48 protein-coding genes and 5 pseudogenes are annotated in these 57,671 nt (G+C 45.8%); 22 read left to right on the forward strand and 31 right to left on the reverse strand.

From position 1 onward, the window contains the following. Positions 1 to 82: 82 nt before the first annotated feature. The 4 genes from PVOR_RS16860 to PVOR_RS16875 all read right to left on the reverse strand — a co-directional run bounded on the left by PVOR_RS16860 (position 83) and on the right by PVOR_RS16875 (position 6,555). Entirely contained in the window at positions 83 to 1,276 is a 1,194-nt protein-coding gene (locus PVOR_RS16860) for a Ger(x)C family spore germination protein (RefSeq protein ID WP_327196558.1), read from the reverse strand. Next, entirely contained in the window at positions 1,245 to 2,801 is a 1,557-nt protein-coding gene (locus PVOR_RS16865; protein WP_006210607.1) for a spore germination protein, read from the reverse strand. The genes PVOR_RS16860 and PVOR_RS16865 overlap by 32 nt, the downstream gene beginning before the upstream one ends. Beyond that, positions 2,798 to 3,892 (reverse strand): GerAB/ArcD/ProY family transporter, encoded by a 1,095-nt coding sequence (locus tag PVOR_RS16870; protein WP_006210608.1) that lies wholly within the window; start codon positions 3,890 to 3,892, stop codon positions 2,798 to 2,800. Before PVOR_RS16870 ends, PVOR_RS16865 begins: the two co-directional genes overlap by 4 nt. A gap of 608 nt (positions 3,893 to 4,500) precedes the next feature. After that, a complete protein-coding gene (locus PVOR_RS16875) occupies positions 4,501 to 6,555 on the reverse strand; it encodes a GxGYxYP domain-containing protein (RefSeq protein WP_006210609.1) in 2,055 nt (684 codons plus the stop codon). 313 nt (positions 6,556 to 6,868) lie between these two features. Here PVOR_RS16875 and PVOR_RS16880 point away from each other — a divergent pair, with 313 nt between their 5' ends. The 13 genes from PVOR_RS16880 to PVOR_RS16925 all read left to right on the forward strand — a co-directional run bounded on the left by PVOR_RS16880 (position 6,869) and on the right by PVOR_RS16925 (position 25,741). After that, positions 6,869 to 8,014 carry a GntR family transcriptional regulator gene (locus PVOR_RS16880; RefSeq protein ID WP_006210610.1) on the forward strand — a complete coding sequence of 382 codons (1,146 nt, stop codon included), beginning with the start codon at positions 6,869 to 6,871 and terminating at the stop codon, positions 8,012 to 8,014. A gap of 165 nt (positions 8,015 to 8,179) precedes the next feature. Then, positions 8,180 to 10,399 carry a hypothetical protein gene (locus PVOR_RS16885; RefSeq protein WP_006210611.1) on the forward strand — a complete coding sequence of 740 codons (2,220 nt, stop codon included), beginning with the start codon at positions 8,180 to 8,182 and terminating at the stop codon, positions 10,397 to 10,399. Between the two features lie 40 nt (positions 10,400 to 10,439). Beyond that, positions 10,440 to 10,574, forward strand: coding sequence for a hypothetical protein (locus PVOR_RS32580; RefSeq protein ID WP_006210612.1), 135 nt, complete (start codon positions 10,440 to 10,442; stop codon positions 10,572 to 10,574). Further along, positions 10,575 to 13,517: an alpha-mannosidase gene (locus tag PVOR_RS16890; RefSeq protein WP_006210613.1), complete on the forward strand. Its 2,943-nt coding sequence runs from the start codon at positions 10,575 to 10,577 to the stop codon at positions 13,515 to 13,517. It abuts the gene before it with no gap. 45 nt (positions 13,518 to 13,562) lie between these two features. Then, positions 13,563 to 14,489, forward strand: coding sequence for an ABC transporter permease (locus PVOR_RS16895; RefSeq protein ID WP_006210614.1), 927 nt, complete (start codon positions 13,563 to 13,565; stop codon positions 14,487 to 14,489). Positions 14,490 to 14,501: 12 nt separating this feature from the next. Next, complete coding sequence (locus PVOR_RS16900; protein WP_006210615.1) at positions 14,502 to 15,398, forward strand: carbohydrate ABC transporter permease; 897 nt, start codon at positions 14,502 to 14,504, stop codon at positions 15,396 to 15,398. Between the two features lie 72 nt (positions 15,399 to 15,470). Then, entirely contained in the window at positions 15,471 to 17,129 is a 1,659-nt protein-coding gene (locus tag PVOR_RS16905) for an extracellular solute-binding protein (RefSeq protein WP_006210616.1), read from the forward strand. 160 nt (positions 17,130 to 17,289) lie between these two features. Further along, positions 17,290 to 19,332 (forward strand): glutaminase family protein, encoded by a 2,043-nt coding sequence (locus PVOR_RS16910; protein WP_006210617.1) that lies wholly within the window; start codon positions 17,290 to 17,292, stop codon positions 19,330 to 19,332. Positions 19,333 to 19,337: 5 nt separating this feature from the next. Further along, positions 19,338 to 20,276 carry a hypothetical protein gene (locus tag PVOR_RS31910; protein ID WP_234972997.1) on the forward strand — a complete coding sequence of 313 codons (939 nt, stop codon included), beginning with the start codon at positions 19,338 to 19,340 and terminating at the stop codon, positions 20,274 to 20,276. Continuing rightward, complete coding sequence (locus tag PVOR_RS16915; protein WP_006210619.1) at positions 20,257 to 22,692, forward strand: glycosyl hydrolase; 2,436 nt, start codon at positions 20,257 to 20,259, stop codon at positions 22,690 to 22,692. The genes PVOR_RS31910 and PVOR_RS16915 overlap by 20 nt, the downstream gene beginning before the upstream one ends. Positions 22,693 to 22,958: 266 nt before the next feature. Next, positions 22,959 to 24,560 (forward strand): hypothetical protein, encoded by a 1,602-nt coding sequence (locus PVOR_RS16920; protein ID WP_006210620.1) that lies wholly within the window; start codon positions 22,959 to 22,961, stop codon positions 24,558 to 24,560. Between the two features lie 306 nt (positions 24,561 to 24,866). Then, on the forward strand, positions 24,867 to 25,205 hold the full coding sequence (locus tag PVOR_RS29705; RefSeq protein ID WP_076151955.1) for an ArsR/SmtB family transcription factor: 339 nt from the start codon (positions 24,867 to 24,869) through the stop codon (positions 25,203 to 25,205). Positions 25,206 to 25,258: 53 nt separating this feature from the next. Beyond that, positions 25,259 to 25,741 (forward strand): SRPBCC family protein, encoded by a 483-nt coding sequence (locus tag PVOR_RS16925; RefSeq protein ID WP_006210622.1) that lies wholly within the window; start codon positions 25,259 to 25,261, stop codon positions 25,739 to 25,741. Positions 25,742 to 26,064: 323 nt separating this feature from the next. Here the strand turns inward: PVOR_RS16925 and PVOR_RS16930 are convergent, their stop codons facing one another. Then, positions 26,065 to 26,613: a GNAT family N-acetyltransferase gene (locus tag PVOR_RS16930; RefSeq protein ID WP_040680710.1), complete on the reverse strand. Its 549-nt coding sequence runs from the start codon at positions 26,611 to 26,613 to the stop codon at positions 26,065 to 26,067. A 202-nt stretch (positions 26,614 to 26,815) separates the two neighbouring features. Between PVOR_RS16930 and PVOR_RS16935 the strand changes: the two are divergent. The 7 genes and pseudogenes from PVOR_RS16935 to PVOR_RS30375 all read left to right on the forward strand — a co-directional run bounded on the left by PVOR_RS16935 (position 26,816) and on the right by PVOR_RS30375 (position 34,007). Continuing rightward, positions 26,816 to 27,396 (forward strand): annotated as a pseudogene (locus PVOR_RS16935) (recombinase family protein). Between the two features lie 81 nt (positions 27,397 to 27,477). Then, positions 27,478 to 27,714 (forward strand): DUF554 family protein, encoded by a 237-nt coding sequence (locus PVOR_RS29710; protein WP_327196559.1) that lies wholly within the window; start codon positions 27,478 to 27,480, stop codon positions 27,712 to 27,714. Positions 27,715 to 28,010: 296 nt separating this feature from the next. Then, entirely contained in the window at positions 28,011 to 28,961 is a 951-nt protein-coding gene (locus PVOR_RS16945) for a carbohydrate ABC transporter permease (RefSeq protein ID WP_006210626.1), read from the forward strand. A gap of 64 nt (positions 28,962 to 29,025) precedes the next feature. Next, a complete protein-coding gene (locus PVOR_RS16950) occupies positions 29,026 to 29,895 on the forward strand; it encodes a carbohydrate ABC transporter permease (RefSeq protein WP_006210627.1) in 870 nt (289 codons plus the stop codon). Positions 29,896 to 29,943: 48 nt separating this feature from the next. Next, on the forward strand, positions 29,944 to 31,323 hold the full coding sequence (locus PVOR_RS16955; protein WP_006210628.1) for an extracellular solute-binding protein: 1,380 nt from the start codon (positions 29,944 to 29,946) through the stop codon (positions 31,321 to 31,323). A gap of 369 nt (positions 31,324 to 31,692) precedes the next feature. Next, positions 31,693 to 33,549, forward strand: coding sequence for a terpene cyclase/mutase family protein (locus tag PVOR_RS16960; protein WP_006210629.1), 1,857 nt, complete (start codon positions 31,693 to 31,695; stop codon positions 33,547 to 33,549). 173 nt (positions 33,550 to 33,722) lie between these two features. Beyond that, positions 33,723 to 34,007, forward strand: a complete 285-nt coding sequence (locus PVOR_RS30375; RefSeq protein WP_036639133.1) for a hypothetical protein — start codon at positions 33,723 to 33,725, stop codon at positions 34,005 to 34,007. A gap of 576 nt (positions 34,008 to 34,583) precedes the next feature. Here PVOR_RS30375 and PVOR_RS31915 read toward each other — a convergent pair. The 6 genes and pseudogenes from PVOR_RS31915 to PVOR_RS16985 all read right to left on the reverse strand — a co-directional run bounded on the left by PVOR_RS31915 (position 34,584) and on the right by PVOR_RS16985 (position 41,906). Beyond that, a complete protein-coding gene (locus PVOR_RS31915; protein WP_234972998.1) occupies positions 34,584 to 34,994 on the reverse strand; it encodes a hypothetical protein in 411 nt (136 codons plus the stop codon). 22 nt (positions 34,995 to 35,016) lie between these two features. Beyond that, entirely contained in the window at positions 35,017 to 35,412 is a 396-nt protein-coding gene (locus PVOR_RS31920) for a copper amine oxidase N-terminal domain-containing protein (RefSeq protein WP_006210632.1), read from the reverse strand. A gap of 190 nt (positions 35,413 to 35,602) precedes the next feature. After that, a complete protein-coding gene (locus PVOR_RS16970) occupies positions 35,603 to 37,048 on the reverse strand; it encodes an erythromycin esterase family protein (RefSeq protein ID WP_006210634.1) in 1,446 nt (481 codons plus the stop codon). 877 nt (positions 37,049 to 37,925) lie between these two features. After that, on the reverse strand, positions 37,926 to 38,591 hold the full coding sequence (locus PVOR_RS16975) for a prolyl oligopeptidase family serine peptidase (protein ID WP_006210636.1): 666 nt from the start codon (positions 38,589 to 38,591) through the stop codon (positions 37,926 to 37,928). Positions 38,592 to 39,132: 541 nt separating this feature from the next. Beyond that, positions 39,133 to 40,873, reverse strand: a pseudogene (locus PVOR_RS16980) (ABC-F family ATP-binding cassette domain-containing protein). Between the two features lie 826 nt (positions 40,874 to 41,699). Next, positions 41,700 to 41,906, reverse strand: a complete 207-nt coding sequence (locus tag PVOR_RS16985) for a hypothetical protein (protein WP_006210637.1) — start codon at positions 41,904 to 41,906, stop codon at positions 41,700 to 41,702. A gap of 145 nt (positions 41,907 to 42,051) precedes the next feature. Here PVOR_RS16985 and PVOR_RS16990 point away from each other — a divergent pair, with 145 nt between their 5' ends. Next, on the forward strand, positions 42,052 to 42,645 hold the full coding sequence (locus tag PVOR_RS16990) for a TetR/AcrR family transcriptional regulator (protein ID WP_006210638.1): 594 nt from the start codon (positions 42,052 to 42,054) through the stop codon (positions 42,643 to 42,645). A gap of 130 nt (positions 42,646 to 42,775) precedes the next feature. Here the strand turns inward: PVOR_RS16990 and PVOR_RS30695 are convergent, their stop codons facing one another. The 5 genes and pseudogenes from PVOR_RS30695 to PVOR_RS17005 all read right to left on the reverse strand — a co-directional run bounded on the left by PVOR_RS30695 (position 42,776) and on the right by PVOR_RS17005 (position 45,353). Beyond that, complete coding sequence (locus PVOR_RS30695; protein WP_160164008.1) at positions 42,776 to 42,985, reverse strand: hypothetical protein; 210 nt, start codon at positions 42,983 to 42,985, stop codon at positions 42,776 to 42,778. Between the two features lie 164 nt (positions 42,986 to 43,149). Further along, positions 43,150 to 43,443, reverse strand: coding sequence for a dihydrofolate reductase family protein (locus PVOR_RS31925; RefSeq protein WP_234972999.1), 294 nt, complete (start codon positions 43,441 to 43,443; stop codon positions 43,150 to 43,152). Further along, on the reverse strand, positions 43,391 to 43,681 hold the full coding sequence (locus PVOR_RS31930) for a hypothetical protein (RefSeq protein WP_234973000.1): 291 nt from the start codon (positions 43,679 to 43,681) through the stop codon (positions 43,391 to 43,393). Before PVOR_RS31930 ends, PVOR_RS31925 begins: the two co-directional genes overlap by 53 nt. Positions 43,682 to 43,923: 242 nt before the next feature. Further along, positions 43,924 to 44,322: pseudogene (locus PVOR_RS29715) on the reverse strand (transposase); the annotation flags it as partial. A 188-nt stretch (positions 44,323 to 44,510) separates the two neighbouring features. Beyond that, positions 44,511 to 45,353, reverse strand: a complete 843-nt coding sequence (locus PVOR_RS17005; RefSeq protein WP_006210640.1) for an NAD-dependent epimerase/dehydratase family protein — start codon at positions 45,351 to 45,353, stop codon at positions 44,511 to 44,513. Positions 45,354 to 45,466: 113 nt separating this feature from the next. Here PVOR_RS17005 and PVOR_RS17010 point away from each other — a divergent pair, with 113 nt between their 5' ends. Continuing rightward, positions 45,467 to 46,285, forward strand: coding sequence for a helix-turn-helix transcriptional regulator (locus PVOR_RS17010; protein WP_234973001.1), 819 nt, complete (start codon positions 45,467 to 45,469; stop codon positions 46,283 to 46,285). An 82-nt stretch (positions 46,286 to 46,367) separates the two neighbouring features. Here PVOR_RS17010 and PVOR_RS33040 read toward each other — a convergent pair. The 15 genes and pseudogenes from PVOR_RS33040 to PVOR_RS17075 all read right to left on the reverse strand — a co-directional run. Next, positions 46,368 to 46,478, reverse strand: a pseudogene (locus PVOR_RS33040) (transposase); the annotation flags it as partial. A 258-nt stretch (positions 46,479 to 46,736) separates the two neighbouring features. Continuing rightward, positions 46,737 to 47,639 (reverse strand): class I SAM-dependent methyltransferase, encoded by a 903-nt coding sequence (locus PVOR_RS17015; protein WP_006210642.1) that lies wholly within the window; start codon positions 47,637 to 47,639, stop codon positions 46,737 to 46,739. Between the two features lie 35 nt (positions 47,640 to 47,674). Continuing rightward, positions 47,675 to 48,511 (reverse strand): carbohydrate ABC transporter permease, encoded by an 837-nt coding sequence (locus tag PVOR_RS17020; protein WP_006210643.1) that lies wholly within the window; start codon positions 48,509 to 48,511, stop codon positions 47,675 to 47,677. Position 48,512: 1 nt separating this feature from the next. Further along, complete coding sequence (locus PVOR_RS17025) at positions 48,513 to 49,421, reverse strand: carbohydrate ABC transporter permease (RefSeq protein WP_006210644.1); 909 nt, start codon at positions 49,419 to 49,421, stop codon at positions 48,513 to 48,515. Next, positions 49,418 to 50,290, reverse strand: a complete 873-nt coding sequence (locus tag PVOR_RS29245) for an extracellular solute-binding protein (RefSeq protein ID WP_006210645.1) — start codon at positions 50,288 to 50,290, stop codon at positions 49,418 to 49,420. The genes PVOR_RS17025 and PVOR_RS29245 overlap by 4 nt, the downstream gene beginning before the upstream one ends. 25 nt (positions 50,291 to 50,315) lie before the next feature. Further along, positions 50,316 to 50,870 (reverse strand): extracellular solute-binding protein, encoded by a 555-nt coding sequence (locus tag PVOR_RS29250; RefSeq protein WP_006210646.1) that lies wholly within the window; start codon positions 50,868 to 50,870, stop codon positions 50,316 to 50,318. A 1,164-nt stretch (positions 50,871 to 52,034) separates the two neighbouring features. Continuing rightward, entirely contained in the window at positions 52,035 to 52,349 is a 315-nt protein-coding gene (locus PVOR_RS31940; protein WP_006210647.1) for a hypothetical protein, read from the reverse strand. Between the two features lie 162 nt (positions 52,350 to 52,511). Next, positions 52,512 to 52,739, reverse strand: coding sequence for a hypothetical protein (locus tag PVOR_RS17040; RefSeq protein WP_040680712.1), 228 nt, complete (start codon positions 52,737 to 52,739; stop codon positions 52,512 to 52,514). A gap of 752 nt (positions 52,740 to 53,491) precedes the next feature. Then, positions 53,492 to 53,824, reverse strand: a complete 333-nt coding sequence (locus PVOR_RS17050; protein ID WP_006210650.1) for a hypothetical protein — start codon at positions 53,822 to 53,824, stop codon at positions 53,492 to 53,494. Positions 53,825 to 54,255: 431 nt separating this feature from the next. Next, positions 54,256 to 54,396: a hypothetical protein gene (locus PVOR_RS32585; RefSeq protein WP_138917796.1), complete on the reverse strand. Its 141-nt coding sequence runs from the start codon at positions 54,394 to 54,396 to the stop codon at positions 54,256 to 54,258. 139 nt (positions 54,397 to 54,535) lie between these two features. Further along, the gene (locus PVOR_RS17055) at positions 54,536 to 54,820 is read right to left on the reverse strand and encodes a response regulator transcription factor (protein WP_006210651.1); all 285 of its coding nucleotides are present in this window, start codon (positions 54,818 to 54,820) and stop codon (positions 54,536 to 54,538) included. Positions 54,821 to 54,988: 168 nt separating this feature from the next. Then, positions 54,989 to 55,183, reverse strand: a complete 195-nt coding sequence (locus PVOR_RS33045) for a transposase (protein WP_083811702.1) — start codon at positions 55,181 to 55,183, stop codon at positions 54,989 to 54,991. Positions 55,184 to 55,567: 384 nt separating this feature from the next. After that, positions 55,568 to 55,786: a hypothetical protein gene (locus PVOR_RS30705; protein ID WP_006210653.1), complete on the reverse strand. Its 219-nt coding sequence runs from the start codon at positions 55,784 to 55,786 to the stop codon at positions 55,568 to 55,570. Between the two features lie 614 nt (positions 55,787 to 56,400). After that, positions 56,401 to 56,679 (reverse strand): hypothetical protein, encoded by a 279-nt coding sequence (locus PVOR_RS17070; protein ID WP_006210654.1) that lies wholly within the window; start codon positions 56,677 to 56,679, stop codon positions 56,401 to 56,403. Positions 56,680 to 56,927: 248 nt separating this feature from the next. Next, positions 56,928 to 57,502, reverse strand: a pseudogene (locus tag PVOR_RS17075) (ATP-binding cassette domain-containing protein); the annotation flags it as partial. Positions 57,503 to 57,671: the final 169 nt, after the last annotated feature.

A 57,671-nucleotide genomic window follows, 5' to 3' on the forward strand; every position in this document is an offset into this window, starting at 1 on the left:
GATATGTCTAACAAATGGGGTGCAGTTCACGATGCTGAATATGGCTGGTCTTTTTTTGTTTTGCTGTAAAACTCAGGCGACCCTAATCCCGACGCGGCAGCAGTTTCATGCCGACATGGTCCAAATGAATATCAACTTGAACGACAGCCAATGAGTCCTCATCTATAATGAGAGGCGAGGTTTGCTTCAGTTTTTTCCACAGACCCGGTTCTCGTTTAAACAGAATGTGCTCAAGGCTATAAATGTCAGTTTTCGCTTTCAGCCCATTTCTGAAGGTATCGATGATCTCTTGCCTTACAATCTTTGCGGCTTCCCGTTCATAGTCGCTCTTGGTGAAATCGACAAGCGCTTCAACGACGTTTCCGTCTAATTTAACATGGAGTTCGTATTTAGGCTCCCCATTTACGATCTTTAACTCCTTGCGAATCTTGGGCGATTGAAGAACCACGACTCCAGCATAGTCTTCATCATTCATGATCAGAACGGGTGAACGTTTCGTGTTGGCCTGTACCCAGCGTAATCCGTTAAGTTTATCGTTGGTCAAGATCGCACTCATGGTGTCCTTGACGATGGTAAATACACCGTCAACACGCAATTTGGGATTAGGTTTTCTGTCCTTCTCCCAGGTTTTCTGATCCACGGTAAGGTTAGGAAGCAAGGCCGTGCAGGCAGGCTCGGTCATGACAGCCAAAAAATCGAAGTACCGAAGGGGAACGATATACGATTTCTGTTTATACTCCTCCAATGGTTCATGGGACAACGTGCTCAAGGGGGAGAGATTGAAAAATGCCGGTGCCGTCAAGAGATCCTCAATGGACTCCCGAGTCCCGAACACCCACGGTGTCAGACGGACTTCCTGATACCGGGCGATGGTATCGAGTTGCGAAATGATCTGGGTTTTCAGTACTTTTTCACTGATAATGATACTGGAAATGTGACTCCAGATGGTCCGCTGCTGAGCGGTATCGTACAGTTGATTGATGGCCATATCCAAGGTTTTGCCTCGCGACGTGGAGGTCCAAACTTGTGCGGGTTTCCCGGAGTTTCCGGTCTCTGTCTTGGCAACGGACGTGAAATCCGCCATCTGGGTATACACAACGAAATGCCCATCCTCATAATCGATGCCAATGGCCGTAATATAATTCATGTCCTGAATTTCTTTGATGTCCCAGCAACCGGAGAGGACGTTTAACGTTAGGAGGACCAACATGATTTTTACTAAGAAGCGGATACAGGTCGTCATCTCATGATCCATCCCCTTCTTTCGATGTACCATCTATCGGATTAAGCATTTCAGGTCTCCTCTTGCTATAAAACCAAGGCTTCTTAAGAATGGCGCTTACCACATCCTTCGGCGTTAACGGTGACAAGGGGGCAAGATACGGAAGGCCAAAGGATTCCAATACGGAGAGATAAGCGATGATGCTCATCATCCCTATGAAAAAACCGAGCGTCCCGAGCAAAGAGGACCATGCAAGCACGTACAGTCGAATGACACTAACGGTTCCGCTTAGCGTCTGATTGACCAAGGTAAACGTAGCGACGGCAGTCGTGGCTGAAACGACAAGCATCGTAGGTGATGTAAGACCCGCCCGTATTGCAGCGTCACCAATAATCAACCCTCCAAGAACGGCAATTGTCTGTCCGACCGCCTTGGGGAGGCGGATTCCCGCTTCCCGGAACAGCTCGAACATGCCCAGCATAATCAATATTTCCATAGGGCCGGAGAAGGGGAGGCCGAATCTGGAATTGGTTACCGTAGCAAGTAGCGGGAAAGGCAGCTGGTCCATGTTATAACTGGTCAATGCGATCCAAAAACCAGGCAGGAATATGGCGATGAGCAGACCGAATAACCGAAGCAACCGTTCGAATGTGACAAAATAAAACGGGAAATACGAATCTTCGGGGGATTTTAACAGCTCAATGAGATTACACGGACCGATGATGGCCATCGGCGACCCGTCAACCAAAAAAACAAATCGCCCGCGAAGCAAGCATTCAACCACGAAATCGGGTCTTCCGATATAATCAACGAGCGGAAACAGGGACAGTGATGACTTACAGATGCCTTCCTCCAACTGACCGCTGGTGACCAGAGCATCGACTTTAAGTTCATCCAGGCGTTTCTTGGCTTCCTGGATAAACTCCGGACGCACAATATCGGAAATATAAAGGAGCGATACTTTGGTTTGACTGCGGACCCCGACGACCGACCGCTCATGATGCAGCGAGGCGGTGCGCAGCCTTTTGCGGATGAGTGCCACATTGGTGCTAATATCTTCGGTAAACCCGTCCCGCGCACCCTTGATGGCGACCTCAGTGTTGGACTCCTCCGGCTGTCTCTTCGGCATCTTGGCAATGTCGATGGAGTAAAAACATTGATGGGTTGAAAAGAACAGAATCAGACGTCCCGCAAACAATTGCTTCATCACTTCGACATGCTGCTCCACCCGGTTCCATTCCATCGACTTATCCAGCATGTTGGAAAGCTCATCCCACTCCGATGAGTCCCCCAGCTTATGCTCCAGATTCGGGAGTACATACTGCGTAAGGACCATCGAATTGATCATTCCTTCGCAATAGAGGAGGAGAACAGGAACCGCTCCTTTGTCCTTACCGGGGTATGAGGTGATGATGACATCGGCGGAAGAGGAAAACATGGCACGCAAAGATTCTTCATTCAATGATTCCAGATCAGCTTTTTCCTCATCTGCTGTCGCTTCTGGAGCTGATTTCACTTCTTCTCCGCTTGCTTTAGGTTGACGCTGGAGCATTCGATTTCGGATTCTATGGTGCTTCATGTTTTCTGACCTCCCTTGTTCTTAGCTTTAAATGAAACAGCGACAGCAATGACTAGCGTTAAGGATGCAACGAAACAGAGGAAAGCCAGCGAATATTTTCCCAGGACGAATAATTCGATCTGTCTATCAATTGTAGAATTCAGAGTCAGTATGGATAGGATAACCCCGAGCACTAACAACGTCCAAGCCCGGTGTTTTGGCTTCTTGAGATCCATGCCGTCGGTGATAATGAACAGAAACAGGGAGATTCGGATGAGTGTACCCGAGATCCACTGATACAATGCCAAGAAGTCGACATGCGTTATATATTTCGTGATCGTGACGAGCATCCACTGATCGTATGCCGGATAGCGTGCCTGCATGGCAGGAATTGGTCCAAATGTGGCGATCGCTCCCATTAACGGGCCGAGTGTTAATCCACCTAACAGCAGTGACAGTAACACGATATAAAAATAATTCATCCTGCGTTTCATATGATGCTGAAAGAAAATCAGGACAATCATCTCCATAAAGCCGGCTGCCGCAATGACCATGCTGTTCAGCGTGGGAGTATAGCCCTCGACAAATAGCGGCGTTAACAAGGAATAATCTTTGTACTCCAGATTGGATACAGCCACAAAATGTCCCAATAACCATACGAAGGGCAGCAGAATTCCGGATATGATGGCTATCGAACGAATTCCGTTATAGGCCACATATACACATAACAGTACAAGGACCAACGAAACAACCGTTTTGGGAGTTTGAGGCAAGTATGTGACCCTGATCCACGTTGTGGTTTCTCTTAATATGACCATCGCCATCACAAAAAAGTAGAAGCTCGAGATGGTAATGAATATTCGGCCAACCGTCTTACCAAAATGCTCTTGAAACCAGGCAAATATGGATTGGTTGTGGGTTCGCTTCATGATGAAGTAGAGAATATACACCCAGCCGATGTGAAGAATCATGGTCACAATCGTGCCCATCCATGCATCGCGGCTTGCGGCTTGCAGCAGCAGCGGGATCAAGATGACATGGTTGGTAATCCCTAAGGAAAGCAGCATGATAAAGAAAACGTCAATGATGGATATCTTTTTGCTAGTGGGCATTATACTAGTCTCCATATGGGGGAATACATGCTAATTCAATACAGTGAGTATTTACCATTTGCTGAAATTTATGTACGCTACGCTGGATGAGTATTCTTATCACGACAGGTATGAGATCCAATACGAACCAGTATCTGCTTGCTCAGTGAATATGACGGATGGTTCATTTCTGAGCAACGACATGTCTTATGTCGAATGTGTGTGGTTTTTGCGATTACCCAAGAAATAATTATTGGAATCATGGGCTACAACCTGGCTGGGCAAAAAAAGAAACAGGCACGCTTGCATCGCGCCTGTACATTGAGCATCTCAAACCAGATCACAGTTCCATCAGAAAGGGCACTGAATGGATGGAATCATACTATTAAGGAGGACATTACATCAATAGTTAATGTAATTAAATATTATAATTAATGCGATTAAACATTTATAGTTAACGTGATTAATTAAATGTAATTAATGATATTAAGTATATATCCGAAAATGCCGTTGCCATCATGTTTGGCAGGTGTGTATCGTAATAAGCACCATGTACAAAAGGCGTCGTAACCCGATTTCTCAGGTTAGGACGCCTCTATGAATTTTCCTGAGTGCTAGTAAGCCATTATCTACTTGGCAGCGGGCAAGTTGTAGCTTTCTCGTATTAAGGAGAAATAATGATCGGCACGGACCACTTTGAAATCCGTTCCGAGCTGCTCGGTAAGCGCCAGTGCATCGGATGGGGTCATGCTCCATGCGAGCAAGCCGAAGGAAATAAACAGCGGCGATTTGCCGTCCCAATTCGCTTTCGCTTCTTGAAGGACCTTTAATCCGTCTTGCGCCGTGCTAATGCCGCGAATCGTAGAGACGGGCATGCTCCCGCCAAGGATTTCTATGCCATAGTTGTCTTCATAGCTAATGAAAAGTCCGGGCGCCTTATAATCCTTCTCGTAAGCGGATGCTTTAAACGGGGTGAGCGGGATGTTCTGACCGTCAACCCGATTCAGCACGTAAGGGATCGTCATTCCTGTCTTTTTCAAATATTGTTCTGTCTGCTGCAGGAATGGCCGGAAGCTTGCATCAGGCCACGGACCCGGATAGAAGTAGCCGGCACCGGAAGGTCCTGCAATCAGCAGATCGTTCTCGGTTGCCGTGTTCAGATAATAATTCAATATCGCAGGGGCACCCTCGTAGAGCAGCGGGCTGGAAGTCCAGTTAATCGGAACTTTGCCTCTGGCCGGATCATCCCACATCACGCGCATGCGATGCTGATTATACTGAAAATTATCGCCTTCGGTAAAGGTATAGGTCACATAGATTTTGTTCTCAAGGGCGGGCCTGGGAGGCGTTTTCGCCAATTTGAAATTCGGCTTGGTTCCCGAGAAAACAGTCAGATTGCTGAACCAATCCGCCGCCAGAACATAAACGCCATAACGGGACGCAATCTCGACCGAGCTGAACTCGCCTTCTACATCATTGCTGAACCAGCCGAGATAAGGGGTACCCGGTTTGACATCAGACATGATTTTCTCGAAGAGCGCTTTCTGCTCAGGCACGTTGGAATCCAGCCAGAATACCATTGCTTTATTGGCGACAGCGTAATCTCTTAAATACGCATAAGGTTCACGCTGCTCGGCAGAGGGTGGCTGAATATTCCCGGCTGAAACCTTGTACTGGTTCCACATATCCACTTCGGCGGTCAAGCTCTTCGTTCCGGCAGGAGGGGAGAATTTATATACAAAATAATTGCCGTTGTCGGCGAAGCGGTGACCGCCTTGACCTTCGGCAAATTTGGAATTCTGTCTGTCATAGAGATAGGCTTCTTCTTCCGGGGTTCCCGCAATGAAGTGCGCAATCTCTGTGCCGTCAGCTTTGACCGTTACTTCGTGTACCGCAGGCCCCCAACCATCCTGGGTGAAGGCATCATCAAAGCGAAGATAAACTGCTGATGTTCCCAGGTGAGAGGACAGGTCGAGAGAATACGTATTCCGATTGCTTGCATCCCGAACCTGCTCCTTCTCCTCGGCAATCGTAACAAATGATTCAGGAAGACCTGGAGGAATGCGAATCGCTGTATCCGGATCAAGTCCGATTAACATCTGATGTGTCGTCTGCTTCCACAGGTTCTCATACTGCCAGGTGTAAGCGTCAATCCGATTATCGAATTGACCTCGCAGATCATCAAGGATCTTCAGTTTATACGGAGCTTTGGACAATTTGACGGCCAGCTCCGGGCTGGCAACCACGGCATTCTTCAGTCCTGCGAGCGTGGTAGCGACATTAATCGTATCAGGTACCTCAGGATCATATACAATCATGCCTTTGGCTTCGCTGCGATAAGCAGAGAACACTTCCCAATAATCTGGATGAAGCGTGTAAGGCACGTCCATATCCTCAAGCCAGGTCCATTTGCCTTCTTCCTGGGATTCAATCAGATAGATTCGGGGTTGTTCCCTGTTAACGATTCCCTGCAAGGTTCCTAGCAGCAATTTGACATCACCTGGCGCATCATAAATATCGGCAACGTCCAGATGCTTCGGCTTCTTGAAACTTGGCAGTTCGCGTTTTGTGGAGCCGTCAGGTTTAGCGGATTGTACATCCGCATCGGAAGCGTAGGCTGCGCCAGCTGTTAAAGAAAAAGCGCAGAGGAAGGCTAAACAGAGAAGCGTGAATCTACGAGCCATGGCGAATTCACTCCTTGTTATGGTTCAAAATTGGAGCGTGTGTATCTGCAACATCTGTCCTCCTTTTGCGGCCGGTTGGCCATGTAACACATCGCATCACAACACATATTAAATATATACAAATATAACTTTTCAAGGGATTCGACAAAACTTCCTACCGTTCTTGGGAATCAGTCATTTATAAAAAAGAGGATGATAACGAGGTTATGACGTTTCTAAATGCGGATATGCTCACGCTTGTTTATTGCGCTTGTATGTGTAAGGATATATTATATATTTCAAATATTATGAATGAATTGGTGATGTGATTAGAATGAGTGCAAATGATCGTATTCCGTTGTATCAACAAATCCAGGACTATATCAGACACGTTATAGCATCAGAAAATATGAAGCCCGGTGATCGCATACCGACAGAGAAGGAACTGATGGATCAGTTCCATGTCAGTAAAATCACGGTGGCGAATGCCTTAACGGGATTAGCGAATGAAAAATTGATTGCCCGCGTACCGGGCAAAGGCAGTTTTGTAGCGGAAGAAGCGGATATCCCGCCGGCGACATCAACGGCCGTGGTTGCGATTAAGGGGAGGGAAGGAACAACAACCGGATTGGTTGGCGTGATTATGCCGACCATCCATGATTATTTTGCCATCAGGCTCATCGATGGCATTGAGCAAGCTCTGAATGAGAAAGGCTATCGCAGCATGATCATGTTGACCGACGGGAAGCTTGATAAGGAAAAGAACGCCATTAAAGAACTGAAAGCGCTGGGCGCAGAAGGACTGCTTATCTTCCCGGTTGATGAGGAGAATTATAACGAAGAGATACTCGGCATGAAGTTATCCGGTTTTCCGTTTATACTCATGGACCGGTATTTGCCCGGAGTCGAGACACATTATATTGCGGCCGATGGAAGAATCGGCACAAGGCTCGCGGTTGAGCATCTGTGGGAGCTTGGTCACCGGGATATTGCCATCTGCTCGGATTCTCCGCTTCAAACCGTCACGGTACAGGAGCGGATCGAAGGGTATATGGACGGATTGAAAGACAAGGGCGCGCTAATCAATCCAGCTCATATGATTACGGACTTCAAGCCGCTCAGCGTGCTGAAGGATGCGGAAGCCCACCCCTTATACCGCTATATCCGAAACAGAATGGTGACGGCATACATATCGCTTAACGGAAGATTGGGTGTGCAGATCTATCAGATGGCGAAGCAAGCGGGACTACGCGTACCGGAAGATGTATCGATTGTAAGCTTCGATGACCCCACTTCCATCGTGGAGGAATTCAGCATCTTTACACATGTTAAGCAATTCGAGCGGGATATGGGATACCGGGCGGCCAGCAAGCTGCTGGACATATTGCGTGACCAAGGAGAAATGAAGAGTTACAGCAAAGTGTTGATCGAACCCGAACTGGTGATACGTCAAACCTCGGGGACCGTTCCCAAAACCTGATATGCTCGAAGAAGAACAGCCTTTTCCGTATAAAAGCGGAGAAGGCTTTTTTCATGCTGATATAAAAAACATATTGAATATATTAATATTATATATTATATTCTAGAAAATGATGGATAATCATACATGCAACCCATATCCAACACGAGCAGGGAGGCTAAGCATGTGACAAGAGATCGAAAGGAAGAACGGACCGGATTTCAGGAATCGGCTGCGTATCATCCCGATTATGATCTGCAGACCGACTTTGTGATGGTCTACGGGATTGATGATACGATGCCGGAACGTATTCAGACATGGAAGGAAAAAGGATACGTCGTCCATCTGATGACAGGAGTCGCTTGGGGAACATACAACAGCTACCTGGATGGCGAGGTTGATGGCCGTTCGCATTGGGATGAAGCCCAAATGGACCGTCACGGGGAGATGATCCTTCACGGCGATCAGCCGGTTATTCCTTACATGGTGCCCACGATTTCCTTCGGCCGCTATATAGCAGATCGAATACGCATTGCCGTTGATGCCGGCGTGGAGGCCATCCATCTGGAGGAGCCTGAATTCTGGGTGAACGGGGGATATTCAGAGGCTTTCAAACGGGAGTGGCAGTTGTATTACAAAGAACCGTGGATTCCGCCTCACGCATCGCCTGATGCACAATATCGGGCTTCGAAATTGAAAGCGTATTTATATACCCGCGTTCTGGACCGCTTATGTGCCGAGATGAAGGATTATGCGTTAAGACGCTACGGCCGCGTGCTTCGGTTCTATGTCCCGACCCATAGCTTGATCAATTATACGCAGTGGCGAATTGTCAGTCCCCAATCCGGGCTCCTTGAGCTTCCATCCATCGACGGCTATATCGCCCAAATCTGGACGGGTACATCGAGGACCCCCAATGTGTATGAAGGGGTGCGCAAGGAACGCACTTTTGAAACCGCTTACCTTGAATACGGCATCATGCAGGAGCTGGTGCGGGGAACGGATCGGCGCATGTGGTTCTTGCATGATCCGATCGAAGATAATCCGAATCACACCTGGACGGATTACAAACAGAACTATTTGAAGACCGTTGTTGCCTCGCTTCTGCATCCGGGTGTCGCCCATTACGAAGTCTCACCTTGGCCGCGAAGAATCTTTAAAGGAACTTATCCATCTGATCATGGCTCTGGCAAGGAGCATATCCCGGCTGACTATGCAACAACGCTACTGCAGGTCATGCACACGCTCGGCAATATGGACCAGGATGTGATTGAAACAGAAGGCGATTCGTTACAAGTGGGTGTTCTGATCGCAGACTCTGCAATGTTTCAGCGGATGAAGCCCGACCCGAAAGCACCCGAAGCCGGTAAATACGATGGAACGGATCCTGAGGGGTTCCAGGAGAATGGCGATACGGAGCTGCTGGATTTCTCCCCTTTTTACGGTCTTGCGCTGCCGCTGCTGAAACACGGAATTCCGGTTCGTCCGCTCCAGCTCGATAATGTGAGGCGGTATCCGGGTTACCTGGCATCCTACCGCGCGCTTGTGCTGAGTTATGAATTCATCAAGCCGGAGTATCCGGACATTCATTATGCACTTGCGCAGTGGGTGCACGATGGCGGGGCGTTAATCTATGTCGGCGATGACAGTGACCCTTATCACGGCATTCGTGGATGGTGGAACTATAACGGCAAGGACAGCAAAGTGGGAGATAACGAAACGACGTACATCTCCCCTCGAGCGCATTTGTTTGAACAGCTTGGCCTTGAGGGGATGGGAGAGGGCGTTCATCGGATAGGAAAAGGAGCGGTTTGCTGGCTGGATGAGCATCCGGCAAGCTTCTCCCTATCCAAGACAGGGGCTGACCGCCTGCGCCAGTCCGTGAAAGAAACACTTCAGACCCTTCATGGGCCAGATCTCCAATGGCATCCGAAGCCGTATTTTAAGATCAAACGTGGGCCTTACATTATCGCCTCTGCGCTGGATGAATCGGTCAACGATGAACGGCTGGTCATTCCAGGCCCGGTTGTTGACTTGTTTGACTCGAAACTGCCTGTTCTGCGCCAGGTGGCTTTAAATGCCGGAGAACAAGCACTGCTCTATGATGTTGAAGCCGGACGTCCACCAGTTGGGGAAGTATTCGTCATGGCTGCTTCCTCCCGCATAGAAGGTCTGTCCAAATCCGCCGCAGGATTCCGATTTGTAGCAAAAGGTCCGGCCAACATGCAAGCAACAGCGCGGCTGTATTGTCCGGCCGAACCGATATCCGCCCACTATATGGTCCAAGATCAAGCGATACCTGCGATCTGGGAGTGGGATCCAGAGTCGAGGACGGTGCTTCTTCGATACGAGCATGGGAACGAGAACAATGCAGAGCTTCATGTCAATTGGGCTCCTAACTCCTGATCCTGCAACAGATTGATGTAATAGAGAGGAGTTGATCATCATGCCATACGAACCGATCAGACGAGAGCCGTTAAAACAGATGTTGGATAAACTTCGGGAGGCCATTTATAAGCCGGTTGCCGAGTTGGACGTGACGGCATGGGTGACTCCCGAGCCGGTAACTTACGAAGAGTGAATGTCCGGCACGGAAGTTACACTGGCTCATGGAGAGCGATGGGGATTGTTGTGGGACTGTGCCTGGTTTCGATTTTCAGGCAGGATTCCGGAAGCTAGCCCAAGCGAAAACGTTGTCCTGCTGCTGGATGTGAGCGGTGAGCTGTGTTTGGTCGATCAAGAAGGATCACCTGTACAAGGATTGACCACCGTTAATTCTGAATTCGATTTTTCATTAGGGCTCCCCGGCAAGCGTGTTGTCCAGCTTCATGAGATGTTTATGAACGGGCAGGAAATTGAAGTGTGGGCTGATGGGGGCAATAACGATTTATTCGGTAACTACCGGGGAGGAACGTTGAAAGAGGCAGTGATTGCGGTCAGCCGGGAGGATATCCGAAGCCTCTACTACGATACGGAGGTGCTCTTGGAAACGGCAGAGCAGCTTCCTGACGGAAGCGCCCGCAAGGAGAGGATGTATCAGACGCTCTATGACGTCTCTATGCTGCTGGCAGAGTTTTCAGAAGAGTGCTTAGAGCAAGCGAAAAAACGATTGGGTGAGCAGCTGAGCTTGCAGGGAGGCGATCATGTCCTCACGATCAGCGCCGTTGGCCATGCGCATATCGATTTAGCCTGGTTATGGCCGATCCGGGAGACGATCCGTAAAGGAGCCAGAACGTTCTCAACCGCGCTGCGCATGATGGAACGCTATCCTGATTATGTGTTCGGCGCAAGCCAGCCCCAACTGTACGAGTGGATCAAACAGCGTTATCCCAAGCTGTATGCCCAGATTAAGGAGCGGGTACGCGAAGGCAGATGGGAACCCCAAGGTGCCATGTGGGTGGAGTCGGATACCAATGTACCCGGGGGCGAATCTCTGGTGCGCCAGATTTTATACGGCAAACGTTACTTTCAGCAGGAATTCGGGCTGGAGATGAAGTCGCTCTGGATGCCAGACGTGTTCGGATACTCCGCCAGCTTGCCTCAAATATTGAAGAAATCCGGCGTCGATTACATGATGACCCAGAAGCTTTCCTGGAGCGAATACAATCGGTATCCGCACCATTCCTTTCTGTGGGAGGGGATCGACGGCTCGGCCGTATTGACGCATATGCCGCCCGAGGATACCTACAACAGTCCGGCGGCTCCGCGTTCCATCGTGAAGGCAGAGCGAGAGTACTTGGATAAAAATGTATCCGGTCATGCGCTGATGCTCTTCGGGATCGGAGACGGTGGCGGTGGTCCCGGTGAGGAGCATCTGGAGCGGCTGTCACGAGAGAAGAACCTGCTTGGCTTGTCCCCCGTCACGCAGGAGCCTTCGTGGAAATTCTTCGAACGGCTGAATAAAGAGCGGGCGAGATTCCAGACTTGGCGCGGCGAGCTTTATCTGGAGAAGCATCAAGGTACCCTCACCAGTCAGGCTAGAAGCAAGCGGTATAACCGCAAGATGGAGAAAGCGCTGCGCGAATTGGAGTTCGCCTCCGTACTGGCGGCCGCCCGGTTAGGACGGTCTTATCCATCCGAGCTGCTGGAGACGATCTGGAAGGAAGTGCTTCTCTATCAGTTCCATGACATCCTTCCGGGCTCTTCCATCCAGCGTGTGTACGATGAGTCGCTCATACGGTATGAGGAACTATTACAGCAGACAGAAGCCATGATCACGGACACCTACAGCTTTTTAGCCGATCACATTACATCTCAAGACGATGGCTCCGCAAGGATCGTGGTATTCAATTCACTGCCTTGGACACGAGAGGAATGGCTTCACATGGAAGGACGATGGCGCAAAGTGCGGGTTCCATCTATGGGCTATACCGTGATGGCAGATGGAGTTGATCAAAGCTCAGAGGATGAAGCAGCGTCCAGCATTGAGATGGTTCCGGAAACCTGGGATTCGGGAATACGTGTTACAGCTGAAGGACACAGCATAGAGAGCGATACCTTTATCGTGCAATTTGATCAAAACGGTGCCATCCTATCGATTCTGGATAAAGGCGAGGCTCGTGAAGTCATCCCGCAAGGCCGTCTGGGCAATGACCTTCGCGTCTATCATGACAATGGGGACGCTTGGGATTTCCGTCATGACTATGCAGTAAATCCGGGCATGCCGTTAATTCTGCGCCGCATCCGCGAGCTTCGCGATGGTCCACGAATCGGGCTGTTCTTCGAATACAGCTACGGGGAGTCCTCGCTCTCCCAAACCGTTGTTCTGACAGAGGGCAGCCGGCGGATTGATTTCGAGACCCGCGTGGACTGGAGAGAAGACGGTAAAATGCTGCGCACCTCTTTTCCGGTTCATATCCGTGCCGATCAGGTCCATTGCGAGATTCAGTTCGGCAGCTTGAGCAGGCCGACTCACCGCAATACGATGTGGGACTTCGCGAAGGATGAGATATGCGCACATCAATGGATCGACTTGTCCGAACCGGATTATGGAGTCGCACTGCTCAATGATTGCAAGTATGGCCATAGGGTCATCGAGAACGTGCTGGATCTGAACTTGCTGCGCAGCAGCTCCTATCCGGATCCGGCAGCGGATCGTGCAGAACATGCGTTCGCGTATTCGTTATATCCGCATCCAGGAAACCATGTGCAGGCCGAAGTCTATCGAAGAGGTCATGAACTGAACATCCCGCTTCGAACGGTTTCCATGTCATCTCCGCCCGATCCGGAGAACGGACAATTGCCTTATACGACAGCATTTCTGGAGCCGGACCATCCGTACATCATGGTGGAATCCGTCAAGAAAGCCGAGGACGGCGATGACATCATCATCCGGCTGTATGAAACTTCCGGAACTCATGCCAAAGCGGCCCTCCGGCTTGGATTCCAGGCACTCGAAGCCTGGATGGCTGATTTGATGGAGAATATCATTGCTCCGCTTCCGATTGCCGATTCATCGGAGATCGCATTAGCCTTCACGCCATTTCAAATCATCACGCTGCGATTAAAATTACCGCAGGTATAAGCAGGGGCGACTATCCGCCCCCCATGAGAAAGGAGAGGTGGGAATGTGATTAAACAACGAATAACAAACCATCGATTGATGAAGCGAATCTGGCAGCACAAGCTTTTCTATTTGTTCATGCTGCCCGGCATTGTCTGGTTCTTCCTGTTCTCCTACGTGCCTCTGTATGGAATTCAAGTCGCCTTCAGGGATTATACCTTTGTCGGCGGATTCACGGGGAGTCCATGGGCAGGCTTCAAGTACTTTGAACAATTTTTCAATTATTATCAATCCGGCGACATCATCCGCAACACCGTCATCATCAGCCTCATGAAGCTGCTGATCGGATTTCCGATGCCGATCATTCTTGCACTCCTGTTAAATGAAGTCCGGAAATTGAAATTCAAGAAGACGATTCAGACCCTATCTTACTTGCCGTACTTCGTATCCTGGATCGTGGTGGTCACGTTGATGCAAAGACTGCTTACTCCGTATGGTGGTCCGGTCAATGACTTACTGGGTTCATTAGGAACGGAATCGATCCAGTTTCTCAACAACCCCACCTGGTTCTATCAGATGATTGTGGGCTCCGATATCTGGAAGAACATCGGTTGGAATTCCATTATCTTTATGGCCGCCATTGCGGGTATCGATCAGCAGCTGTACGAGGCTGCCAAGATGGATGGCGCAGGCCGATTTCGGCAGATGTGGCACATAACCCTTCCAGGTATCCGCAATGTGGCCATCATATTATTCATTCTCGCCGTAGGCAATCTGATGAGTGCGGGTTATGAGCAGCTGCTCCTCCTGAATGGACCTGCAACCGCGAGCATGGGCAGCGTACTCGACGTGCACGCGATCAACTCCGGTATCCGGGAAGGGCGTCTCAGCTACGCCGCGGCTGTCGGACTGTTCCAAAGCATTATCGGGCTTATCCTGGTTCTGACCGTCAATCGGATCGCCCGCAAAGTCAGTGATGTATCCCTGTTCTAAGGAGGTGACGTTATGAAACGCAAATGGTCCCTGTTCTCAATCGTGAACTATACCTTTCTTGCTTTGGTTGGTTTCTCCATGATCTACCCGTTTATTTATATCCTGGCTTATTCCCTGAATGACGGCAAGGATTCGATGCAGGGGGCGATTTATTTCCTTCCTCGTAAATTTACGCTTGAAAACTATGCCCAGGTGTTCGATAACGCCCGCATTTGGAAAGCGTATCAAATTACGCTCATGCGCACCGTGCTGGGAACCTTCCTGCATGTGGTCCTGTCTACGCTTATGGCCTATGCGCTTTCCAAAAAGACGCTGCCGGGCCGTTCCTTTTTTACCTTTTATATCTTTTTGCCTACGATTTTCAGTGCCGGGTTCATCCCGTTCTTCATTACGCTTCAGAAACTGCATCTGATCAACAGCTTCTGGGTATACGTGCTGCCCATGCTGTTCAATTTCATGCATATCGTCATCATTCGGACGTTTCTGCAGGGGATCCCGGAGGAACTGGAGGAATCGGCCCGCATCGACGGGTATGGCGATTTTCAAATCTTCCTGCGGATTATACTGCCTCTTTCCGGGCCGGTGCTGGCCACCATCTCGCTCTTTATCGGGGTGTCGCATTGGAATGACTGGTTCTCGGGTGCTTATTACGTATCCAACAAGGATTTGATTCCGGTGCAGACTCTATTGCAAGAAATGCTGACGGAAGCAGAGGCGCTATCCAATTCGATGCAGCGCGCAGCCCAGCAGGGCGGACAGACGATTGGAGGTACCAGCGGCGCAGGAGCAACGCCAGAATCGCTCCGCATGGCCTTGCTTGTCATCACGGTCTTCCCGATATTGTGTATTTATCCATTTCTGCAGCGGTATTTCGTAAAGGGGGTTATGATCGGTTCGGTTAAAGGTTAGGTCATCCTGACCCGGAATTTGCAAAGGCTTGTAACAAGATCATGGAAATCCATATTCCAGGAGGCGATTGGTTTGAACAGGATTTGGTCGAAAGGCATATCCCTATTGCTCGTGTCCATCATGGTAAGCGGTTTGTTGATCAGCTGCACGAATTCATCAGGGAACGGAGATAACGGAGAAGGCGCTGAAGGAGAGAATTCATACAAACTCAAAATACTGCACAATTGGAACGGTTCCAACGGCTCCGATACGATAACTCCTGTGGAGGAAGTCATTAAGGAGAAGACCGGTGTTACCCTTCAGTGGGAATATACCAAAGGCAGTGAAACGGAGAAGGTCAACCAGATCTTCGCCACGCAGGATTTGCCGGATATTTATACCGGTCCCGCATGGGGAGGGGAACTGGACGGCATCATCAAGGCGGCCAAGGAAGGACAATTGGTTGATATATCCGACAAATTGAAGGATTACCCGAATCTGTCCAAATCCATAGCGGAAGAAAATGTACCGCCTGCTTTATACGAAAAAGCGATTGATGCTTATGACGGCAAAAAATATTTACTCCTCCAAAATCAGCCTGCGACCAACGAGGACGGCATGGATTGGCTCTACGGCTTCTACGTTCGCAAGGACATCGCCGAGAAGGTCGGCGTCGATCCGCAGTCTGTCGTGACGAAGGAGGATTTCTATAACTTCCTCAAAAAAATCAAGGACGCCAAGCTGCAGGAGAACGGCCAGCCGGTCTTTCCGCTTGGCGGGTTCAGCAACGGCTGGGCCGTGGGTATCGGCAACACCATGTTCTACTCAGGGGCCAGCTATGTTGACAAAGGCGATGGAACGGTAGAACGTGACTTCTTCACCAAAGGCTATGAAGAATACACGCTATTCTATCGTAAGCTGGTCGAGGAAGGGCTGTTGGATCCTGAAGCCTTTACTCAGACAGATCCGATCGCCAAGGAGAAAATCAATCAAGGTCGCATCGCCATCCTAGCCGCGCATTACCCGGCTATACTGGACGCCTCCAAGGAATATGTCACCTCCCATCCAGGAAGCGACTACATTCCACTCGGTCCGTTGGAGCGTGCGGACGTTGAGCCGAACCGGCCGGTGGATCTTGGTATTCAAGGCAATAACGTGACAGCGATCACGAAGAACTGCAAGGGCGCCTGCGTGGACGCAGCATTGAAATTTCTCGATTTCATGGCTTCGGACGAAGGCTTCATGCTGGCCCGGTACGGGGTGCAGGGCGTCCACTGGGACATGAAGGACGGCAAGCCTGCTGCCAATCAAGAATGGTTTGACAAATTCAGCACGGATACCAACATGAAGCAACGCAAGAACGAGGGCATCAGCATCGGCCTTGAATCACTGACGGGTCTGGACCGTATTAATTCCGCTGCCGGGGGAGATATCTGGGCCGAACAGGAACGGCTTGATGCCATGGAGCAAGCTCGCAAAATCCTCCGTCCGAACGGTATTCATGTCATTACAGCGTATAATCCGGGTGACGTAATTACGAAAGCGTCGGAATGGGAGATGTTGAAACCTTCGATGGATCGAATGGGAGATGCCTGGAAGGAAGCAGTGTTTGCCAAATCGGATGAAGCTGCGATGAGCATCATTAACGACCTTCGCGAGCAGCTCCGAAACACCGGATATGAGAAAGCCATGCAGTTCACGAACGAAAATCTGCAAGGAAAAGAAGTAGTGACTGTCCAAATGCCGAACTGACCGTAATCATGACTTCCCTTAATAAGGGAGTCCGGCAAACCTCAAAAGGCTTCGCAGCACCTTGACGCACAAGGAGGGCGAGGCCTTTCGCCGTATTATGTTCCCAATCGCAAGGAGATCCTTGGCGTCATGAAGAATAAACTAAAGGAGTTGAATGTAGATGACAACGAATTTCAGACCTTTTAGACCTCCGTCCGTACCTCTGGTAACCGTAGACCCTTATTTCAGTGTATGGTCCGCTGCGGATCAACTGTACGATGATCATACCCGGCATTGGACGAACAAGATCCATGGTATGGTGGGACTTGCGATCATTGATGGCAAGACCCGACGCTTTATGGGGAGAGTGGGTATGCAGGATTCAACCCATCAAGAACCTGAGACGCTTGATCAAACCGATCTGACGGTCGAGCCAGTAACCACCCGGTATACATTCCAGGGGGAAGGCATCGAGCTTCAGGTTCGGTTCACCACACCTCTATTGCTGGATGATCTCGATGTGTTATCAAGGCCGGTCACCTATGTGACGTATGAGGTTCGTTCTATGGATGGAGCATCACATCAAGTGAAAATTTATTTCGATGTGACAGGCGAATGGTGTGTTGATACACCGGATCAACAGGTGACTTGGGAGCATCATGTGATGGATGGGCAATGGAATGCCATGTCGATGGGCACCGTGGAACAGCCGGTTCTAAAACTTGCCGGGGACGATACGAGAATCGATTGGGGATACGTCTATTTGGCGGTTCCTCGTACGCCTCATATCCAGACGGTCATTCATTCCGCATCAACTCGCGAGTCGTATGTTCTAAGCGGTCAATTACCAGCGGAAGATGATACTCAGAAGCCGAGAGCTGTTTCCGATAACATGCCGATCATGGCAGCAGAGATTGATATGGGTGTCATCCAGGAAGAGCCAGTGACTCAGTACCTGATGCTTGCGTATGACGATGTTCACGCTATCGAATATTTTCACAAACCGCTGGATGCGTACTGGAAACGAAACGGGTTAACGTTCCGAGACATGCTGTTAATGAGCGCCCAGCAATATGAAGAGATCCAGCGAAGATGTGATCGCTTTAATCGGGAACTGCTGACCGAGAGCCAAGCCGCAGGCGGTGAGAAGTATAGGGATATCCTGGCGTTAACGTACAGACAGGCGATTGCCGCGCATAAATTGGTAACCGATGAAGCGGGATCTGTTCTATTTTTCTCCAAAGAGAATTTCAGTAATGGATGCATTGCTACCGTCGATGTCAGCTACCCGTCGATTCCGTTGTTCCTTCGATATAACCCTGAATTGATTAAAGGCATGATGCGTCCGATTTATAGATATGCCATGAGCCGTGATTGGACGTTTGATTTTGCCCCGCATGACGCAGGGACTTATCCTAAGGCTAACGGACAGGTTTACGGCGAGAACAAGCTTGAGTACCAAATGCCGATTGAGGAATGCGGGAACATGCTCTTGATGGCTGCGGCGGTGAGCAAGTATGAGGGAAATGCGGAGTTTGCCCGGGAACACTGGGGTCTTCTTACGAAATGGGCGGGGTATTTACTTCAGAACGGACTTGATCCTGAAAATCAGCTGTGTACCGATGATTTTGCCGGACATTTGGCACACAACGCCAACCTCTCCATTAAGGCGATCTTGGGCATTGCTGCTTATGCGTATATGTGCGACAAACTCAATTTACAGGAAGGAGCCGTTTACCTTGAAGCCGCGCAGAAGATGGCCAATGAATGGGTAGCCATGGCTGATGCCGGAGATCACTATAAACTGACTTTTGACAGTCCGAACGATTCATGGAGCATGAAATACAATCTGGTGTGGGACCGCCTGCTTGGTTTGCACCTGTTTCCGGAAGAGGTTGCGGTTCAAGAGCTGGCATATTACCAGCAGCAACAGAACCGGTATGGCTATCCGCTGGACAGCCGCGATACGTATACAAAATCCGATTGGCTGGTATGGTGTGCCTCTATGAGCACTACGCCGGAGTTGTTCCAATCATTGATCTCGCCTTTATGGGATTTCATGAATGAGACCTCCGCTCGCGTCCCGGTAACGGATTGGTATGACACGATCTCCGGCAGGCAGATGAATTTCCAGAATCGTTCCGTTGTCGGGGGATTCTTCATCCAACTTCTCATGAAAGAGTTCATGAATGAATCAACCGCAAATTCGAGTGAAGACAGGTGATGCAGGTGAATAACGTTAAGCCGGAAGCTCGTATGGACTTCAACCTATTGAAGCGGGAATTTATGAATCCGCAAGCCGCGTATCGTCCGCAGCCTTTTTGGTTTTTGAACCATGAGCTTGAGAAGGCGGAACTGGAGAGCCAGATTCAAGCGATGTTTGAAGCGGGTGTTGGGGGTGTCGTTCTGCATGCTCGTCATGGTATGCAAATTCCATACCTGTCGCCAGCATTTATGGAGGTACTGGAATTCTGCACAATGGAGTGCGAGAAACGAAATATGGTGGTTTGGCTGTACGATGAGGATAATTGGCCAAGCGGCACGCTGGGCGGTAAGCTGACGCGGCAGCATCCGGAATATCGCATGCATTACTTAAGGGTGGAGGAGAAAAGGCATTCGCGCGCGGCAGATTCAGAAGCAATACGGCTGGATTTTGCCTGCCATGATCATAATGAGCTAATCGCCATTCTGGCTTATCGTGCTACCCGGAGTGACGAGGAATGGCTGCTGCATGACGATCCCGAAGATATTACACATTTATGGGGACGGGATTGGACTCCGACTACGGAGGACGCCTATATCGTGCTGGCCTGTTGGTCCTGCGAAATCGCGGAAGGCATCACGTTTGCCCAAGGGTATTATCTGGATACACTTAATCCGGAAGCCGTTCAGACCTTCATTCAGATGGCATATGAACCGTTTCTGCCTCTGCAGAAATATTACGGCTCCACCATTCAAGGTGTGTTTACCGACGAGCCAGGGCTTATGATCCATGATGGTTTCTTCGGCGTGGAGGCGATCCGAACGGCGGTGAATGATGTAGGCGCTACCTTGCCGGGCATGGTTTTTGCTTGGACATTTGGGATGAGGGAGCGGTTTCAAGAGGAGAACGGGTATGATCTGGTCCCAAGACTAGGCGCTTTATTATATGGCATGGCGGATGGCTAGCCGCTCAACCAAACAGCAATATTATGATTCGATTACCCGCTGGTACGTTGAGGGCTATCATGCAGCTATCCGGACATGGTGTGAGCAATATGGCTTGTTATACATCGGTCATACGCTGGAGGAGCCGGTCTGGGGACAGGCCCGATCCCAAGGGAATCAGACGCGGGTGCTGCAGCAGTTCCATTACGCAGGGGTGGATTATCTCACGGCGGGCATCGGCACGAAGGAGAATCCACACCGCATCGTGTCCGTTAAAACAGCGGCCTCTGTCGCACAACTGAACGGGAAGGAACGAGTGATCTGCGAATCCTTCGGTGCAAGCGGTCACGGCTACTCCATGCGCCAACGGCGGCTGGATGCGAATTTCATGGCATTTCTGGGTGTGAACCTGTTCATCCCTCATGCATTCTATTATTCATTTGCAGGATACCGGAAGACCGATTTCCCGCCGACCGAATTCAAACATGCGCCGCATTGGCCGCATTATCAGTCCTTTGCTGATTATATCGGACGTTTGAGTGTACTGGGTGCTTCGACGAAGCGGAAGCCCGAAGTGCTATTGTTGTCCCCTATCCACACGGTGTACGAATGTATGTTCCTGTCCGGGCAATCGGATCAACATCCTTCTGCTGACAAATGGTTCTCAATCTTGTCAGATCGCCTGCTTCGCAGCTCCATTGATTATGATTATGTCGATGAATGCCAGCTGAGAGAGGCAGAAATCGTTCCTGGAGCAGGGTATCGATTCTGCGGGGATGAGAACATATATTCGGTTTTGATCATGCCGGGGATTCAGGTGATGTCCAAGAATGTCGCCGCGAGGCTTGTTTCCTTCGTTAAACAGGGTGGAACGCTCATTGCGGTAGGGGCTATTCCGAAGCATAGCGAGCGTATGCGGCAGGATCCAGAGCTGACGAAGCTTATGAATGAGCTATTTCAGCCGCATCCGCGGCATGGTGAAATATATGCAATGGGGAAGGGATACACTCAGTATTATTCCCTAAAGGATACGGCTCATGAAGCGTCCATGATCATGGATGACAATCATAGTTCTGTATGTGACCATGACCAGGAAGAGGGAGTATGTAACGACCGTGCTGCAACTCTTGATGAGCAAGAGAAGGTACCACTGCCAGATCTGTTTGAGCGATTTTGTGTTCATGTAAGCAGGCTGCTAAGGATTTCACCGACCCTGCGTTGGCAGCTTGAAGATGGGCGAAATGGGGATTTGATCTATGTGGAACGTATGTTCGACAACCAGCTGCATACTTGGCTGATGAATTGGTCAGAGCAGTCTGTCACGATCAGGCTGAATCCAGGAGCAGCGAAGGATTGTATGGAAGAATGGGACTTGGAGAGCGGAAAGGTTCAGCAGTTGAGCCATGGTGCAACTCTATCCTTTGCGCCTGGAGAGCTGCGCATATTCTCGGTTACATCTGGTGAGAGTTCATATATGCATCAAGAACATACGTTCTTTAACAGGAGCGAAGAGAACAGCATCTCCGAAGTTGTGGCTATTCTGCAGGATCCATGGCAGTTCCAAACCACTGAGCCGAACGTTCTTCTGCTCGATCAATGGCAGGTCACTTTGAATGACCGACAGTCCAAAATGAATGCAACGATGCCCGGACAGGTGAATACGTATCGGACTACGTTTACCATGACACAGGAATTGATAGGCCTTGTGCAGTCTGCGAGTCGTTCTGGTCCTTCGAATAAATCCGGAAGTGACAGGCCGACTGAGATAGAGCTGGTTCTGGACGATGTTGAGCAGAACATCCCTTCACATATCGGTTTCCTGCAGCGCAGGCGGAATCTTGAGATTTTTGTTAATGGCGTCCGGCAAGATGCGCTGCGCCCATCAACTTGGCAGGACTCCCACTATAAGCGTGTAGATATCACTAAGCATTTGGTTGCGGGCGAGAATGAGCTGGAGATTCTGACGGTATCTTTATTGGAGCCGATGGCGGCGATCTCGTTTCCAGCCTTTCTGTTAGGACCATTTATAATAGAAGGTCATATGACACTAAATGCGGAGTCGGAACATATGTTTGGTTCTTGGGATTCGGCCGGCTATCCTTATTATTCAGGAGCGGGAGATTACACTCAGCAAGTAAATTTGGATATGGCTCAACTCCGACTAGCATCAGATGATGAGTTATGGCTGGAAGCCGAGGATATCAGGGAGACAGCTTGCTTATATGTGAATGAGAGGGAGGCAGGTGTCCGTTTATGGCCGCCTTATCACTGGAATATCACGTCCTATGCAGGGCAGGGGAACAACCAAATCACTATACGTGCAGCGAATACTCTTGAGAATTTATATGGAAAATCAGCATTGCCTTCTGGAGTGAATGGACAGGTAAAGTTGGTGCGTCGTTCACGAATCCGGGAAAAAGATCGCAGTCATAACTAAGATATCCCCAAATGACTATAGCCCTGCGTAGGTTATAGTCATTGTCGTCATCTCATAAGTTTATATAATATATAATATGTATACCATTATTGTGTTGAAACTTTAAATATCGGATATTCAACCTGCTGGAAGGCATCGAGATTTAGTAGTCGAAAAATTGAAGACTCGGTTCTTACACAATCAACGATTTGTGATGACAATCTCCTAATCCTGGAGCATTAAGCTTAGATGGTTCGGTGACTATTTCAACTCGGAGGTGCCATTAAGTGCAGCTGAAGAAGAAAACCATCATGGTTTTGGCGCTCAGCTTGTCCATTCTTTCGCAAGGCATGGTTGTCCATGCGGCGAAGGAAGAAGGTTACAAGTTTAAGCCGGAAGGTAACGGTAAATGGATGACGGGTGAGTACCACGCACATACTTATCAATCCGATGATGCCAGTCAATCCCTGCAAGAAGTGCTGGACCATGGATTTCAGGAGTACAATCTGGACTGGATTGCAATTTCTGATCATCTTCGAACCTCTACACGGGATGAAGATGGGAATGCGATTGCTGGCGGACCTATTCCGCTCTCTCAGGGACTGGCCCAGTACCAGGTTCCCGGAATCAAGCAGCTTCAGGCAGCAGGGAAATATAAGAACAAAATTATCTTCTCGGGGTTTGAATGGGATATGCCTACCTATGAGCATGTGGGTATCGGTATTATTGCGGGCAAATTCGGCTCAGAATCTAGCCTGAAGGCCGTCAGTCAATTTGAGTATCTGTTCACCAACCGTGAAGAATCGTTGTTCGACCCCGCAGATGTTGCGAATTGGAATAAACAAGGAAGCAGGGCATTTACGACACGGGAGGATGCTCGCACGGCACTGGCTTGGCTGGAGAAGAATTATCGGAATAGCAGTTACGCCTTGCTCAACCATCCCTCTAGAAAAACCGTGTACACCATTGCGGACATTCGCGACTTCAATAACATGGCTCCGAACGTCGTATTTGGAATGGAAGGCATGCCCGGGAATCAGATGGAGCCGGATCGAGGCGGCTTAAACCTGACAACGCCGGAAAACAGAACTTATGGCGGCGCTGACTTCATGATCGCCAAGGTTGGCGGCGTATGGGATGCTTTGCTCGGAGAAGGACGCGAGTTCTGGAATTTCACGAATTCGGATTCGCATTTTGAGATTAGTGAAAACCGGTTGTATTCCAGCGGATATTGGCCAGGTCAATACGCCAAGAATTACACTTGGATACAAGGCCAAGACATGCAAAGCGTATTGGACGGTATGCGTTCAGGTAAATCATTCTCTGTCTTCGGCGATTTGATTAACGCACTGGACTTCCAGGTCCGTCATGGTAACAAGCAGGCAGAAATGGGTGGAGATCTTCATGTTAAGAAGGGAACGCCCATCGAGATCACCATCCGCTTCAAAAGCCCGAAGAAAAATAACAATGGCGATGCTGTAAAGGTGGATCATGTCGATCTGATCGCAGGGGATGTAATAGGTAAGGCACAGCCAGGCACGGCTGCATATAGCAAGAGTACCAACGATTCTACCAAAGTCGTTAAGCGGTTTACAAGCAAAGACTGGAAGACTGATCGGGACGGATACAACGTGATCACATATCGAACCGTAGCCACGAAGGATCAATATTTCCGTCTAAGAGGTACCAACCTTGGGGTCAATGTAGCAGGAGAAACAAGCAACGGTAATCCGTTAATGGATCCTAAGACGGACATCGAAGACCATGAGATGCGTTTTGCGGAAATTAACAAACGAAATTATAGTGATCTGTGGTTCTACTCCAATCCCATCTTCGTTTCTGTAGATAGTAAACCGAACAAACATGGGAACCATTCGGAACAAAAATGAATACATGCAATGCATGAAAGAGACTGCCGATCTGTCGGCAGTCTTGTTTATTCATGACGTTAATTATCCCGCTGCTTAAGAAGGAGCGGTTGGGAGTGGGGCAGTTTTAGCTAATTGTTATGGTACTTAACAGCTCAATAAAGCCACCTACTATATGGGGCATTGCCTACAAAACACAGATAATATATGGTAATACATTTTTTGGAATATAAAACCCTAATTTTTCTAATCTAAGTAGAAAAATCAGGGTTTTAATATTTAACTGAGTGGTTGACTTATTATTGTATATCCATTATATTTAACCATATGGTTGAACAAAATAATAATCTAGATAGTGTTTTCCACGCCTTGGCTGATCCAACACGAAGAGAAATTGTTCGTCTTATTGCCTCTCAAGAACGTACAGTATCGGAATTGGCCGCACCTTTTGATATGTCTTTAGCAGCTATTTCTAAGCATATTAAAGTCTTAGAACGGGCAGGCATTCTTGATAGGAGTGTAAAAGGTAGAACACATACTTGTCGCCTTAATGCCGAATCCTTATCATCTGCAACGGATTGGCTGCGCTTTTACGAACATTTTTGGAACAGACAGTTTGACGCTCTTGAACGTGAGCTTAGTAACGCTAAAAAGGAGGAACATTAAGGTATTTGCAATAAACTTATTACGATAAAATTATTATGAATAGGATGATTGAGATGATCACTTCAACAACTACCCTAACAATGACACGTCGTTTTGAATTCACTGCGGAAAGAGTGTTTGATGCGTGGGTAAACCCAGAAATGATGAGTAAATGGCTATTTAATCCAGAAGAAAAAGCTAATATTGTAGAGAATGATTTTTGCGTCGGAGGGTCTTATAGGATTAGGGACCCCAAAGAAGGAGAAGCTATTGGGAAATATCTTGAAATCGATAAACCCTTCAAATTAGTATTTACATTTCAAATCCCAAAATATAGCGAAACGATAGACCGAATAACCGTATTATTAGAACCCATAGATGGTGGCTGCGAAATGACTTTCACACAAGAAATAGTGGTTCCTCATGAACAAGGATGGACCACAGAAGACATTGAAAAGGCGCATCGTGAATTTAGAGATGGTTCTGAACAGGGATGGAACAACATGTTTGATGTTTTAGTTAAACATTTATCGAACAGAAATAACCCCCAAAAATAACTAATCAAAACAGAAGCATGAACTTTATTGAACGTCTTTTTTAGATTGAATAGTGTTCTCACTGTTTCACGGTTGGAAAACAATATGACATTTGGCGAAGTTTCTTCAACAAACGGGCTCGATTGTGGAATAAAACTTTATTTTACCTCCATCAAAAACTGGACGGGGGTATGCGTTTTGAAAGTATTTAACATGAAATCGGAAAGTAACCTTGTGAAAAAGTGAAAGATCTGTGTCGTGACAGGGTTTTCCGTCATAAAAAGTTGCTGATTTTTTCACAAAATAAACAGGACACTGATTAAGAATCACTCTTTTTATGATATTTATCCTTGGAAATTATGACGATCCAAACTCATGAAAAAAACAGGTCCAGGTTCTTCTGGGATATCTGGGACCATTTTAATAATCTGAAACCCAACTTTTTCATAGGCTCGTATAGCTATACTATTGTTAACCTCTGGATTAATAATACACCTATCTACACTTTCATCGGAAAAAACAAACTGACTTAGAAAACGTGACAGAATTTTTGTGCCAAGTCCTTTATTTCTATACTCCTCTTCTCCTATAAATAGGTCTAAACTGGCTGAATTAGTTAGATCAACATACTTTTCAAATACTGGATAATCACTCCAATTGAATGTTTGTATATAACCAATAGGAGTATCATTATAAAGAATTAGATACGGATCAGTTGGTTCAACCCTTTTGATATAATCAGAAAACTCTTGGGTTACCTTTTCATAAGGTTCTTTTTTGTTGTAAGCCCAAAAACGGTTAACAAAACGGTCATTTCTAATCCAGTCATACATAAGTGGTAAATCTTCGAATATAAGCCTTCGAAACTTAATCATGTTTGGATCCAATTTCATATTTCCCCCTTTGAACAGGTTAACGTGATGGTTACTAATTTTTAGCCTAATAAAATTATTTTAAATTTTCAATCTTAGTACAGCTATTATTCCATAATCTGGCCCTCTTGCTTAACAATATTGTATCAGAATTATCTTTATAAATGCCACTTAGCATTGAGAGTTAACGTATCAAAAACAACCGTTTTTGGTATGAAAGGGGATGTTTGTATTGAAATTTGGTTATGCACGTGTTGGCACACAAGATCAGTCATTATCATTACAACTCGATGCATTGAATCAATATGGGGTTGATGAGACCTTTAAAGAAAAAGACATAACCGTCCACAGTTAGATGAACTTCTTAAAGTTTTGCGCAAAGACGATACAGTGGTTGTCTATAAATTAGACCGAATCAGTCGAAGTACCAAGCATTTAGTTGAACTTATGGAACATTTTGAAGCAAAAGGCATTAATTTTGTATCCATTCAGGATAAGATTGACACGACAACAGCAATGGGACGATTCTTCTTTAGAATGTTAACTAGCATAGCCGAATTGGAACGAGATATCATTAGTGAAAGAACAAAAGATGGACTGACGGTAGCTAGAGCTAGGGGAAGAAATGGAGGGAGACCGAAGGTTGAATCAAAAAAAATCATGCTTGCCATAAAGATGTATGAAAGCAAAGACTATTCTTTATCCCAAATTAAAGTAGTCACAGGAATAGGAGCAACAACTTTATATCGTTACTTAGAAAAGAAAGAATCTTCCAGCGAGACCCCTGATCGAACAGCGATTTAAGCATGCGGTGTCCAGATTTTCGACAGGCAATCTAGCGGAAGGATTATCTACCGCCTGGCGTCAACCTTTGGTATCGGTATTATTTTATCAGCCGTTGTACTATTTTGTTGGCAAGGATTATTCTATGTTCTGGCCGGTGCTGTGTCGGGTTTTATCACACCCGAGCTGTTAACCGAAATATCCATTGTTGGGGGAATCTTGATTCTGAGTTCTGGCTTGAGCATATTAGGCATCCGGCATTTCAAAACGATGAATCTAATCCCAGCGCTGCTGATTCCTGTTGTGTTTATTACGCTTAAGACGATGCTGGGTATGTGATGATGAACCGTCAATTTCAGAATAGACATCTGAGATGGACGGTTTTCTTCGTTTTGATAGTTTACATAATATTTATTATGATGCCTTAATCGGAATAGGCATACACCTAGATGTGGGCCATTGCATACACTGCCGATGAGGAATCGTCACACCTATGTTGTTCTTACGTTCGCATCTGTGAAAAAAAGAATAACACATAATCCGGATTCGTCCACATAACCATGTACAGAATGGACATGATCGCTTGTCCAATCACCGGCATGAATCCGGTTATTAATGAAAGGAGGAGGATCAGTTTGTCATCCACCCCAGAAGGGAAATGGACTGCGGATCATCGGAGTATGGCTAAACGAAGATTCAGATTTACACGCAATGACTGGATGGGCTATCTATTCAGTGCCCCGCTTATTATCGGGGTTGTGGTATTTGCCATCTATCCCATGTTCGCCGCGCTGTTCATGAGTTTTCATCAGACATCTGGGCTCAATTTATCGGGCGCTTGGGTGGGCCTCAGCAACTACCGATACGCACTGGAGGATTCCTTATTTTGGCAAGCGCTTACAAACACATTTATGATGGGGATATGGTCTGTTCTGCTTGGTATTGCACTGTCTTTTATTCTGGCCAGCCTCATTAACAACTTGAAGTGGAATCTGGGCCGTAATTTTTTTAAAGCCGTATATTTTCTGCCCAATGTGGTATCCGGTGTTGCGACAAGCCTCTTGTTTTCGTTCTTGTTCTTTCCGTCCAAGGAGGGACTGATCAACTTTGTTATTGGCTTGTTTGGCATGGATCCTGTTGGATGGTTCACGAATCCTGAAGTCGCACGGTACAGCATTGTGCTGATGAGTTTGTGGGGCGCGCTCGGGTATAACACGATCATTTTCCTGGCAGGATTACAAAGTGTTCCTCGGGATCTTTACGAAGCAGCAGAAGTGGATGGAGCCGGAACGTACCGGAAGTGGTGGTATATCACGATTCCTTATTTGCGTCCAATCTTTGTGTTTATGCTGATTATGGGAACCATTGGCGGCATGAAGCGGTTTACCGATGTCTGGTTAATCGGGGGAACGGCTGGCAATCCAGGAGGAAGCTTGATGACGGTCGTGCTGTACATTTACCGGAATGCGTTCCTTGCTTCACAGATGGGTCTGGCCACTGCCGTATCCTACTTACTGTTCTTGATCATACTCATTCTGACGGCATTCCTCATGCTCCTTAACCGCCGTAAAGACAGTTTAGACTAACTCGGTCGCCTTGCCGATTCGGGAACCTTAGGGAACCGTAAATTCACAAGACAGGAGGGTAACTATGATCGATTCAGCCTTACCCAAGGAACCTGTACGCCGTAAACGAATCACACTTCAACAGCTTATTTTAACAATGGCCCTGCTGCTGGGTTCATTTATTATGATTGTGCCGTTCCTATGGATGCTCGTGACCAGCTTCGATTGGGGGGCACGACTCAATATCTCTTTCCCGCCCAAAATATGGCCGGAGGAGCCTTCGATCCGAACTTATGAAGCCGCTTTCACTAACATCAATATGTTTCGATATATTGGCAATTCAACACTTGTTAGTGCAGGAGTCATTGTCATCAGCTCGTTGTCTGCGCTTTTGTCCGGATATGCCTTATCCAAACTCCGCTTCAAAGGGGCAAACTTCGTTCTGCTGCTGGCCTTAAGCACGATGATGATTCCATTCGAAATGACGATGATTCCTCAGTATCTGCTGTTCAGCAAGCTCGGTTTGGTTGACAACTATCTGGCTTTTTATTTGCCGGCGATGAATTATGCTTTCGGTACTTTTTTAGCCAAGGCGTTCTTTGATCAATTACCCGGCAGTTTAAGGGAAGCCGCGGTATTGGATGGGGCCAAGGAAATTACCGTATTCAGCCGGGTTTACCTGCCGCTCTGTACTCCCATTATCGCCACCATGGTTATTCTGCTGTTCCTTGGCGTCTGGAACGATATGCTGTGGCCGCTGCTGATTCTGAAATCCGCTACCAAATACACCATTCAGATTGGTCTGGCGATGTTTACCTATAATAACGGGATCAATCAACAGCCTTCGATCATTATGGCGGCAACCACAACGAGTCTGATTCCGGTTATCGTCGTCTATATGTTCCTGCAGCGTTATATTATCGAAAGCATTGCGCTCTCCGGTATCAAGCAGTAATCCCGCGTTACGCGAATTTCATCTATTTTTTACGGAGGTGTGTCTGATATGAAGAAGACGGTACTGCTTATTCTGTCTTTTGTACTTGTGTTTACGATGGCCGCTTGCACTGGCAGTTCGGGAAAAGACGTAACCGGCGGCGTCCAAATTGAGAAAGTGTCCGATATGCAAGGAACGGTTCGCGTTGCGCTGGCAGGCTGGCAGCTCGAGAACGGGATTGATGCGTTGACAGGGAATCCGACGATCGGCCTTAACGAATATTTGGATAAAACGTTCAAGAAAATGTATCCGAACATTAAACTTGAGGTATATCAAATCCCATGGGAGAACGTAAAAGCAAAACAAACGGCCATGCTGCTCTCCGGGGACGCGGATGTATTATACACGGGCGGAGCCTTTGCTTCCCAATGGTATCAGGAAGGACTGTTGCGGGATCTGGACGATCTGATTGAAAAGGACACCTCATTTGACCCCAGCATTTATCTGGAAGGCATCATGAACAATTCCTACAGCACCAAGTCCCCGGACGGCAGCAAGCAATTTGGCATTCCTGTCGCCCTTGGTCGCCGGATGACTATCTACGATAAGAAGCTGTTTGAAGACTGGGGAGTGGATACACTCACCGCACAGCCTGGTCCGGAAGAAATTCTGGATAAAGCTAAGAAAATGACCGGCAAAAACCCGAAAACCGGTGAAGACAATTTCGGCCTGTATTGGAGCGGCAACTCGTTAAACGGGTCTACCTTTGTTGCGCTTACCCTTGCTTTTGGCGCGAAGGGAGCGGAAGGGTCGTTGAAAGATATCAAGAACATCAAGTGGCATCTCAACACACCGGAAATGGTGAAGGTGCTGGAATGGCTGAAGGAAGCTGCCAAGCTGCCGCCGGCCGGTTTCGTCAACGCCCAGGGTGCCGAGAATTTCGGGCTTGAGAAGAACAACATTGCCATCGCGCTGGATTCTACCGGCGGTTCAACCATGAGTGAATACCGTTCGAAGCAGAACAAAGAGCTGCTGGACCGATTTGAGCCGGTATTGAACCTGGGTCCAAAAGGCGAAGGCTGGGTTGCAGTCGACCCGTTCATCATGGCAAAGAATGCAAAAGATGTGGATGCGTCATGGGAAGTGATGAAGTTCTTGACGAGTTACATGACGCAAAAATATATGTATGAAAATTTCTCGAATACCCCCACACTGAAAAACGCTGATTTCGTAACACCGGAAGATAAATTTGTGAAAAAAGCGCTTGAAATTGCGGAAGTTGGCCACTCGGAGCTTATGGATGAAGCCAATCCGTTCTATATGAGCGACATCGCTCCAGCCATTAACGGATTTATTAGCCAGGCTGCATCCGGTCATGCACCGGATATTCAGAAGTTTCTGGATGATCTGCAGGCACGTGCAGAGAAATGGTCTGCTAATCTTAAGTAAGGTAGGTTACAAGAGGACTGTATAAAGCGCGCAGCTCCTCAGAGACAGGCCTAATCATGATGATTATATGAGCCAATATGCAATATATTCCAGTTTATTGTAAAATGTGCATGGTCCAAATCAAGTGAAGATATGAAGCCGGCCCAAGTGGCCGGTTTTTTTATGAGATGGAATGGAGCCCGGCATATTTTCAGGATATTTGCTGCTGCTGGTTACTGATATGGGAATCAGGCTTTTAAGCCTGGTGCAAAATATGCGGATGTACCCGAGACTAAACGCCTCTACCGGATGCTTTGTCCCCACATACGATAAAAAAACAGGTTCTTGTGACGAGGTACCCTATCAATGTGGCAAGGAGTTGAGACGACAATGGGTCGGTTGGAGACCGTACAGACAGAGATTCAAACCTATATTTCGCATCTCAAATCCTTACAGTTTCCGGACGGATCCTGGAGATTTCTTTTTGAAACGGGGCCGATGACAGATGCCAATATGATCATTCTACTGAAAAACCTGGATACCAAGCCGGAGCTAATTCCGCAGCTCGCGCAGCGTCTGAAGCAGCGTCAGGCTCCAAACGGCGCATGGAAGCAGTACGACGATGAAGTGGGCCATCTGTCTTCTACGGTCGAAGCTTATACAGCCCTGTTGCTATCCGGTTGTGCAAGCCGGGAAGACGTTATGATGCAGAAGGCTGAGGAGTATATTGTACAGCATGGCGGTGTGGAGCAAGCCCATGTTTCGACTAAATTCATGCTGGCGCTAAACGGGCTCTATCCTTGGCCTCGTTTTTTCCCGCTGCCCCTGTATTTGATACAGCTTCCCAAATCAAGTTCTTTCAGTTATTACCGTTGGAGCTCGTATGTCCGCAGTCATTTTGCTTCCTTGCTGATCCTCGGCCACCGCAAGTTTAAGCTCCATCATCCTCCGGAGATCAACATCCATCATCTGTTTGTAACACAGCATTTTCATAAACTACGTGAACCGAGACGTTCAAATCGCACACGGGAAAGAAAGAAAAAAGGTTATCTGTCGAGAAGCGCACTTAAAAAAACAGAACAAATCCTACTGCAAAATATTGAAAATGATGGAACACAATACAGCTATGCCAGCGCGACCTTTTTTATGATTTATTCTCTGCTTGCCATTGGATATAAGACGGACTCACCGATGATCAAGCAAGCGGTAGAAGGCTTGGTTTCTTTCGGTTACACTGCGCTCGACGGGTCGCTGCACATTCAAAACTCCCCATCAACCGTCTGGGATACGGCACTGATTGCCTATACCCTCCAGGAGGCAGGAGTATCAACGGAAGATGCCGCAATTCTGCGAGCCGCGAAGTATCTTCTTTCCTTGCAGCATTTGGAGAAGCAGGAGTCGGAAAGAGACTCACGGCATCGTACCTCCGGTGGATGGGGATTCTCCGAGAGCAACACGGCCAATCCGGATGTTGACGATACACAGGCGGTTATTCGCGTACTTACCAGGTTAGCAGCCCAGGAGAGTGACTACAGCGCGGCATGGAGAAAAGGAATTCAATATGTATTCCGTATGCAAAATGATGATGGAGGATGGGCTGCTTTTGAGAAGAACAGTGCCTCGTCGATTATACGTTTATTTCGAATACCGCATTTTGCTGAAACAGCCGCCGACCCTTCCTGCGCGGATATTACCGGCCGAGTGCTGGAGCTGCTCGGGAATCACTTGAAACTGCGTTTATCCCATCCGCGTATTCAAGACGGTTTAGACTGGCTCGTGAAGAAGCAGAAGAGCGACGGCTCCTGGTATGGCCGGTGGGGAGTGTCTTTTATCTATGGCACATGGGCAGCGGTGACTGGAATGGCTGCTGCCGGCTTGCAGGCAGATCATCCTGCGATCCGGCGGGCCGTGGACTGGCTGTTGAGAATCCGGCATGAGGACGGGGGATGGGGGGAGTCCTGTCGGAGCGATTTCATTAAGAAATATAATCCGGCTCCATACTCTACGGTCGTCCATACGGCATGGGCTTTGGATGCGCTGATTGCAGTTCACGACAATCCAACCGAGGTGATCGATCAGGGGATCCTTCGTTTAATAGAGTGGAACCGACAAGAAGGCAGGAGAACCACATATCCTGCCGGTGCGGGTTTGCCGGGACATTTTTATATTCATTATCACAGTTATCCGCTGGTCTGGCCGCTGCTTACCTTGAGCCATTATGTGCAGAAGTACCAAAAACAGCCCTAATTCATCATATTCCGAAGCCTTCTGGTTATACACCCTGTCCATATTGGAAACATAGCATATGCTTTTATTACCGACGAATTGTCGGAAGCGGAACCAGCTAACAATAAGCGTTTACTGTATTTATTATTCAATCCTGAGGAGAATGAAAAGAAGCTTGCGAAAGGAGAAGGCAGATGGCATATCTTGATCCTGAACTAATGGGAACGTTTCGAGGTAAAATGATGAATCCGAGATACTTCCATCAAGTGTATGGAATTCTCTGCAAGAAACGCTGCGAGGATTTGCGAGACTATAACAGGTGCTGTGGGATGATTGATGAATTGTCCAATTGCTTGGGAGTACCGGTTACTCCTTGTCAAAAAGAAAATGCAGCGAAGTGGCTTATGGAATGCGGTGTCGATCCTCAAAATGGATATCATCGCAGACGCATGTGGAATATGGTATGGGGAAGAGGCTAAGCAGGAAATGGTTTTAGTTTTTGTTTGTTGAAAAATAGAGGGTGCTTAAATAGGGCAAGTTTGGTTTATGCACCTTCGTTTGGTTCGGTTGAAGAAGTCGCGGGAATCCGCGGCTTTTTTATTTACTGAGTTGGGTAGCTTGGTGAGACAGCATGTCATGTCTTGTTATGTATAGTAGGTTTAAAAATGGTTATAGTTGTATATGTAACCATATTTACAGTAATTGGAATGTTGGAATTGAACTCGAAAGAAAAAACCTTTGAACAACCAAGGAATGCGGAATCGGTAATTTAGACGTATCATGAAATCTGTTTTTGAACTTTGGAAAACCGAACTTAAATACCACATCGACGACCAATTGAATGTTCCAGAATAGTTTAGAGAAAGTTCAAAGAACCAGAAGCAACCAGAAAGACCAATATGGGCCGAGAAACAGATGAGTGAGAACCAACCACAAAATAATATCTCTGTCTGAAGGTTTTTGTATGAAATCAATGATTACTAAGTTTTCCCGAGAGTCTATTTCACAAAACTCGTATTTTGTACATATGTATGAATATGTTTGTACCGTTATCACTACTGAAGATCGGGTTCCAGGCTCATATTAGGGATCTGTCTCAAATGATCGCTTACCTTGTCCACCTTCCATGCTCCATTAGCATAAATAATGTGCGCTTCCCGATCAAAAACATAATGCAGCTCGCCCGTTAATATATTTCCTGGAATATAGGATTGAATAAGCATCGCGCTAGTATTGCTTGCATAGTTTACCGTTGCCGTATTCATATCAAAATTCATTTCTTTAAAGTGAAGTCCTTCCTGCTCTATGATTTGCTGAATTAGACGATCCGTAAAATAAGGTTTGAAGTAAGTGCGAACCTGTTTTACTTTCGATAGATCAGATGCCTCGTTCAATTTCTCCGATAACCGCGCAATACGAGTATCACTTAGTCGTTGGTTGGTAGGTACTTGATACTTCGGCTTCATCAACTTAACGACGACTTTCTTGTCATCCAGGATAACGGTGGCTTCTTTTGGTTTTCTGATCCCACTTCACTTCTGCTCCCATGGTTTGGCTAACGAACCTTAAAGGTACATAAGTTGTGTTTTGGATGAGCTCAACCGGAGCATCAAAATCGTCGCGGTCCTGGTTTACTAAGGCCCTTTTGAATTGAACCGCAAGTGTGATTACAGTCTCGCCAATGGTCAATTGAGCTGTTTTTTGAAATTGGTTCCATTTCACATCGATACCCATGTTCTGAGATACTGCCCGTATAGGGATCAGCACTCGATTGTTCTTTAGAATACCATGCTCGATTACTTCATTGCCTGATGCTTGTGTTGGAATGACGTTCGCAAGAAAAAAGATCATGACCGTTGATATGCTAATCAATAACTTTTTCAAATGCCCTCCCCCCTCATCAGTCCTAATTTGTTCCAGACCTATTCATTTAGACGTCCTATTCCATGAAAAAGTTGCCAAAAATGAACGGAATACCTATTTCCGCCTCTCCCTTGCGAGAGATAGAAATTCCGTCTTGTGTTATCGCGATGCCAAGTTCACGCAAAGCTTCTTCCACCCCCCTTTCCATTAATCACCTTCCATAAGGTGTGAATACGTCTACCTTGCGAAAATGAATTAATGCATCAAATGAATCATCTATAATCATGCCTGAATAGTAGTTGTCTATCTTACGATGATTAGGATCATTCAAATCAACACCGTTTAGGCTACCTACATATGGCATCTTTAACTCATCCTTGGAGATTAGCCGGTTTAACTGCTCATCTTGCTTCGCACGATCAAAATCCAAGAAATAACGATCCGCCGGCAAATCCTTCAATGAATTTAGTAATATATTATCACTATGAATAGTGAAGGTAGGCGGATTTGGATCCGTCATAATCTTTGAGTCTGCTGCTAATACGCCCTCATTAAAGGTTGTTCCGATAGCATAATAAGCATCGCCATAACTTTCCTCCAGAAGCTCACCTATATATGTAAGTTTAAGCATTTTGCTAGCTACATTAATATTTTCATCTTTTGCTGCATTAACAAAATTGTCAGCGGCAGCACTATTCTTTTTCGAGATATGACCATTATGACCTGCAATTAGAACGGGTCCATTCGACTGGTTTAAAATCCAGTCTACCTTTTCCTTCATGGCTTTATCACGATGGTTTGAAGAGGAAACAAAGTGAAGATACCCATTCCCCTCGCTAAAATCTCGAAGCAAAGAATCATTGATTACTGAGTAGGTAACATAAATGGACTGGATATTCTGCATTGCAACCTCATACATTTGTTCATCTGATTTGGCGATAAGAAGATCAGCATTCATATCCATCCGGTGTATCAATTGTTCAATTAGCTGAACCTCCTTTTGGACCAGTGGACTCCATTGTCGTTGCAGTTGTTTATAATCACTTTTAGTCCATGCACGCTCACTAATTGGGGTAAAGATATCGCCGAGTAATAGATTCGATATTTCCCACAGATCAGTACTACCGACCTGTATACGGTTAAGCTCTTTAGAGAGCTCACGATCCACCTCTTTTAAATAATTATCAAGTGCGGGTAGCATCAGTTCTGATCGCTGAACATCCATGCCCCAATATTGAAGCTGTTCTTCACTAGATGCAGAACGGTTATATTCTCGCATCCACTCAAATAATTCAGCCATTTCTTGTGTATGGTAGAAGGGAAACCATTTTTCCCATGCTTCTTGCAATTCGATTTCCTCGCCTGATAGATACCGATTCATTAATTCTGAATTAGCAAAATCCTCTTCTAATACGAATGTTCGAACCCCATACTTTTCAACAAGCACCTTAAATACATCAAGCCGTACAGACTGAAACTCACCGTTGTTATGAGTTGCTTCGCCTAAACCAATAATTTGGACACCATCGGGTACTGTCAATTGATTAACGGGTACAGCATATTTCTCTAGTTTATTCGTTAGATCAACTGGTTGACTAGAACAAGCAGTAAGTAATATCGATACAACGCTCATCAATGCTAAAATTAATCGCCTCATTGCTGTAACTCTCCTCTCCATAGTAAATAATCGTTTATAACATATAATCCCATATAAGGAATTCTATAATGTTATTGAGTAATCCTTCTCGTTAGTTGATGATCTAGAGCAGTGAGATGTAGTTAAGTGCTTATCCTAATCAGTAATCCGACGATGTTCTTGTCCTTGACTCGTGACAAGAACTTGTACCGATAAAATGAAAAAATCCGCAAATAGCGGCTTTCAAAGGGACCATGTTCTTGTCCTCGGACATTCGTTCATCCCTTCTCCTAGAGACGCACTCAATTTCCAACGTTTGATTGAACGTGAGGTGTTATGAAAAATCTCGTCGTAATTAGTATTTATTCCAACCTTATTCCATAGAAATCACATTATAGTCATACAAGGTTCTAATAAATTCCTCTCTATTGTTTATCAAAACCTTTCCACTGATTGAAATTATCCATGATTCCATACAATTTGGGGTTGCGACTATCGAAATAAGCAACTTTGTATTCTTCATTCTTCATCTGGTTCGCAATAAAACACCAGGCATTTCCTTTACGATCTAGAGAAAACGGGATTAAATGGCCCTATTTCCACTGATCCACCCTCTCTAATATTAATCATTTTATGAGTCTCAACGCTCGTCATTCTTTGTAAAGAAAGTCTCTGATTCGATAAGTTTTTCTTGTTTCTATCTCCTACTGCACTAACTTCTTGAATCATGTACAGAAATGGACCATTGCTAAACTGTGATACCAAATCACAATAGGATTTTGGTAGTTTGTAATTCAATCATTTTCTGTTTTTTCTATATCTTCCGTTAGCTAAAAAAAAGGAGCAGCTGCCAACAGGCGAACTGCTCCATGATATTTTAACTTAATGTAAAACAACTTCATTTCCTTACCATTAAAGAATGACCTAAAAACCAGCTATATAATTCCGGATTATCGTATGTTTCTGTCCAGGAGTTGTGATTCGTCTCAGGATAAATTGTGAAAGAGACATTTCCACCGTTTTCGCGAAGTGCGTCTACCATTTTTTCTGATTCAGAAATGGACACTATATCATCCTTCGCGCCATGGAATGCCCAGATGGGTGTTCCTACTAGTTCATGTACCCGGTTGGGGTTACCTCCACCACATATCGGAGCGATAGCTGCGAACCTTCCTGGATATTCTGCTGCTAAGTGCCACGTCCCATAACCACCCATGCTTAGCCCCGTCAAGTATATCCGATCTGGATCAACGTTATAGTTTGCAATGATCTCATCTACTAATGCCATCAATCCGTCTTGTTCAGCATTCCAAAAAGAATCCTCCGGGCATTGAGGGGAAATCGTAATGAATGGAAAAGAAGGATCGCGTTCTGCTATCATAGGAATTCCATGTGCTTTTACCAACTCCAGATCATCTCCACGTTCACCTGCCCCGTGAAGAAACAAGATTAAAGGCCACTTATTTGAGGATTCTTTTTCATGTTGATCTGGCAAATGTAAGAGGTATTTCATCCGCACTCTTTTAGTTATTTCTTTTTCAAATTTATTTGCGGTTTGACTCATTGTATCTCCCTCACTTTACTGATATCTCCCATAGGGGGTAAAAATAGAATTCCCCATATTTCCCGGAATTCCTTCAGTTGCATTAACCTGCCCCTGCCCGTTAGCTTAATGAAATTGCATGGAAACATAATTAGATACTTATCTAATCGGTAATCGGACCATGTTCTTGTCCTTTACGGCAATCGGTACAAATTCTTGTCCTTGGCTCGGGACAAGAATTTGTACCGATAAAACAAAAAAACCGCTAAAATAGCGACTTTCAATGGGACAATGTTTCTGTCCTTCGACATGTGACGTTTAATAGGACATCACCTTTTGTGGTTGTCTTCCTTCATGTATGATCTCTCTCCCTCCCTTAAGCAAGAGCTACAAGAAATCAATGTAGTAAAAAGACACTGATATTCTATTCATCAGTGTCTTTTTTAGTGGTTTTTTTCACCAGCATCATGTTTCATCGTTGAACTCAGACTAATTCACTTTAGCCCTATTCGCTGTAACTGACTTCACTTTCTTGTAATCATTTCAATCAGAGAGTTGTAATTTAAAGCAACTTAATTAGCTCTTCTAGCTCATCAATCAGTACTTTTGCAAATTCAAAATTAGTATCTTTTAAAGCCAATTCTATTTTCATTTCAACTGCTTTTTTGTTTTGTTCCGCTTCTAAATAGTCTTTATCAAAGTGACTAGCATAAATCATCTGTTTAAATTTTTTCATAGTCATTTTTCTAATCGTCTTATTGTCAATGATTAATACATAATCCATACCATTTACAACAGAATAGAAATCATGAGATATCATGAGAATTGCACCTTTATAGTCTTCAATGGCTTTTTCCAGTGCAATTTGTGTATATGTATCTAAATGGCTTGTCGGTTCATCAAGAAGCAATACGTTTGCATTACTAGCAGAAACTTTAGCCAATTGAAGTATGTTTTTTTCTCCACCAGATAGTGATTCAATCTTTTGATTAACGATTTCGCCTTCAAATCCATAGTTTGAAATATACGATCTAACTTCATCATAAGTTTTAAACCCAGCATCGATGAATTCTTCTAGTAATGTATTAGAATCCTTTAGCATTTCGCCTTGATTCTGAGATAAATAAGCCATTTTAACATCATCATTTATTTCAATGGAATCATGATTATTGTTAAAGATATCTCGGTAGTAAAGTCGTTTTCCCTGTACCGTTTGGACCAATAATGGCTACTTTATCCGTAGATTTTATCTCAAAGCTAACATTCTCTAAAAGAAGTTCATCAAAGGCAACACTATAATTATTGACTTTTACAACAATGCTGTCTTCAATTTCATTCTCAATACCGAAACTGATATTCGGTTGCTTAATATCAACAAATGGTGCCTTAATTCTACGCGCTTCCAATCTCTCTTGAAATCTAACTCTAGCTTTTAACGCTCTACCTCTAGATGCTTCTGAATTAATAGTTGCGATAGCTCTAAGATTATCAATAATGTTATCGTATCTCTCAATTTCTTCAGCTTCGGCGACTGCGATTTCTTGCAACTCAATTTTTGTCTGAAGTAATGAGAAATTATACTCAATATATCGCCCATCAAACTCTTGGATCTCTGTGTTTTCAAGGTGAATAATTTTGTTGAAACAATGATTCAATAGATATCGATTGTGCGTAACAACTAGCAGTATGCCTTTGTGAGTATTAATAAGTTTTTTAAGCGCATTTAGGTTCTCAAAATCTAAAAACACATCCGGTTCGTCCATGATCATTAAGTCTGGACTATTAAGCATTTCCTTCATTACTTGAATAAGTTTGAATTCTCCGCCGCTCAGGTCGGATACCCTAACATCTTTTAGCTTCAAGAGGTTTGCAAGATTTAGCTTCTTATTAATGTTACTCTCAAAATAATCTCCGCCCATTGCATCAAATGCGTCTAAAGCGAATTGATACTTTTCGAGTAACGGCTCAATATCCGATGATGTTTCCATTTCATTACAAATAGATGTTATTTCATTTTGTAGCTTAATAAAATCTTCTCCGATATATTCAAAAACAGTTGATTCTTTAGTTCTGTCTAGTTGGGAGAACTGACTTACATACCCAATTTTACAGGTTGGATCTATATCTAACTTGCCTTCGAACAAATATCTTTCTGGATCCATCAGTATATCGATCAGTGTACTTTTGCCACTGCCACTTGTTCCAATAAAAGCGCAATGCTGTGACTCTTCTAACGTAAATGAAATGTCTTTATATAGTTCTTTTTGTGGAAATGAGAAGTATAAGTTATCAACTTTTATCATAGTAGTGCCTTTCTTTATAACTAAGATGGTGACTATTATTAAATGTATTGTCGAACACAGACTTTTAGAGTAACACTCTTTACTACCAAGTTCAATCCATTTTTAGCCCTTACCCTCACTTCGAAATTCTAATACTTTCTTTAGAATGGTGGCTTGTTGACCGTTTATCCAATCCCATGAAAATACATCAAACAAAATCATGACAATGTTTACCTACGGCATCAATATTTCCAGATACAAAAAATAGTATTCATTTGCGTAAACTGCCCATTAGCTTAATAAAATGATGTCTGCTGCCGTCGATGAAATCATACCGGGAAAGTAATAGTGTTCTTGTCATCAGTCGGGAATGTTATCAAGTTCTTGTCATTGTGTTTTGACAAGAACTTTTATAATCAACGGCTTCCAATGGTACTATGTTTTTGTTACCCGACGACACACAAGCGAACAATAATTGATCGCGTTGCATCATTGCTTCTATATTTCGGCAAAGCGTTTTCACCATGTTGCCTGTTAGCTTATAGATAAGGAACTGCCAACCGGTAAATTGCTTCATATGATCTCAACAAAGGTTTCCCGTTAGTTTAATCCCGAAATGCTATGGAATTGTAATTAGATATGTATCTAATCGGTAATCGGCTCATCTTCTTGTCCTTTTCGGTAATCGTTACAAGTTCTTGTCGACGACTCGGGACAAGAACTTGTAACGATAAAACAAAAAAGCCGCTATTTTAGCGACTTTCTATGGGACCATGTTCTTGTCCCTCGACATCACATTAGGCCATCCCTTATCAGCTTTTCAGGATGGCCCCTTCTGTCTTGAAACCTAATCTCTGCCGGTCAACAGTCGTCTTCCTAGCAGCAGTCGGGCTTCAAGTTCGATCCTGTTTTTGCAATCTTCGCAGCAGTGCATTCCTTTGAAATTTCGTTTCACACGGTCGTAAGCTTGAGTCCCCTCAATGACATAAAACTCTCTTCTGCAACTATTACAGGTGGAACGAAAACGAAAAACTCCATCGATTTGTTCTTGCATGAAATCCCCTCCCGTCAATCAAGTCAAAGCCCAGTACTATTGACGTGATAACTGCAACGCGATATAACTGAATAAATTCTAAATAACACACTGTATTAATTATTTTAATGCAGTGTGCTAAATAAGACGAAGGGGGCGTTTACCGTTGCCGAAAGTCGTGGACCACGAACAAAAGAGAAAACTAATCGCCGAATCAGCATGGAATATCATTGAAGAAAAAGGGGTTGAACATGCGTCAATCCGTGCCGTTGCAGCTGCGGCAGGGTTGTCACCCGGCGCATTGCGGCATTATTTTTCAACACAGGACGAACTATTGCTATTTATCGTAGACTATTATTTGACAAGAGGAGTTGCCAGAGCAGAAGAGCGCCTGGAAATAAACCCTATTCCGATGAAGGCTGCGAGGGAAATTCTGTTACAACTGCTTCCTTTGGATGCGGAAAAACGAACTGCCGTCGGCGTCTGGTGGATCTTCGCCATCCGATCTCTCACGAGTTTGGCATTACAAGCTAAAAAAGACGAGCTCACGGACGGACTCCACTACCTGACTAAAGCTGTCCTTGAAATTCTAGCTAAGGCGAAGCTTCTCCCCTCTTCGGTGGACATTCAACTCGAAACATTAAGATTGGCCTCGATTGTCGAAGGCTTGACGATACTCGCATTGCTCCGCCCGGAGCTATACACACCGCAGACCGTTGAGCAGATCGTCACCCGCCATCTTCAGGAGCTCTGCTCGTAAGCTACGGATGGATGAGCACATAGACGATTCCCGAAAATAACTTGCCGTTACTTATGGATACTCCGTGTTTTGATCTTCAATTAATCTGCCCGTTAGCTTAATGAGATTGCATGGAAACATAGTTAGATATTTATCTAATCGGTAATCGGCTCATGTTTTTGTCCTTTTCGGCAATCGGTACAAGTTCTTGTCCTTGGCTCGGGACAAGAACTTGTACCGATAAAATAAAAAAAGCCGCTGAAATAGCGACTTCAATGGGACCATGTTCTTGTCCCTCAACAATTTTTTTCTTCCCTCGTTTCTGTGCGTAAGAATTGATATCATTTATTATTTGATCCAATTTACATTCACGAGGTTAGGTTTGTATTATTCCGCCGATTATAATGAGAGATTTGTGTCACACTCTCCCAAACCGCGGCAGCCAAGAATAGAAAAAATAAAGTCATAGACCGCCGCCGTTTTATTGAACTATCGCCCCTTTAGGTCGCTGGGTCAACCGCACAACTAAGCTGGAACGTAGGTCAACCTGATCACATTCTCGCCAATTCGATCGCTTGCCACGAGGCGCAGCGGCGGCCGCGGACCGGCGAAGAACGGCTTGCCGTGACCCAGCACGACTGGATGGAGATAGAGTCGATACTCATCAACGAGACCGAGCTCCGTTAGACTGTGGGCCAACTCCGGCCCGGCAACTTCAATCACCCCTTCATGCTGAGCCTTCAGCCCACTTATGGCCGCTGCGAGGTCACCCTCGATCAGAGAAGCGTTCGGACCGACGGATTTTAACGTCTTCGACACCACCCACTTCGGTTTGCTTTGCCACGCCGCTGTCGAATTCCCGTTCCGGCGCTCCCCATTCAAATCCGTCCCAAACCCGCATGTTCTCGTACATGCGGCGCCCGTACAGGATGCCCGACAGGCCGCTCACATCGTCGATGAAATGGCGGAATAGTAAGGGGTCGGGCTGAAATGCCGGGTGGTCGTGGTCGACGAATCCGTCCAGAGACTGGTTCAATGCGAAAACGATCTTTGCCATGCGACTGATTCTCCTCCCTAGTTTTCTCGCACATTCATCATCAGGATTACACGTTCCATATGGAGCCTCCTTTATGAACATTTTATCATCCAACAGCATGCCCGGTTTCTCTTGGATTGCTAATGTGCACAGCCCGACCGAATACAACTTTAGCTTAACGAAGCTTAGTCTAGTTTACAACATTATTTTCATAGTCTAACACTTTATTTTCTCTGAACACTTTTAGTGTATCAACATACGGATCCCTTATGTCGTGCACCTTGACCTCTCCGGCTGCGAGACGGCCTTCGTAGAGCCATCTGTAGATCGTTTTGAAGCACACGAACGGCTTTCCTTCGGCTCGGTGCTTCTCGGCGATCTGCTCAGGCGACCATATCCCCTGTAGCTTCCGATTGAGCTCTTCTGCAAGAGCTGCGGTATACTTGCCGACAGGCAAGCTCGAAGTTCTCCGCTCGTGATATGCCTGTGGCAAAGCTAGCCGCATAAACCTCGCCCTGCTTGCTGCCGCCGCGTTTCGGTTCTCGTGCGGTGGTAGAAGGATGTCGACCTAGCTCACGCCCGATCTTGCGGCATGACCAGCCCAATCGATGCAGCGCTTCTAGTTGTCCTCGATCAATTGTGCTAAGATGGGAGTAGCTCATGTTGGGTTCCCCTCTAGGATATGGTGTTGAGGTTGTCAGAACCAAATAAAATATTAGAGCGATGGCATTGCATATTCACAAGTCGTCCTTCCATGCCGAGCGGTTTATGAGGATAAATAAATATCGACATTCTTGGACAAATGTCATGGAATGTCGCTGCTGTTCTAATTATGGTTACCATAAATTTATTACAACGCACCTGCATCTCTTGCTGAGTAGAACGAAGGATAAATCGGTCGATAGTTTAGTTCGTCTCTTATTCGCGTTGTATCGACGACCATGTCCCACGGATCATAATCCTTTTGCAGTGCTTCTGACGGTATCTCGCTGTTATGAAGTTGAAAAAGCTCCGCAATCGAGATCGGTGCATCGTCGCCAACATTATAGATTCGGCCATCAAAACCCGGTATAATGGCTGCGAGCATCAGGGCTTGACTTACGTCCGCGTGGTGTATCATGTGGATTCTTTTGGCTGGATTCCAACTACGGAAGTACGGTAGACTTTCCGTAATGTGGGGATCGCATTCGCCATAAACAAAAGGCAGCCGAACGATGCGCACTCCCAATCCCTGTTCACGATGAAGCTGCAGCAGCGCCTCTTCGGCCTCAACTTTACTTTGAGGATAAGGATGAACGGGTCTAAGCTCGTCGTCTTCGCGGTTTGGTCTCAAGCGATTGACCGAACCATAGACGTTATTGGTACTGGTAAAAACAAATCTTGGCACATCCGCCTTCAACGCCGCATGAGCTAAGGCTATACTGCCATCGAAGTTTGCTGTTCTAGTAGTATTCTCGTCTACCCCCCGGAACTGTGCAGCCAAATGAATCACAACATCAGTGCCCTGGAGATCGTCAACATAGCTTTCCGGCTGCAAAAGATCGCCTTCTAAAAGCTCGGCCCCTTGCTGATAAAGCCAATCCGCTTTTGCGGCGTTCCTTACTAATAGTTTAACTTGGTGTCCGCGCTGCAGCATACGGGGGACAAAACGGCTTCCTACTTTACCTGTAGCTCCTGTTACAAAAATGTTCATTTTTAAATCCTCCTCAGCTTTTGAATGTCTTAGGTTTAGCTTAATAGAAGGACTCGACTAGCTGTCCTTCCTGTGTTTATCGTATGATTGGGAGTGTCAGGATAAGGAGGAGTATGATGAAGGAGGTTCCCTCTAAAAAGTTACTAGGTGATTTCTTACGTTCTCGTCGCGAACGCCTTTCTCCAGAAGATGTAGGGTTAGCATCTTATGGACGACGACGGACGTCGGGGCTTCGAAGGGAAGAAGTAGCCCAACTTGCCCATATTGGAACTTCATGGTATACCTCATTGGAACAAGGTCGATGTGTCAATCCATCAGAGGATGTACTCAATAACATAGCAAACGCGTTGCAATTGACGGAGGATGAACGTGAACACCTCCATCTTCTTGCAAAGCCGGCACAACAGGAAAGAGCAGATAATGAGCAAATTAATATGGGTTTGGAACAGACAATAAGAGCTCTTGAACCTAATCCAGCTTTTATTCTCAATAGATATTGGGATTTGTTGATATGGAACAGGGCGGCTGCATTCGTTTTCCTATTACCGCCATTTTCAAATCATATGCAGCAGAGAACCAATTGGTTGAAACATCTTTTAACGGGCGGCTTGCTAGGGTCGGACAAGTACAGAGCACAAGTTGTGATCGCACAGTTTCGTGCAGATTATGCATATTTACGCGATGATCCGAGGTTTAATGAGCTCATTGAGGAATTAATGAAGACCAGTCAGCTGTTTTGTGAGTTATGGCCGTTACATGACGTTCAGGCCGTTACGGATCGCTACAAAAGAAGTTACGATCCTCATATCGGAGAGATGGAGTTTGAACATGTGATCCTCCAACCGTCAAAAAATCCCGACTTGAAGATTATGATTTATACAGCTTCAACAGATACGGCTGCGCGTTTGAAAAGTTTAATAAGCACTCTGTGAGATTGATAAGTTATTTGTGACTTCTGTTAAGGAAAGGCGAGCATAAGCGTAACGAAGTCTGGCGGCCACAGGGCCGCCATTTGTTTTTGCTCTTACATAAACATCTGAAGATTTCGATTGAATCTTTTCTCACTTGATTATAGATTTCTTTCCGTCTATACTTCGGGGTGAATACAATGTGGCATTTGCACATCCACTTTGTGTAAGCTAGACTGTAGTCTCTTGTTTGCCATCTAAGACCCTTCCTTTCTTTTGAGCTTGAATATCTCAATTTTATGGGAATGGTCTTAGTGGTGAAACCCTCGATCCCTCCACCCGCATAGCGGGTGGTTTTTTGTTTCGCGCGTTTCACGCACTCAACTGGCTAAAGCCATAATGAAAAAAAATCTCCACGATGCATCATGGAGATTTTTTCCTCTTATTTTTTGGTTAAAGATTGGTCTGCAAGACGTCAGGTCTTCCGGATATCCCTACTGTACATATGACGATCTCGTATTTGAACGAGAACCTTACCGAAGCGTCCTCCTTGTTGGAACACAACCTTATTGTCCGGATAGGTGCGCTGCATATATTCAGTAACCGTCCGACGAGTCTGCTCATCCGCCGGAATCTGCTGCAGGCGCAGCAAGACCATCACTTCTTCGATTGCCGCATCGATCGATAACTCGGTCGTTTTCATTTCTCGGGTAATCAGCGAAGCATAGGAGTAGCCTTTGAGATAAAGCAGCTGAAGCAGGTAAACCATTTCAGAATGATCGGGTTCGCGCTGACGGTCCGTAATCAGTGGCCAAATCTCATCCAATAAGCCGTGTTCCCGCCCGCCTGCAGTCGTGCTGATATAACAGTATTGTCGTGCGCAGCTGATCAGGCTCTCTACACTTTGCCAGTCCGATACAGTTGGACACATGGAGGCGAATACGAGATCGAAAGCGTCCCGCCACCCCGCTGTATCGAGGTCGATCGTTTCAAACTTTTCACGCTCCAGTTTGACGCTGCCGGATTCGAGCTTTCCTGCGTTCTCCAGGAGCAAATCGGCGAGCGGAACGCAAGGTTCCACAGCCGTAACCTCCGCACCACGCTCGGCAAAAGGAATGGAGAATCCACCTGAGGCCGCGCCAACATCGAGCACGGAAGCACCTTTCCATGCTACCCCCTGATCCTCCAACCAGCCGATAATCCGCTCTCGTCTCCGAATGCCTTCTTCGCTGAACGCCTGCTTGTCAAAAATTTTCGCTTTATCGTCGAATGCATGCGCGGGATCTAAGCCGGATTTCTTCACCCGATTGGCGAATGTGGTCGGATCCGTCCTCCAAGCCTCCTCCCAAATGCTTGCGTCGAGGATATCGTTAGTCATAACCGTTCATCCTTTCCTTTTTTGATCTTTGTGTCTCACCCTTTAACGCTAGGAGATACGATCCCTTCTACCAAGTATCGCTGACCTACAAAAAACACAACGATGATCGGCAAGATGAACAGAACGATTCCGGCGCTTTGGATGATCGGGATATTTTGTCCGCTAGGCCATTTGTAGCCGATCGAGAAAAGCGCCGTTGACAGCGGGTATCGATCCATCTGCAAAAACATAAATGGCGTCACGTAGTCGTTGCCCCAACTCCTGTTGAACAAGAGGATGGACACCGTTGCAATGACGGGCAGAGAGATAGGCAGGAAGATGTTCCAGAAGATGCGGAACGTCGAACAGCCGTCGATTCTCGCTGCCTCCTCCAAGTCCTTGGGGATGCCGGAGAAAAACTGGCGATACAGAAAAATGCTGACGGCGCTGCCGCCGATCGCCCAGAACAACCAGGGCCAAAACGTGTTGAGGAACCCGATTTGAAAGAAGATCACATACGTTGGAATTTGCGTCACGATTTCCGGCAGCATCATTGTTGATAGCAGCAGCATAAACAGTGCGTTTTTGCCGGGACCTCGGAGCCGAGCGAAGCCGAAACCGACAAGCGCACTCGTAAAGGTGGGAATCACGACGGATATCGACGTAATGATGATAGAATTCCTAGTATATTTCCAGTAGTCAATCATCGTAACTGCGAAAACGTAGTTTTCCCAATGGAACCCCTTCGGCCAAAAGACCATCGAAGAACCTGCCAACTGTAGCGAATTCGTCAGAAGCCAATAAAGAGGCATTACAAACAGGATGGACAGCAGGATGAGCAGGCCGTATAGTCCCGTGCGTACAGCCCTGGAGCGGAAACCGGTTTGTACCAATTTATTTTCCCTCCTGTCCAACTTCGTAAAACACCCAAAGCTTGCTTGTGACAAATACAACCATCGTCAGCAGCAATATCAGGCTAAACATGACCCAAAGGAGCGCCAGTCCGTACCCGTATCGGTTGAAGGCGAATATTTGTTGAAACGCGTGCACCGAGAACACATAATTGGGACGAATCGGCAAAGACAGCAGACTGTTCGAATTGGCCGCGAGCAGGACCGGCTGAACAAAAATTTGCAGCGAGCCGATGACGTGCATCACAAATTGAAAAAACAGAACGGGCGTCATGAGCGGAATCGTAATTTTGGTAAAACGCTGTGTCGCCGAGGCGCCATCGATAGCAGCCGCTTCATACAAATGCTTGGGTACGCCCTTCAATCCAGCTAAATTGATCAGAATGCCCCCGCCGCTCCCCCAGAGCAACATAATCAACAGGGATAGCATCGCATAATCGTAGCCGAGCCAGTCGACTGGCTTCATTCCCAACCCGGTCAGCAGTTGGTTGGCCAGACCATCCTGCACGAACAAAGAACGCCACATCGTTCCAGTCGCCACGACCGGAATGATAGACGGCATGAAAAACAAAGCGCGATACATGCCGATAGGCTTCATGTTCTGGTTCAGCAGCACGGCCAGCAAAAATCCGACGACGAGACTCAACGGGACGATCAGGACCGTAATCAGGATCGTCCGCCCGAGCGCGTACATGGCATCGTTGTCGGTGAACACTTTGATGTAATTCTCAAGTCCGATCCATTTGACGGCATGCATGTTAAAACCTGCAAAATTCGTAAAACTCAAATATAATCCATAAAGTAACGGGAGTAGACCGAGCAGGATGAACACGACAAACCAGGGAGAGATAAATAGGTAGAACTCCAGTGCTTCTTTAGTCCTTCTGTTCATGGGTTATTTTCGCTCAGCGGGAGCCAAGCAACTGAATGCCTTCGTGTATGAGGACGTTTAGTTCTTCCGTCTATTTTTTTCGCAGCTCCGTCAACCGTATCCTTATTGTAATATACCGGCGTAAAGTACTTATCAAACACCGAGTCCACGGCCTGATACGTCAGATAAGAATTGAATGGCATGGTCCCGTTGTTGTACTTTAATTCGTTCTGAATGAATTCAACGTTCATTTTGTCAAAATCCGTCTCTTTCGGCAGCAGTTCCATCAGTTTGCGCGTCCCGGGCAGGGCGAGGCCCGCCTTGACTTGTTCCTCCTCCGGCTTGCCGCCGAGAAACCATTCGTACACCGTCCAGGCTTCTTTCGGATGCTTCGTTTGGCTGTAGATCATCGCTCCAGTCCCAAAGGCTGTCGGCGAAATACGGGTTCCGTCATCCGCCACAGGCGCCGGAGCCACGCCAAAGTCCGCCAGACGGTCCTTTGTCAACGGATTGGCTTTCAGGAAGCCTGAGCCACGGTACCCTATCATCATCATTGCTGCTTTGTTTTCGACGAACAGTTGGCCGACCCAATCTGTTGCCGGATGCAGCGGGTTCGGTCCGATCATAGATTTAGTCGTGTCTGCCCAAAACTGAAGCAGTTTCTTCACTTCCGGCTTTGTATATTCCGCCGATTTGAAGTCGGAGCTGTAAGCGCTACTTCCCATCTGCAGAAGCTGCAGGTTGAGCAGATCCTGGTTAGCCGCGATATTGCCTTTATAATAGGTGAGACCGTATTGTGTCACCTTGTCTCCGCTTTTCACCGTCAGCTTTTTGGCCAACTCCACGAGTTCGCTCCACGTCATCGCTTCCGTGCTGCTGGGAAACGGCACTCCCGCAGCTTCAAACAACTTTTTGTTAGTAAAAAATCGTAAAGTCGGGCGACACGTCCATCGGGAATCCGTATAGCTCCCCTTCCCCTTGCTTTCCTTTCACGGGATCGAAGCGATACTGGTTGACGATGGGCAGAAAATCGTCCGGTTGAAGCACCGCACTGCTGTTGAAATAATCGGTTAAATCAAGCGCCATCCCTTTGTTGACATAGCCTGGCAGCTCAGACAAATCGGTGCGAATAATGTCAGGAACATTCCCCGCTGTTATCATCGACATCAACTTGTTGTAATCGGCCGGTACGGTTTCGATTTTAATATTCGGATGTTCTTTCTCGAACTCCGCGATCATCTCGGGAGTAAATTCGTGATCGTGCATCGTATGGCGGATGACGACTTGTTCTCCGTTGCTTTCGGCTTGCGACGTGGCAGGCGATGATGCCTCCGCACTCCCGGACGCAGCCGGATTGTCCTTGGAAAGTGTTTCTCCCGATTGAGGCGAGCTGCTGGAGCAGGCGCTCACGAAAAACAGGCATAAAGTGATCATTGTGCACAGCACTGCGGAGCCTAAACGTTTTTTCATCTTACGGTGTCCCCTTTTTTGAATTGAAATTATTGCTTAACGTTTTGTTATTATCGTGCGATTCATGACTCCATATTTGGGTTTGGGGTATGTCTCGTTTGTTTTGCTCCCTAACCATCGCACCCACAACATAAAAGCTGGAATTTATTCCAGTTGATCATAGATATTCCCCCTTCTTGTAAACAGTAATAATTACGATTTGAAATGATGTATACTTTTCCCTTACGTGGAAAATATGATGATGAAATCCCGTTAATCGTAATTATTACTATTAAAAGATGATATACTATCTTATCTGACGCGTCAATAAGGCACGAAAAATGAAAGTAATCACTTTTCATGTTCGCGAAGCCAATTTCATCAGAGACATTTCTGAAAACCAAGAAAAACCTTTATGACGATAGAAGTATCTATATAGATTGAACTAAAGTTTGCATTGAACATCCTATTATAACGGCCCAATAGGGCCTATAACATTCATCTCTTTTGTTCATTCTATATAACAAAAAACCTTCTTTCCCTCTTCTGGCAAGGTTGAACGAAAAAAGCGATGGTTCTGTTCCATCGCTGTACTCTTTCATTCCGTTAGCAGAACCATCACTTGCGGGAGGCCGTATAGCCTGCTTTCTTATTTTGATCGTGCTATCGTTTCCCGTTAGTTTAATGGAAAATTCAATTTGCCTTCACTGCTTTGTCTTAATTAAGCATTTCTTAATAGGGCATTATACAATAACGATCTATATACTAGATACTTGGGATTCTGCTCAGCTCTTACTTCCACAAGCTGGTATAAACTTATTATAAGCATTTTATGAATGAGATTCCGTTTTTACGGATATCTTTGCTTTCAACGAAGGATATTTTCTATTCTATTAGCACAGAATTTATTACATAACCTTAATTCATTTAATCCGTAATTTTTTTAAGCTCAAAAATAGCTACCTCTGATAACAAGATAAGCCTATTGTTATTAACAACAAAAAAACTTAAACCTACAGGTATTCTAAGTTTTGTAGAAGGGTATCTATTGCTTTTACTACATCATTTATATTTAAGTCTGGGATATCTATTTTATATAATCTATAAAAAGAGTCAAAGTTATAGCATGTCGCTGTAATCTCATATAATGGATTTTTTAGTTCATATTGATAATTACTATAGTTTTTAAGTCCTTTTGATGAAAAAAAAGTCTTTTTTGATTATAATTTCATCTCCAATAAATTTTTGCCCTGTTGGATATTCAGAAGCATTATTATATGAATTTGCAAATCCTAAAAGCTTCTCAACTTTCCAAGTTCCATAGAAATATTTTTCAGTTTTAGTATCCAAATTTATACGTTCTACAGTACAATATTTGGATGTGTTTTTTGGAATAATAGACTCATCCTTTTCAGGTTTAGGCGATGTCATTTCAACATTTCCACAAGCCGATGCTAGCATCAACATTATCATAATACAAACCAATAATATTTTTCTCATATTTCACACTCCCACTATAAAGTTATGTTTTCGCCCCTGGAAGATTTGCTCAATAAACCGGAAGTTGAGTAATATTAAATCCTAGCCGTTGCGACAATCTACCTTCAGTATTTTTTTGTGGCCTCGTTATCTGACCGCTTGTTGAGTAGTATATAATATGCCTTAATCGGGATTTGAAAATGGCCCTGCAGCTCCTTTCGGATATCGTCTTAATGGGGTTAAAGTTGGAAACTCACCTAAGGTAACCGCCATTAAATAGATCTCATCGACCCCGTGCAAAATATCGTGATTCATTTCTTTTAATTCCTTTAAGCGATCATGCAACTGGGTAAGGGGCTGGATCACCATTCGTGCTGTGTCATTTTCGATAGATTCTTTAGAAACAAACATGGAATTCATCCTGATTCTACGTGCCTTCGCTTCTACCGCTAGAAGTTTATTTCCAAGCCGCAGCATAATATCGAGGGATTTCTTATTTCCAAATTAAAATCGGTTTTTGTGGAAAATTCTTGTAGTTCCAAGATTCATCTAAGGTGGTAATCGCCCATTTGGAACTCTCATCTAAGTTCATGGAAAGTTCGCCTAAAATCTTGCTTGCGATATCTGGGATTTTAGTTGACGAAAAATAATTCTTTGTCGATGAGGCAGCGCGTATGATCCTGGACATATTCGTTATCATGTTGAGCGGCATAGATACCCATCTATGTAAACAACAGCCGTTTTACCAACTGCTTAGATGATTATATCAAATGTACCCCCTTATTTTGGGAGAGTTTTGTTATAACTAAACTGCCCGTTAGCTTAATGAAGTAGCATTGGGATTACTTAGATATTCATCTAATCGGTAATCGGACTATGTTCTTGTCCATTACGGCAATCGGTACAAGTTCTTGTCTTTGTCTCGGGACAAGAACTTGTACCGATAAAACAAAAAAGCCGCTAAAATAGCGACTTTCAATGGGACCATGATCTTGTCTCCCGACAGATACGAAAAATGATGTTAATTTATTAATTTAGTCTTCACCTTTCAATATAATCAATTAATGAATTTAAGGATCTATAATTTTCTTTTGGTGAAAGAACATAAAAAAATCCTGAATCTTCTTCTTTAAAAAAGGACCCCCCTCCTCCGAAATTTAGTACTATATAGGATCCATCTGTTTTTTTATGCGTACTTCTCTGTAAAAGTCCGCCGGTGGAGAATCATCGGGATCCATTGCATGATTGTGGTTTAAAATATTCAATAATTTATTAATATTATTTTCCTCATGTGTTTCTCCGGCAATATCATCTGAATCCAACATGTGCGTTGTCACACTTACAACTTCATTGGCTGATATACTGAAAGCATGTATTTCTGATTGGCTTACTTCTTGACGATATTCAACCACATTCTGGTTGGATGAAGATTTACAAGACACCAGAATAATTAACAATAGTACAATTAAAATGATGAAACCTCCAAGCCATCTCATTCCTTTCCCCTCTCATTTTTATCGATTTTTATTCTATAATAAATACCGCCATTAACTTCCCAAATGTTGCAATGTACGCTCAACAACGATGTGATATCCAGCGATACAATATGTTACAGCTTATGACGCTGCTTCTAAGCATGCTTAATGATAAATCATAAGCATTCAGGCAAAAATAGTTCAAAGTGTCCGATCATCAATCAACTTCTCAGTTTCCATACACCAGCTCTCCCCAAAGCTGCGTCCTCACGGCCACTTAGTGCCTTATCAGCTCCGACGATTTCAGTGCGCCTCGGGTCTTAAGGATCTCTCTTCACACAGAATCTCAGAAAACATAAAAGGACCATTCCCTTTTTAAAAGTGTTTATGTGGAATATTCGATTTATGTATCTCCGGATCCCCAGCCATGCCCTAAAGTGACCTTCATGTTGTTAAGGATTCAGAAAGCAAATGACCCATAGATAAGATGAAATAGTTTGACGCGCTGCCAGAACGTCATGACAGTCTCGTGCCGCCAGTTCTTTGGCATACGCTTTACCGATTCCGAATGAAGCACCGGTGACTACAGCCAGCTTGTTTCTATATGCCTACTTGTTCAAGATACAAATCCTCCTTTAAGAAATGTAAAGGCTCGTGAAACGCCATTATCGAACGGAAGTATTCCGAAATCTCGATACCCCGAGCAAGCCTTTCCAATTGATTCTTTTTTTATTATACAAGCTTCATTCGAATGGTAGTGACCACTGCCTGTGTGCGGTCCTGCGCCCCAAGAATGCATAAAATCGCAGATATTTCGTGGTTTCTCTTTCCGTAAGCAAGCAGCTGCAATACTTCCGTTTCACGCTCCGTCAAGACGCCAACCAGCCGTTCTTTGCCGGACGAATCTGGCTCCTCCATGCCCAAAGTCAATATTTGGTCTAGAGCGCGTTTGGCCTTGCTGCTATTGAACTGGGTTGCCCCCGGTGCATGGCCCGAGTCCCTACCGGGATAAGGCAAATCAGATGTGGCTCATCCACCACGGTGTGAATTTTGGTGGTTAGTCCGCCACGGGAACGCCCTATTGCTTGCTTGAGGCCCCCTTTTGCTCCCGCTGCATGTTGGTGAACACGGACGATCGTCGCGACAATCATGACGCTTTCCAATCAGGTTCCGTGGAGACATGCTCTAAGATTTTGTCCCAAATATTTTCCAACGGCGAAATCGGCTGTAAACACTGGACCAAGAGCCGTAGTATTCCGGTAAATCCCGCCAAGGTGCACCGGTTCGTGCAATCCATAACATGGCATTTAGCATATGACGATGGTCTTTCGGGGGTCTCCCTCCTTGTGGTTTTCGTTCCGGCTGCAGTAGGTCCTTAATCTTTTCTCATTGGTCGTCACGTATTTCATATCGTCTCATCATACTTTTTATTTACCCAAATTAGGGCGTCACAGTTTGTCATACACGCCCTAGTGCAACTTTACGACTCTCTCAAGTGTATATATGTAAGAGATTATCTAGGACTCCACTAACCTTTAGCTTCTAAAATGAGAAAACGGATTGGTCAGAAACCAACCTGCGTTTTTTACCTTCTTCTTTTCATATTTTTCATAATAAATAAATAAATAAATATATCCTCCTACAATTACTACAGCAGCAGTAGAAACCAACGCAATTAAGGTTTTATTGTTTTTTTTCTGATCCCCATACCGGAGCCAACTGATCCGGCGCTTTAACAATGTGTTGGTAATCCGAAGCATATTTCTAAATAAGAGTTTCTACTTCTACTTTATCCCCTTGCATACTAACGATCACGTGATTTTGGTTCACTTCCAAGGCCGTTGTCCAATCCGGGTATAGTAATTTCGGAGTTGCGCCAGCATTCTTCAAAAAAATAATGTACGTTTTTCCTTGATGAAATTTCATCGAAAAATCCGGACACTCATCTTCTTTTGTTTTCTGACTGGATTCTGTTGAAGGCATGTGTACAATCTTCGGTGCTGTTCCCGGTTGATGACCTTGATCGTAGTCTGTCTCCCACTGTTACTGCTACTCGACACTTCGCCATAAACGATTGCTGTTGATTCTTTGGCTAATATCTCATAAGACCAAGGTTTTGGACTGCACGTACTCGCTATCTGTACACCCCAAAAAGTGAAAAGATAAGAATCAGGGAAAATATTCTATACAACATAACCTCCCCCTCTCTACTCATTTACTTATTAAACGCAGCAAGAATTTATAATGTACAACAAGCTTATTCTTCCGCCGTAAAATCGGTATCGGGAAACCAGCAAAGCCTGCCCGGTACATGGCCTTGCAAAAGGCCGTCGCATTAAAAATGCCAACCTAAACCACGTACATCTGCTCTATTTCCATAAGCGCCCACTGTTTCGGGAACTCAATTGCCCATTGACGGCTTCCACTTGAATATCAAAGCAGCTCCGGGCAAACAAGTCCGGAGCTACTTTGTTTTCATTGTTCGGAATATGACGAATTTTTACTGTCTGTGCAGTTCCGGTCGTTCATTTTTCCGGCGAGATCCACGTGCTTCAAGTTGGCTGCAGGAGATCCTTTCGGCTAAAAAACCCCGAACATTACAAACCGATAAATGGAGACGGATCGACGCGCCGCCCATCACGCAAGGGATCGGGATTAATTACTTTCAGAATAAATGACCAAGATTGTTGCGCCCCACTATCTATTTCGGTTGTCCCAGATATCCGGTAGACCCCTCCTGTTACAAAATTCTTATCAACCGCACCGATCGAATTGCAGGACCAGTTCGTAACGATTCCTTTTTCGTGAAGATAGTTGTTTGATAAGTTACGAAGCCAATCTGTATCTATCATTTCTGAGATACTTTGTATGTCCATACGTTTCCCCTTTCCTTAACTATTGAACAAGTTATTCAGGTTCCTTTTAATATTCCACGAAACATTGTAACTAACCTGCCCGTTAGCTTAATGAAATAGCGATTGGAAAATGATTAAATATATGTATAACCGGTAATGCAATCGGTACAAGTTCGTGTCCTCGAACCGGGACATGAACTTGTACCGATAAAACAAAAAAGCCGCTGAAATAGCGACTTCTAATGGGACTATGTTCTTGTCCCCCGACACGTAGGTTCATCCATCACATAGATGCCGTCCTGCTTGTGCAGCTCGATGGCCAGCTTGATCCGCTGGCATTCACCGCCGGACAGCTTACTCAGCGGCTGGCCGAGCGACAGATAGTCCAGTCCAGCCCGACGTCGCTCATCGCCTGCAGTTTACGCACAATGTCTCCGCTGCCCATGCCGAAGTAATCGATCGCTTCACTTACAGTCATGGACAGCACATCGGCGACGGAGCGTCCGTTCAACTTATACCGGAGCACTTCCTCCTTGAATCGTCTGCCGCCGCATACATCGCAAGGTAACTTAACTTCATCCAGGTAAGCGAGATCCGTGTAGACAACGCTGAGCCCTTGGCAATGCTCGCAAGCCCCTTTGGAGTTGAAGCTGAACAGCCCAGGATTGACCATGTTGGCTGTTGCGAAAGTTTTACGCACATCATCCATAATCCCCGTGTAGGTAGCAGAAATGGATCGGTTGGATACACCGACCGCGGACTGGTCGATCGCGATCGCGTCGGGATACTTCTGCATGAATACATGGTTGATGAGCGAGCTCTTACCCGACCCGGCCACACCTGTTGTCCTACCGGAATGCGATGCATATAACAGAGCATATCGGCAAGCAGCAGTTTTTGCAGTCTGAACGTGGGGACGCCCAGTCCCTTTTCCCGAATATCCCGGTGCGTTAGAGCCACTGTTTCGGTAAGTTGAGAGCCAGGTCTCCGAAATAAATGAGCCACTTCGTCAG

It is taken from the genome of Paenibacillus vortex V453, from assembly GCF_000193415.1.
Lineage (GTDB): Bacteria > Bacillota > Bacilli > Paenibacillales > Paenibacillaceae > Paenibacillus_AQ > Paenibacillus_AQ glucanolyticus.

Coding starts and splice junctions, on each gene's coding strand:
- PVOR_RS16860 (WP_327196558.1), bottom strand. CDS start 1,276: ATGGTACATCGAAAGAAGGGGATGGATCATGAGATGACGACCTGTATC.
- PVOR_RS31940 (WP_006210647.1), bottom strand. CDS start 52,349: ATGAGAAAAATATTATTGGTTTGTATTATGATAATGTTGATGCTAGCA.
- PVOR_RS17040 (WP_040680712.1), bottom strand. CDS start 52,739: ATGTTTGTTTCTAAAGAATCTATCGAAAATGACACAGCACGAATGGTG.
- PVOR_RS31930 (WP_234973000.1), bottom strand. CDS start 43,681: ATGGCAAAGATCGTTTTCGCATTGAACCAGTCTCTGGACGGATTCGTC.
- PVOR_RS29250 (WP_006210646.1), bottom strand. CDS start 50,870: ATGAAAAAACGTTTAGGCTCCGCAGTGCTGTGCACAATGATCACTTTA.
- PVOR_RS17070 (WP_006210654.1), bottom strand. CDS start 56,679: ATGGACATACAAAGTATCTCAGAAATGATAGATACAGATTGGCTTCGT.
- PVOR_RS16890 (WP_006210613.1), top strand. CDS start 10,575: ATGTCCGGCACGGAAGTTACACTGGCTCATGGAGAGCGATGGGGATTG.
- PVOR_RS16960 (WP_006210629.1), top strand. CDS start 31,693: ATGGGTCGGTTGGAGACCGTACAGACAGAGATTCAAACCTATATTTCG.
- PVOR_RS32580 (WP_006210612.1), top strand. CDS start 10,440: ATGCCATACGAACCGATCAGACGAGAGCCGTTAAAACAGATGTTGGAT.
- PVOR_RS16880 (WP_006210610.1), top strand. CDS start 6,869: ATGAGTGCAAATGATCGTATTCCGTTGTATCAACAAATCCAGGACTAT.
- PVOR_RS17025 (WP_006210644.1), bottom strand. CDS start 49,421: ATGAACAGAAGGACTAAAGAAGCACTGGAGTTCTACCTATTTATCTCT.
- PVOR_RS31915 (WP_234972998.1), bottom strand. CDS start 34,994: ATGAAGCCGAAGTATCAAGTACCTACCAACCAACGACTAAGTGATACT.
- PVOR_RS17010 (WP_234973001.1), top strand. CDS start 45,467: ATGATGAAGGAGGTTCCCTCTAAAAAGTTACTAGGTGATTTCTTACGT.
- PVOR_RS16930 (WP_040680710.1), bottom strand. CDS start 26,613: ATGAAATTGGATCCAAACATGATTAAGTTTCGAAGGCTTATATTCGAA.
- PVOR_RS16955 (WP_006210628.1), top strand. CDS start 29,944: ATGAAGAAGACGGTACTGCTTATTCTGTCTTTTGTACTTGTGTTTACG.
- PVOR_RS16950 (WP_006210627.1), top strand. CDS start 29,026: ATGATCGATTCAGCCTTACCCAAGGAACCTGTACGCCGTAAACGAATC.
- PVOR_RS16910 (WP_006210617.1), top strand. CDS start 17,290: ATGACAACGAATTTCAGACCTTTTAGACCTCCGTCCGTACCTCTGGTA.
- PVOR_RS30705 (WP_006210653.1), bottom strand. CDS start 55,786: ATGCCTTCAACAGAATCCAGTCAGAAAACAAAAGAAGATGAGTGTCCG.
- PVOR_RS16915 (WP_006210619.1), top strand. CDS start 20,257: ATGGCATGGCGGATGGCTAGCCGCTCAACCAAACAGCAATATTATGAT.
- PVOR_RS17005 (WP_006210640.1), bottom strand. CDS start 45,353: ATGAACATTTTTGTAACAGGAGCTACAGGTAAAGTAGGAAGCCGTTTT.
- PVOR_RS30375 (WP_036639133.1), top strand. CDS start 33,723: ATGGCATATCTTGATCCTGAACTAATGGGAACGTTTCGAGGTAAAATG.
- PVOR_RS16975 (WP_006210636.1), bottom strand. CDS start 38,591: ATGAGTCAAACCGCAAATAAATTTGAAAAAGAAATAACTAAAAGAGTG.
- PVOR_RS16875 (WP_006210609.1), bottom strand. CDS start 6,555: ATGGCTCGTAGATTCACGCTTCTCTGTTTAGCCTTCCTCTGCGCTTTT.
- PVOR_RS17015 (WP_006210642.1), bottom strand. CDS start 47,639: ATGACTAACGATATCCTCGACGCAAGCATTTGGGAGGAGGCTTGGAGG.
- PVOR_RS16970 (WP_006210634.1), bottom strand. CDS start 37,048: ATGAGGCGATTAATTTTAGCATTGATGAGCGTTGTATCGATATTACTT.
- PVOR_RS16870 (WP_006210608.1), bottom strand. CDS start 3,892: ATGCCCACTAGCAAAAAGATATCCATCATTGACGTTTTCTTTATCATG.
- PVOR_RS16900 (WP_006210615.1), top strand. CDS start 14,502: ATGAAACGCAAATGGTCCCTGTTCTCAATCGTGAACTATACCTTTCTT.
- PVOR_RS29705 (WP_076151955.1), top strand. CDS start 24,867: ATGGTTGAACAAAATAATAATCTAGATAGTGTTTTCCACGCCTTGGCT.
- PVOR_RS16865 (WP_006210607.1), bottom strand. CDS start 2,801: ATGAAGCACCATAGAATCCGAAATCGAATGCTCCAGCGTCAACCTAAA.
- PVOR_RS16925 (WP_006210622.1), top strand. CDS start 25,259: ATGATCACTTCAACAACTACCCTAACAATGACACGTCGTTTTGAATTC.
- PVOR_RS17050 (WP_006210650.1), bottom strand. CDS start 53,824: ATGAGATGGCTTGGAGGTTTCATCATTTTAATTGTACTATTGTTAATT.
- PVOR_RS16985 (WP_006210637.1), bottom strand. CDS start 41,906: ATGCAAGAACAAATCGATGGAGTTTTTCGTTTTCGTTCCACCTGTAAT.